40 protein-coding genes and 1 riboswitch (1 of these 41 running past the window's edge) are annotated in these 57671 nt (G+C 70.4%); of the genes, 19 read left to right on the plus strand and 21 right to left on the minus strand.

The window, feature by feature from the left end:
• The coding region (locus tag G4D86_RS48865; protein WP_164002485.1) for a non-ribosomal peptide synthetase at positions 1-4907 on the plus strand (4907 nt) is incomplete at its 5' end.
• Between the two features lie 50 nt (positions 4908-4957).
• Here G4D86_RS48865 and G4D86_RS48870 read toward each other — a convergent pair.
• On the minus strand, positions 4958-6568 hold the full coding sequence (locus G4D86_RS48870; protein ID WP_164002487.1) for an FAD-dependent oxidoreductase: 1611 nt from the start codon (positions 6566-6568) through the stop codon (positions 4958-4960).
• Positions 6569-6724: 156 nt separating this feature from the next.
• On the minus strand, positions 6725-8509 hold the full coding sequence (locus G4D86_RS48875) for a serine/threonine-protein kinase (RefSeq protein ID WP_164002489.1): 1785 nt from the start codon (positions 8507-8509) through the stop codon (positions 6725-6727).
• 151 nt (positions 8510-8660) lie between these two features.
• On the opposite strand from G4D86_RS48875, the gene G4D86_RS48880 reads away from it, so the two are divergent.
• Positions 8661-9626 (plus strand): hypothetical protein, encoded by a 966-nt coding sequence (locus G4D86_RS48880; protein ID WP_164002491.1) that lies wholly within the window; start codon positions 8661-8663, stop codon positions 9624-9626.
• 72 nt (positions 9627-9698) lie between these two features.
• On the opposite strand, the gene G4D86_RS48885 is transcribed toward G4D86_RS48880, so the two are convergent.
• From G4D86_RS48885 to G4D86_RS48940, 12 genes are all read right to left on the minus strand, one after another.
• Positions 9699-11162: a serine hydrolase gene (locus tag G4D86_RS48885; RefSeq protein ID WP_164002492.1), complete on the minus strand. Its 1464-nt coding sequence runs from the start codon at positions 11160-11162 to the stop codon at positions 9699-9701.
• A gap of 60 nt (positions 11163-11222) precedes the next feature.
• Positions 11223-12677: a HAMP domain-containing sensor histidine kinase gene (locus tag G4D86_RS48890; RefSeq protein ID WP_164002494.1), complete on the minus strand. Its 1455-nt coding sequence runs from the start codon at positions 12675-12677 to the stop codon at positions 11223-11225.
• Positions 12678-12790: 113 nt separating this feature from the next.
• The gene (locus G4D86_RS48895) at positions 12791-13486 is read right to left on the minus strand and encodes a hypothetical protein (protein WP_164002496.1); all 696 of its coding nucleotides are present in this window, start codon (positions 13484-13486) and stop codon (positions 12791-12793) included.
• A 17-nt stretch (positions 13487-13503) separates the two neighbouring features.
• On the minus strand, positions 13504-15519 hold the full coding sequence (locus G4D86_RS53610; protein ID WP_240360919.1) for a PEP/pyruvate-binding domain-containing protein: 2016 nt from the start codon (positions 15517-15519) through the stop codon (positions 13504-13506).
• A 134-nt stretch (positions 15520-15653) separates the two neighbouring features.
• On the minus strand, positions 15654-16376 hold the full coding sequence (locus tag G4D86_RS48905; RefSeq protein ID WP_164002498.1) for a hypothetical protein: 723 nt from the start codon (positions 16374-16376) through the stop codon (positions 15654-15656).
• A 28-nt stretch (positions 16377-16404) separates the two neighbouring features.
• On the minus strand, positions 16405-17361 hold the full coding sequence (locus G4D86_RS48910; RefSeq protein WP_164002500.1) for a hypothetical protein: 957 nt from the start codon (positions 17359-17361) through the stop codon (positions 16405-16407).
• Between the two features lie 76 nt (positions 17362-17437).
• Positions 17438-18106 carry a DUF4956 domain-containing protein gene (locus G4D86_RS48915; RefSeq protein ID WP_164002502.1) on the minus strand — a complete coding sequence of 223 codons (669 nt, stop codon included), beginning with the start codon at positions 18104-18106 and terminating at the stop codon, positions 17438-17440.
• Positions 18093-19772: a dTMP kinase gene (locus G4D86_RS48920; RefSeq protein ID WP_164002504.1), complete on the minus strand. Its 1680-nt coding sequence runs from the start codon at positions 19770-19772 to the stop codon at positions 18093-18095. The genes G4D86_RS48915 and G4D86_RS48920 overlap by 14 nt, the downstream gene beginning before the upstream one ends.
• Complete coding sequence (locus G4D86_RS48925; protein ID WP_164002506.1) at positions 19772-20878, minus strand: porin family protein; 1107 nt, start codon at positions 20876-20878, stop codon at positions 19772-19774. The genes G4D86_RS48920 and G4D86_RS48925 overlap by 1 nt, the downstream gene beginning before the upstream one ends.
• A 98-nt stretch (positions 20879-20976) precedes the next feature.
• The gene (locus tag G4D86_RS48930) at positions 20977-21738 is read right to left on the minus strand and encodes a VTC domain-containing protein (protein WP_164002508.1); all 762 of its coding nucleotides are present in this window, start codon (positions 21736-21738) and stop codon (positions 20977-20979) included.
• Entirely contained in the window at positions 21735-23354 is a 1620-nt protein-coding gene (locus tag G4D86_RS48935) for a CotH kinase family protein (protein WP_164002510.1), read from the minus strand. Before G4D86_RS48935 ends, G4D86_RS48930 begins: the two co-directional genes overlap by 4 nt.
• 122 nt (positions 23355-23476) lie before the next feature.
• Positions 23477-24073, minus strand: a complete 597-nt coding sequence (locus G4D86_RS48940; protein WP_164002512.1) for a DUF2716 domain-containing protein — start codon at positions 24071-24073, stop codon at positions 23477-23479.
• Between the two features lie 184 nt (positions 24074-24257).
• On the opposite strand from G4D86_RS48940, the gene G4D86_RS48945 reads away from it, so the two are divergent.
• Positions 24258-26663 (plus strand): ABC transporter permease, encoded by a 2406-nt coding sequence (locus G4D86_RS48945; protein WP_164002514.1) that lies wholly within the window; start codon positions 24258-24260, stop codon positions 26661-26663.
• 56 nt (positions 26664-26719) lie between these two features.
• Here G4D86_RS48945 and G4D86_RS48950 read toward each other — a convergent pair whose 3' ends face one another.
• On the minus strand, positions 26720-27718 hold the full coding sequence (locus G4D86_RS48950) for a hypothetical protein (protein WP_164002517.1): 999 nt from the start codon (positions 27716-27718) through the stop codon (positions 26720-26722).
• Positions 27719-27818: 100 nt separating this feature from the next.
• The gene (locus G4D86_RS48955) at positions 27819-28586 is read right to left on the minus strand and encodes an MBL fold metallo-hydrolase (protein ID WP_164002519.1); all 768 of its coding nucleotides are present in this window, start codon (positions 28584-28586) and stop codon (positions 27819-27821) included.
• Positions 28587-28693: 107 nt separating this feature from the next.
• Between G4D86_RS48955 and G4D86_RS48960 the strand changes: the two genes are divergently transcribed.
• Positions 28694-29464 carry a lysophospholipid acyltransferase family protein gene (locus tag G4D86_RS48960; RefSeq protein ID WP_164002520.1) on the plus strand — a complete coding sequence of 257 codons (771 nt, stop codon included), beginning with the start codon at positions 28694-28696 and terminating at the stop codon, positions 29462-29464.
• On the opposite strand, the gene G4D86_RS48965 is transcribed toward G4D86_RS48960, so the two are convergent.
• The 3 genes from G4D86_RS48965 to G4D86_RS48975 are packed head-to-tail and all read right to left on the minus strand — an operon-like array spanning position 29435 to position 32330.
• Positions 29435-31102, minus strand: a complete 1668-nt coding sequence (locus G4D86_RS48965; protein WP_164002522.1) for an AMP-binding protein — start codon at positions 31100-31102, stop codon at positions 29435-29437. The genes G4D86_RS48960 and G4D86_RS48965 overlap by 30 nt on opposite strands.
• On the minus strand, positions 31099-32049 hold the full coding sequence (locus tag G4D86_RS48970; protein ID WP_164002525.1) for an SAM-dependent methyltransferase: 951 nt from the start codon (positions 32047-32049) through the stop codon (positions 31099-31101). The genes G4D86_RS48965 and G4D86_RS48970 overlap by 4 nt, the downstream gene beginning before the upstream one ends.
• On the minus strand, positions 32046-32330 hold the full coding sequence (locus G4D86_RS48975; protein ID WP_164002527.1) for an acyl carrier protein: 285 nt from the start codon (positions 32328-32330) through the stop codon (positions 32046-32048). The genes G4D86_RS48970 and G4D86_RS48975 overlap by 4 nt, the downstream gene beginning before the upstream one ends.
• Before the next feature lie 288 nt (positions 32331-32618).
• Between G4D86_RS48975 and G4D86_RS48980 the strand changes: the two genes are divergently transcribed.
• The 6 genes from G4D86_RS48980 (at position 32619) to G4D86_RS49005 (ending at position 42867) form a co-directional block, all read left to right on the plus strand.
• Positions 32619-34133, plus strand: coding sequence for a hypothetical protein (locus tag G4D86_RS48980; RefSeq protein WP_164002528.1), 1515 nt, complete (start codon positions 32619-32621; stop codon positions 34131-34133).
• Between the two features lie 537 nt (positions 34134-34670).
• Positions 34671-39218, plus strand: a complete 4548-nt coding sequence (locus G4D86_RS48985; RefSeq protein WP_164002530.1) for a non-ribosomal peptide synthetase — start codon at positions 34671-34673, stop codon at positions 39216-39218.
• A gap of 11 nt (positions 39219-39229) precedes the next feature.
• Positions 39230-40444: an aminotransferase class I/II-fold pyridoxal phosphate-dependent enzyme gene (locus tag G4D86_RS48990; RefSeq protein WP_164002532.1), complete on the plus strand. Its 1215-nt coding sequence runs from the start codon at positions 39230-39232 to the stop codon at positions 40442-40444.
• 20 nt (positions 40445-40464) lie between these two features.
• Positions 40465-41355, plus strand: coding sequence for an HpcH/HpaI aldolase/citrate lyase family protein (locus G4D86_RS48995; RefSeq protein WP_164002534.1), 891 nt, complete (start codon positions 40465-40467; stop codon positions 41353-41355).
• Complete coding sequence (locus G4D86_RS49000; protein WP_164002536.1) at positions 41352-41879, plus strand: MaoC/PaaZ C-terminal domain-containing protein; 528 nt, start codon at positions 41352-41354, stop codon at positions 41877-41879. Before G4D86_RS48995 ends, G4D86_RS49000 begins: the two co-directional genes overlap by 4 nt.
• A 7-nt stretch (positions 41880-41886) precedes the next feature.
• Positions 41887-42867: an NAD(P)H-quinone oxidoreductase gene (locus tag G4D86_RS49005; RefSeq protein WP_164002538.1), complete on the plus strand. Its 981-nt coding sequence runs from the start codon at positions 41887-41889 to the stop codon at positions 42865-42867.
• A gap of 49 nt (positions 42868-42916) precedes the next feature.
• Here the strand turns inward: G4D86_RS49005 and G4D86_RS49010 are convergent, their stop codons facing one another.
• Positions 42917-44428 (minus strand): arylsulfatase, encoded by a 1512-nt coding sequence (locus tag G4D86_RS49010; protein WP_164002540.1) that lies wholly within the window; start codon positions 44426-44428, stop codon positions 42917-42919.
• A 279-nt stretch (positions 44429-44707) separates the two neighbouring features.
• Between G4D86_RS49010 and G4D86_RS49015 the strand changes: the two genes are divergently transcribed.
• From G4D86_RS49015 to G4D86_RS49055, 9 genes are all read left to right on the plus strand, one after another.
• Positions 44708-45172: an MgtC/SapB family protein gene (locus tag G4D86_RS49015; protein WP_164002542.1), complete on the plus strand. Its 465-nt coding sequence runs from the start codon at positions 44708-44710 to the stop codon at positions 45170-45172.
• A gap of 95 nt (positions 45173-45267) precedes the next feature.
• Positions 45268-47622: an arylsulfatase gene (locus G4D86_RS49020; RefSeq protein WP_164002544.1), complete on the plus strand. Its 2355-nt coding sequence runs from the start codon at positions 45268-45270 to the stop codon at positions 47620-47622.
• A gap of 220 nt (positions 47623-47842) precedes the next feature.
• Entirely contained in the window at positions 47843-49531 is a 1689-nt protein-coding gene (locus G4D86_RS49025) for an arylsulfatase (RefSeq protein ID WP_164002546.1), read from the plus strand.
• Between the two features lie 213 nt (positions 49532-49744).
• Complete coding sequence (locus G4D86_RS49030) at positions 49745-50782, plus strand: putative zinc-binding metallopeptidase (RefSeq protein ID WP_164002548.1); 1038 nt, start codon at positions 49745-49747, stop codon at positions 50780-50782.
• Positions 50783-50784: 2 nt separating this feature from the next.
• Positions 50785-51819 (plus strand): D-alanine--D-alanine ligase family protein, encoded by a 1035-nt coding sequence (locus tag G4D86_RS49035; protein WP_164002550.1) that lies wholly within the window; start codon positions 50785-50787, stop codon positions 51817-51819.
• Positions 51820-51867: 48 nt separating this feature from the next.
• Positions 51868-51939: riboswitch (guanidine-III (ykkC-III) riboswitch) on the plus strand.
• A 17-nt stretch (positions 51940-51956) separates the two neighbouring features.
• Positions 51957-52289 carry a quaternary ammonium compound efflux SMR transporter SugE gene (gene sugE / locus G4D86_RS49040; protein WP_164002552.1) on the plus strand — a complete coding sequence of 111 codons (333 nt, stop codon included), beginning with the start codon at positions 51957-51959 and terminating at the stop codon, positions 52287-52289.
• A 145-nt stretch (positions 52290-52434) separates the two neighbouring features.
• On the plus strand, positions 52435-52737 hold the full coding sequence (locus G4D86_RS49045; RefSeq protein ID WP_164002554.1) for a hypothetical protein: 303 nt from the start codon (positions 52435-52437) through the stop codon (positions 52735-52737).
• 81 nt (positions 52738-52818) lie between these two features.
• Positions 52819-54831: a sensor histidine kinase gene (locus G4D86_RS49050; protein ID WP_164002556.1), complete on the plus strand. Its 2013-nt coding sequence runs from the start codon at positions 52819-52821 to the stop codon at positions 54829-54831.
• A 98-nt stretch (positions 54832-54929) separates the two neighbouring features.
• Entirely contained in the window at positions 54930-56462 is a 1533-nt protein-coding gene (locus G4D86_RS49055) for a methyl-accepting chemotaxis protein (protein WP_164002557.1), read from the plus strand.
• 4 nt (positions 56463-56466) lie between these two features.
• Here the strand turns inward: G4D86_RS49055 and G4D86_RS49060 are convergent, their stop codons facing one another.
• A protein-coding gene (locus G4D86_RS49060; RefSeq protein ID WP_164002559.1) for an MFS transporter crosses the window boundary here: on the minus strand, positions 56467-57671 show its 3' portion. 298 nt of this gene lie beyond the right edge of the window; the window shows 1205 of its 1503 coding nt (coding positions 299-1503); its start codon lies beyond the right edge, outside the window; the stop codon is at positions 56467-56469.

A 57671-nucleotide genomic window follows, 5' to 3' on the forward strand; every position in this document is an offset into this window, starting at 1 on the left:
TGCTGCCCGTGGGCCGGGTGAAGGAGCGACTGGCCTCCGGGCACGTGCTCATCAATGGGTATGGCCCGACGGAGAACACGACGTTCTCCGCGTGCTACCGGATGGAGGGCCCGGAGGAGCTGGGCGCCTCGGTGCCCATTGGCCGTCCCATCACCAACACGCAGGCGTATGTGCTGGACGGGGCGATGCAGCCGGTACCGGTGGGAGTGCCGGGCGAGCTGTACGTGGGAGGAGAAGGCCTGGCAGTGGGGTACGTGGGCCGGCCGGAGCTGACGGCGGAACGCTTCGTGCCCAGTCCCTTCGGAGACGGTGCACGCCTGTACTGCACGGGCGACGTGGTGCGCTGGCGTGGGGACGGGACGCTGGAGTTCCTGGGCCGGCGAGACACGCAGGTGAAGGTGCGTGGCTTCCGCATCGAGCTGGGAGAGGTGGAGGCAGCGCTGGCGCAGCACCCGGGCGTCAGCGAGGTTGTCGTCGTCGGGAGAGAGGACGGCACCGAGGGCAAGCGGTTGGTAGCCTACGTGACGGCGAAGGAGGGTGCCGCCATCGACGCTCCCGCCCTGCGCACGCACCTGAAGCAGCGGCTGCCGGAGTACATGGTGCCGTCCGCTTACGTGGTGCTGGATGCACTGCCGCTGACGCCGAACGGCAAGGTGGACCGCAAGGCCCTGCCCGAACCGGACTCGGTGTCGGCAACGGACCGCCGCGAGTACGTCGCCCCGCGCACTCCGGTGGAGCAGACCCTGGCCACGCTGTGGTCGGAAGTCCTGCGCCACGACAGCCCGGGCGTGCTCGATGACTTCTTCGAGCTCGGCGGGCATTCGCTGCTCGCCACCCAGCTCGTGTCGCGTATCCGCGATGCCTTCCAGGTGGAGCTGCCGCTGCGCGAGCTGTTCGAGTCGCCCACGGTGGCCCGACTGGCTCAACGCGTGGAGGCCGCACGGGCCCGCGCGGCCGGGACACAGGCTCCGTCCTTGAAGCGCGCTCCTCGCGACGGCGCGCTCCCGCTGTCCTTCGCCCAGCAGCGTCTGTGGTTCCTGGAGCAGTTGGAGCCAGGCAGCACCGTCTACAACGTGCCCACCGCGGTGCGGCTGTCCGGGGCGCTCGACACGCACGCCCTGGAGCGCGCCTTCGATGCGCTCGTGCACCGCCACGAGTCGTTGCGCACGACGTTCCAGGTCGCGAACGGCTCGCCGGCGCAGGTCATCGACCCGCGGGGCCACGCCCGGCTCCATGTCGTGGACCTCAGCTCCTTCCCCGAAGCCTCTCGTGACTCGGAAGCGCGTCGGTGGGCATTGGTGGAATCCCTGCGCCCGTTCGACCTGGCTCAGGGGCCGTTGCTGCGGACCACGCTCCTGAAGCTCTCCGAGCAGGAGCACGTGCTGGTGCTGGTGATGCACCACATCATCTCCGACGGTTGGTCCATGGGACTGCTGGTCCACGAGGTCGCGGAGCTGTACGCGGCCTTCGCCCAGGGCCGCGCATCGCCGCTGCCGGAGCTGCCGCTCCAGTACGCCGACTACGCGGTGTGGCAGCGCGAGTGGCTGCGTGGGGACGTGCTGGACGCGCAGCTCGGCTACTGGAAACAGCAGCTCACCGGAGCCCCTCGCTTGCTGGAGCTGCCCACGGACCTGCCTCGGCCCGCGGTGCAGTCGCTGGAAGGTGCCTTCGCTCCGTTCTCCCTCGGCCGCGAGCTGACGGAGGCCGTGAAGGCGCTCGGCAGGCGCGAGGGTGTGACGCCGTTCATGGTGATGCTGGCCGCGTTCCAGGCGGTGCTGGCGCGCTACTCGGGACAGGACGATGTGTGCGTCGGCTCGCCCATCGCGGGCCGGACGCGGGCGGAGACCGAGGGCCTCATTGGCTTCTTCGTCAACACGCTCGTGCTGCGGACCCGGCTGGACGGCAACCCCTCCTTCCGCGAGCTGCTGGCGCGGGTGCGTGAGGTGACGCTCGGCGCGTATGCGCACCAGGACGTACCCTTCGAGAAGCTCGTGGAGGAGCTGCGCCCCGAGCGCAGCCTGAGCCACTCGCCACTCTTCCAGGTGATGCTCACCCTCGACAGCACGCCCAAGGCGGCGGGGCAGGGCCTGTCGGACCTGGCGCTCCGTCCCATCGAGATTGAGCACCGCGTGGCGCGGTTCGACCTCACCCTCGGTCTCGTGGACGGGGTGGACGGGCTCACCGGCGGGCTGGAGTACAGCACCGCGCTGTTCGAGCCCGCGACGGTGGAGCGGCTGCTCGGCCACCTGAAGGCGCTGCTCGAAGGCGCCCTGGCCCGGCCCGAGCAGTCCGTGTTCACCGTGCCCCTGCTGCGAGACGCGGAGCTGCGTCGCCTGCTGGTGGAGTGGAACGACACCGGCTCGGCGGGGCCCGCGGACGCGTGCATCCACACCCTCTTCGAGCGACAGGTGGCCGCCACCCCGGACGCCGTGGCGGTGCTCGCGGGTGACGTGTCGCTGACGTACCGCGAGCTCGACACCCGGGCCAACCGGCTGGCGCACCACCTGCGCGGCCTGGGCGTGGGACCGGAGGTGCGGGTCGGCCTTTGCGTCGAGCGCACGGCGGAGCTGTTGGTCGCGGTGCTCGGCATCCTCAAGGCGGGCGGCGCGTACGTGCCGCTCGACCCGGCGTACCCGCGCCAGCGGCTCGCGTTCATGCTGGAGGATGCGAAGCCCCACGTGCTCGTGGGCCAGCGCCACCTGCTGGACTCGCTGCCTCCGGCGGAGGCGGCCCGGGTCGCGCTCGATGACGCGCACACCCTGGCGGCAATGAGCACGGAGGCACCGGTCTCCGGCGTCACGCCGGACCACCTGGCCTACGTCCTGTTCACGTCAGGCAGCACCGGCAGGCCCAAGGGCGTCGCGCTGGAGCACCGGAGCGCGGTGGCCTTCCTGCGGTGGACGGCGCGCGTCTTCCCCGCGGAGACGCTCGCGGGCGTGCTGGCCTCCACCTCGCTCAACTTCGACCTCTCCGTCTTCGAGCTCTTCGCCCCGCTCACGCGCGGCGGCGCGGTGGTGGTGGCGAGGAACGCGCTCGAGCTGCCCTCGCTGCCGGCGGCCGGTCGCGTCACCCTCATCAACACCGTCCCCTCGGCCATGGCGGAGCTGGTGCGCGCCCACGCCGTCCCAGGCTCGGTGCGCACGGTGAACCTCGCGGGCGAGCCGCTGGCCAACTCGCTGGTGCAGGCCATCCACGAGGCCGCGCCCGGCGTGGAGCGCGTGCTCAACCTCTACGGCCCCACCGAGGACACGACGTACTCCACCTGGATGCTGGCGCCCCGGGGCGCGACGCGAGAGCCGACGCTGGGCAGGCCGCTGGATGGGACGCGGGCGTACGTGCTGGATGCGTTCGGACAGCCCGTGCCCATGGGCGTCGCGGGAGAGCTGTTCCTCGGCGGCGCCGGCCTGGCCCGGGGCTACGTGGACCGGCCCGAGCTGACGGCGGAGCGCTTCGTTCCGGACCCGTTCAGCACGACACCGGGCGCGCGGCTGTACCGCACCGGAGACCGGGTGCGGTGGCTCGCGGAGGGTGTGTTGCAGTACCTCGGCCGCATCGACCAGCAGGTGAAGGTGCGCGGCTTCCGCATCGAGCTGAGCGAAGTCGAGGCGGCGCTGCGCCAGCATCCCGACGTGCGCGAAGCCGTCGTGTTGGCTCGCGAGAGCGGCACCGAGGGCAGGAGGCTGGTGGCGTGGCTCGTGGCGCGGGCCGGTGCGACGCCGGACGCGGCGGAGCTGCGGCGCTTCCTGACGGAGCGGGTGCCCGACTTCATGGTGCCCTCCGCCTTCGTGCCGCTGGACGCGCTGCCGCTCACGCCCAACGGCAAGGTGGACCGCAACGCGCTCCCGGCACCGGAAGCCCGGACGGAGCCGGCCCGTGGTTACGTGCCGCCGCGCGACGACCTGGAGCTGCGCCTCGCGCGCATCTGGGAGGAACTGCTGGGTGTGTCGCCCATCGGCATCCACTCGGACTTCTTCGAGCTGGGGGGCCACTCCCTGCTGGCGATGCGGATGATGTCGCTCCTCCGCGAGCGCCTGGGCCGGAGCCTGCCGGTGGTGTCCCTGTTCCAATCGGGCACGCTCGAGGACCTGGCCGCGCGGCTGCGCGAAGCGCCGGGAAGCCTGTCTCCCCTGGTGCCACTCACCATCGGGGGATCGCGGCGGCCGTTCTTCTGCGTCCACCCCGTCAGCGGCAACGTCCTGCCCTACCTGGAGCTGGCCCGCGCGCTGGGCCCGGACCAGCCCTTCCACGCGTTCCAGGCCCCCGGCATCGAGGGCGAGCAGGCCCCGCTGGAGACGGTGGAGGCCCTGGCGGCGCGCTACGTGGAAGCCCTCCGCGAGGTCCAGCCCTCCGGCCCGTACCGGCTGGGTGGCTGGTCCCTGGGAGGCATGGTGGCCTTCGAGATGGCGCGGCAGCTGGAGCAGCGGGGCGAGCAGGTGGAGCAGCTCGTGCTCATCGACTCCTACGCCTTCGACCAGCGCCCGCCGGAGGGGGCAGGGGAGTCGTGGCTCGCGGCCCGGTTCGTGGAGTTCACGGCCCGGCTCGCCGGCCTGCCGGCTCCCGAGCTGGATGAGCAGGCACTGCCAACCGGCGATGCGCTGCTGCATGGGTTGCTGGAGGCGGGGAGGAACGCCGGAGTCCTCGCCAGGGGCGTGGACCTCGAGCAGCTCCGCACCCTGTACCGCGTCTTCGCGAGCAACCTCCGCGCCCTGTGGCGGTACGAGCCGGGCACGTACGGAGGTCGCGTCACGCTGGTGCGCGCCAGCGAGACGCAGGTACCCACCGGCCCGGACGGTGGCTGGGCACGGCTCGCGGCCGGCGGCGTGGAGGTGTGCGAGTTCCCCGGTGACCACCACTCCCTCCTTCGCGCTCCCACCGTGGAGGCGCTCGCGAAGAAGCTCCAGGAGTGAACGGGACACGGGCGTGTCGAGCGGCACGCCCGTGTCTGGTGCCGACGGGCTCAGCCCAGGGCGTGCTCGTCCTGCTCCGCGTCCGGGTGGCGCTCGTCACACGTCGGGCCCGCTGCGGGGAGGAGTGCTTGTAGGTAGCCCTCCACCTGCTCCGGGGTGCCCGGGCTCGCGAACAGGCCGACATGGCCATCCGGTCGCACCAGCACGAGCGCAGCGCCGCGCACGTCGTACGCCGCGCGGGCATGTCCACCGGAGTCGACGAGGTCTGCTCCCTGGCAGGGCTCACCCGGCCGCACCAGTCGCAGCGCTCGCACCGTGGGCCCGAAGCGTGCCGCCATGTGGGCCACCGTGCTCGCATGCGCCGCACCGAAGGCGAGCAGCGTGAAGTGCGTCCCCCGGAAGACCTCGAACAGCCGGCCGGCGCCTCCGCTGGCGTCGTGGCAGGGGGCATCCGGCGCCCGGTCTCCCGCGCGCAGCCTTCCGGGCTGGCGCTGTTCGTCGTAGGACAGGGAGCCTCCGCGGTAGCTGATGGCGAGCTGCTGCGTGTCGGCTCCGCGCCGCTGGGGCTTGAGGCCTCCTCCGCTGGCGGAGGCCTGTCGATGCAGCCGACTGGAGAGGCCCAGTACGTGTTCCGCGATGGGGAGCCGCTCCTCCTCGTAGGTGTCCAGCAGCGCCTCGGGCGCGCCCGCGAGCACCTGCCCGAGCTTCCAGCCCAGGTTGTACGCGTCCTGGATGCCGGTGTTCAGCCCCTGTCCTCCCGCCGGCGGATGCACGTGCGCGGCATCTCCCGCCAGGAAGACCTTGCCCACCCGGTAGCGGTCCACCATCCGCACGTTCGGTCGGTAGAGGGAGAGCCAGCTCGGGCTGTGGATGCGGATGCCCGGGCGCGGCCGGGCGGACTCGGAGAAGTATTGCTGGATGCCGCGCTCGGACAGCTCCGGCGGCTCGGCGCCGGTGGGGAGCTTCACGTAGAGCTGGAAGTGGTCCGTGCCGGGCAGGGGACACAGCGCGATGGCGCCGCCCTTCGTCTTCGGCCACACGTGCCAGTGCTCACGGTCGAGCCCCTCCACCTGGACGTCACCCACCACCATCCGCTCACCCTCGTAGGTTTCTCCCTGGAACGTCACGCCCAGCGCCTTGCGCACGAAGCTGTGCCCGCCATCCGCTCCGACGAGGTAGCTCGCCCGGACCTGCTCGGTGCCTCCCTCGCGCGACAGCGTGGCCGTGACTCCGTCTCCGTCCTGCTCGAAGCCGGTGAGCGCGGTGGCCAGCTCCACCGCGCCGCCGTACCCGGCGAGCCGCTCGCGCAGGAGCGCCTCGGTCCGCCACTGGGGCACGAGCCAGGTGTTGGGGTAGGGCACGTCCGGAGTGGGCTCGCGCTGCGTGAACATGCTCCAGCGGGCGAGCGCGAAGCGCCGCCACCAGACACGCAGGCGCGGGTACTTCGCGCCGGACGCCAGGAGCGGCTCCACGATGCCCAGGTCGTCGAAGACTTCCAGCGTCCTCGGCTGCAGGCCCTTGCCGCGCGAGCCGGCGAAGTGTCTCGGTTGAGCCTCCACGAGGCGGAAGGCAACGCCTCGCCGCGCCAGCTCGCAGGCGAGCGTCAGCCCGGTGGGGCCCGCGCCGGCAATGAGGACTTGAAGACCACGTGAATGACTCATGACATCTCCCGGACGGACCCTTCAAGAGTCCGTCCCTCGTGAGGTCATGAAAATGTAAGGAAGTGCTTATGTTGTCAGCTTGCATTCCCCCGGCGACGGGTTCTCATGGGAGAGACGCCGGGACGAGCGCTTCTCCGGGCCCGGCCTGCTGACATTTCAGCGGGAACGCTCGACGACGACCGTCTTCTGCTCCTCGATGGGGAGCTCGGCCCGTGGCTCCACGGTCCGCGTGGGCGCCTCATCCATCGCGGGCTCCGCCGGCCGCTCGCGCGTGAGCAGCACCTCGACCTCGGAGGGCGTGGGGTCGCTGAGCTCCGACAACTCCCGCTCGCGGCCCCAGCGCTCCGCGAAGTTCCCGCGCAGCCAGGTGGCGAGGTCGATGGCCGGAAGCACCTGCCGAACCGGGTCCAACGCGCGCTGGAAGCTCCAGGCGTCGGTGAACCGCTTCTCCAGACTCGACTGGAGGGCGACGTCGAGGACGCCCCGGAGCATCCGGTACGCGTCGGGCGCATCGGGGCGCTCCAGCCGGGGCAGGCGAGAGCCTCCCGTGGCCGAAGCCGGGCCGGGAAGCGTGCCGAACAGCAACTCGTGGAGGACACAGCCGAGCGCGAAGAGGTCGCCGGACGCAGTGGCTTCGGCCCCCGCGCGGCGCTCGGGCGGCATGTACGCGAACTTCCCGATGACGTCTCCCACCTGGGTGAGCCGGTCCGAGGACGGAACCGCCCACGTGCCAGTCACACTCTCCCTGGCGTCACCGGAGCCATGCGCGATGCCGAAGTCGACGACCTTCACCACGCCATCGAAGGACACGATGAGGTTGTCCGCGCTGATGTCGCGATGAACCACGCCCCGCTCGTGCGCATAGGCGAGCCCGCGCAGCGCCTGCTGGCAGAGCTCCACCACCACCTCGAGCGGCAGCGCGGCGCCCTTCCTGACGCGCCGGGCGAGCTCCAGCATGCTCACGCCGCTCAGGTACTCCATGACGATGAACCACCCGCCATCCATCTGCCCGAGGTCGTAGACGGACACGACGTGCGGGTGGTGTAGGCGCGCGGCGGTGCGGGCCTCTCCGATGAAGCGGTGGAGTCGGACCGCGGGGTCCTCGCCGCCGCCCTCGTCCAGCATCCGCTTGAGCACGACGAGCCGGTTGAAGCCCGCCCGGCCGGTCCTCACCGCGAGCCACACCTCACCCATGCCGCCGCGTCCCAGCCGCACGAGCCGGCGGTAGCGGTGGATGCCCGTGCCCAGGTCCGCCCCCCGCAGCGAGCGCGCGGTGAGGATGGCGAGCGCGGTGGAGGCGAGCAGGAGGAACGGCAGCCCCACCAGCGCGAAGAGCGGCGGCCCCGGAAGCCAGCCGACATCAATTGCAAGCTCACGGCCCAGGAGCGCGAGCGCGACGAGCGAAGCGGCGAGCACGGCCATCGCCATCGCGCCACGGCGCTTCATGAGCCGCACCGCTTCGAAGGCCCAGGTCCCCGCCACACACGCCGCGAGGAGCCAGAACAGCGGCAGGCTCAGGCCCGCCGTCGCATGCGAGAGCTCCTCCGAGGTCAACCGCGTCGCCGGCAGCGCCAGCACCGAGGCGGAGATGTCGAGCACCCGAACCGCCCCGAGCGCCACGGCCACTCCCAGCATCACCCGCCGGCCGAAGGTGAGCGGCTGGTCCAGCAGCGACCACGCCACGCGAAGCAGGGGGTAGGGGAGCACCACCGACGTGAGCGTGCCGAACACCAGCCACGGACGCGTGTCGGAGAAGATGGCGCTGGCCTCGCGGCTGGTGAGCCCGATGGTGAAGCTGATGACCGCGAACCCGAGGAAGCTCCAGGCCAGCCAGAGCTGCACGCGCTGGGAGCGGACCGCGATCCAGGTCGCGAGGTGCACCAGCGCGAGCACGAAGAACGCTCCCGCGAGCGCCAGGTGCAACATCGTGTAGGGGGTCACGGACCGGGAGCGTATTCGAGCGGGCGACTTTTCGTGAAGACCAGGGAAATCTGGAACGAAGCCCCGCAGGGGGTGAGTCGCGGTACACTCATGGTCTCAGTGGAAAGGACGGCTCCGCGTGCCCGTGCGAACGACGAGAACTTCCCGTGGGGTGCCTGGATGGGCGCTCGTCGTCCTGTGTGCGGTGCTGCTCTCCGCCACCGCGAGCGCCCAGACGTCCGAAGACCGTGCCTACGTCAGCTACAGCCTCGCGCGCGGTACCTCCATCGGCGCGGACGGGAGGAAGCTCGACAACTGGAAGCAGCTGGACCTCCGCCTTCCGCTGCCGCCCGTCTTCCTCGGGAAGACGATTGTCGTCCCGTCGCTGGCGTACGAGACACGCTGGCTGGCGCTGGAGCCACGGGGCGCCCTGGCGGGCCTCGACGAGGACGTGCTGGGCCGTCGCTTCCACCGCCTCCAGCTCGGGCTTACGGTGGTCCGGCCGCTCGCGCCTCGGTGGCTGCTGTTCGCGGGTGCGTCCGGCATCGCGCGCACGGACTTCCGCAATGCCTTCGACGTCGGCATGGACATGTCCTGGGTGGGCTACGCCATGGCGAACTACCTGATTGGCGGTGACCCGGGCATGCGGCTGATGTTCGGGCTCGTCGTGATGTGGCCCTTCAACGTCCTCCCGGTCATCCCCATGGTGGGCTTCACCTACCGCAAGGGAGCCTACGTGGTGGAGCTCGGACTGCCGCGGCTCACCCTGCTGCGGAAGTTCGGCGACGGGCTGGAGCTGGGCCTTACCGGGGCGTTCGATCAGCAGGTCTTCCACGCCCGCCTCCCGGGAGATGGCCAGACGCTGGGCGCGCACTTCGTGCAGGAGACGTCGATGCACGTCGGCCCCACGGCGAACGTCCGGCTGGGGGGCGGCAGCGTCTGGCTGAGCACGTCCGTCGGGCTCGACCTGCTCAACGACTTCTCGCTGCTCGACGGCGACCGGGAGCGGCTGGGCCTCGGTGTCGGCTCCACGCGCGCAGCGCCCTTCGTCCGGGTGGCAGTGAACTGGCGCCCGCCCCGGCGCATGCCGAAGGCGCCGGAGCCGTCAGGCAGCGGCCCCGCTCCCGCGGCTCAGTGAGCGAGGCCCTTCCTCCACCTGCGCGGAGGAAGGGCGCGGGCCCGCCAGGCGGGCCTCACCCCGTCACGTACGTCATCGCGTGGCGGTTGGCTTCTCAAGGCGCTTGAGGGTCTCCACCGCGCTCGTGTTCTTGGGGTTCAGCTCCACGGCGCGGCGGTAGTTCACGAGCGCCTGCTCCTTGTTCCCGCCGGCCAGGTACGCCTCGCCGAGGCTGTCGTAGACGTTCCCCTCGCCAGGGAACATCTCCACGTTGAGCTTGAAGATCTCGATGGCCTCCGCCACGCGCCCGGAGCCGAGCAGCCGGTAGCCCACGTTGTTCAGCTCCCGCTCGGCGAAGTCGTACTCGGTGGCCTTGGTGGCCTTGAGGGTCCGGTACCGGGCGATGGCCTCCGCGGCGGACGACTTCTCGAGCGCGGCCATCACGACCTCTCCGATGGCCACCTGGGGCTGCTTCGGCGGGATGCCATGAAGGATGCTCAGCGCCCCCGTCGCCATCGCCATCAGCTTCGAGCTACGGGCCGTGTTGTCGAGGAGGACGACGACCTCCTTGCGCTCGGGCGCGCGGACGAACAGGGCGCTGAAGCCATTGATGCCACCGCTGTGGCTGATGGTGGCGACCTCCGTCTTGTCGTCATGCAGCTTGATGGGCCCGACGTGCCACCCGAAGGCGTAGTCATCCAGCGCGGTAGTGAACATCCGCTGCTTGAGCGGCGCGGGAAGCAGCTTGTCTTCGTAGAGGGCGCGGTCCCAGCGGTAGAGGTCCTGCACCGTCGAGTACATCGAGCCCGCGGCGTAGGGGATGGTCATGTCGAGGTAGGGCGCGTTGACGTACCCGCCAGGCTGCGCCTCGTAGCCGCTGGCGCGCTTCGGGAGCACCGTGGCGGACACGTCGTAGCCCGTGTTCTTCATGCCCACCGGGTCGAAGATGCGCTGCTGCAGCGCCTGCGCGTACGTCTGCCCGGTGACCTTCTCGATGACGGCGCCGAGCAGGAAGTAGCCGGAGTTGCTGTAGTTGAACTTCGTGCCGGGCTCGAACTCCAGGTCGCCGCTGCAGAACTTCTTCACGAAGTCCGCGACGGTGTAGGGGTCGCGTGAGGCGGTCTTGAAGAAGGTGGGGTTCGTGTAGTTGGGGAGGCCGGAGGTGTGGTTCAGCAGGTGGGCGAGGGTGATGCGGTCGCCGGTGTCCTTGCGGTAGTCCGGCAGGTACTTCGTGACCGGGTCCTCGACCTGGAGCTTCCCCTCCGCCACGAGCTGCATGATGACCATCGAGGTGAACTGCTTCGTCACCGAGCCGATGCGGAACTTCGTGTCCGGCGTATTCGGCACCTGCCACTCGAAGTTCGCGGAGCCGTAGCCCTTCTCGAGGATGACGCCCTTCTCGTTGGCCACGAGCACGCTGCCGTTGAACTGGTTCAGCTGCTGGTACTTCGTGATGAGCCGGTCCAGTTCCTGCCGCTGCGTCGCCGCCTCTGCGGCGGGCCCCACGCACACCCACGCCACGACCACGCCCACGCAGAGCGCCTTCAGCCAGTTCATTCGTCCTCCAGGAGGTTCCCGGAGCATACGTTTCATGACGGCGGCGATTGCGTGGGCGCGTCACATCGCCAGGGCCCCAGGCAGGAACAGGGGTGTGTGACTGGCGGCGGCGGCGGCACGGGGCAGCTGGACGCGGAAGGTGGAGCCGCGTCCCGGCTCGCTCTCCACGTGGATGGAGCCGCCGTGCGCCTCCAGGATGCGCCGCGCCACGGAGAGGCCCAGGCCGACGCCCGGGATGTTGGCGCGGTGCGTAGCGCTGCGACGGAAGGGCTCGAAGATGCTCTCCCGCTCCGAGGGGTCCACTCCGACGCCCGGGTCGTGCACCGCCACCCAGGCCCCATCCGCCGTGGTTCCGACCTCCACCCGCACCTGTCCTCCGCCGGGGGAGTACTTGATGGCATTGCTCAGCAGGTTGTTGAGCACCTGGGCGATGCGTGCGCCATCGCACCGCACCCACAGCGCCCCCTTCGGCCAGGAGGTCTCCAGGTGGTGCGCGTCGCTCACGGGCCGGTGCAGCTCCACGGACTCCCGCACCAGCTCGACGAGGTCGTGCTCGTCGCATTGCAAGGACAGCTGCCCGGCCTCGATGCGGGACGTGTCGAGCAGGTCCTCCACCATGCGCGTCAGCCGGTCCACCTGACGTGCCACCAGCGAGAAGCGGTCTCTCAGCTTCTGCTCGGGAGGGAGGGGGTGCCCGGGGCGCACGCTGGTGGCCGCCGCGCGCAGGGCCTGGAGCGGGTTGCGCAGGTCATGCGCGACGCCCGCGAGGAAGCCGAGCTGCACCTCCCGCTGGTGCTCGAGCCGCGTGGCCGTTTCATTGAAGGCAGACGCGATGTCGCGAATCTCCCGCACGCCCGCCGCGGGTGCTCGCTGGAGCGGCGTGCCCGGGCGGAAGCGCAGCAGTGCCTCGCGGACCGCTTCGAGCGGCCAGTACAGCTCGCGACGCAGCGTCCAGAACGCCAGGGCCGCTCCGGTCACCATCGCCAGCGACACGATGAGTCCCACCACGTGGGCCCTCCGCGCCCACCGCTGGTTCGCTTCGAAGGTGGCGTGCGCGTCCGCCGAGTTCAGCTTCTCCAGCGCTCGCGAGAGGTGCATCTCCCGGTCGAGCATCTTGCCCGTACGCGCCTCGAAGGTCCCCGGAATGGGGGTCGGGTGGGCGAAGTACCCCTCGAGCTCGTCGCCCAGCTCATCGACGAAGGCCCGCTCCTCGGGGCTGTCCGCCAGCTGCCGGACCTCTGCGAGAGACTGCCGCACGTGCTCCTTCGCGCCTTCCGTCTCCCAGACGTGGGAGAGCAGGCCTGTCGCCTCGTAGAGGCGCTGCTCCCGCTCATGGTAGATGAGCGCCTTCTCCAGGCTGTCCGACGCCTGCTGGGTCTCCAGCACGTGCATCATCCGGGCGCTGTTGCGCTCCATTCTCGCGGTGGTGCCCGCCAGCGCGGCGACCGTCACCCCGATCAGTGTGCCCAGAAGCAGGGTGAGGGTAACGGCTTGGCTTCGCAGGCTTCGACTCATGAGGCTCCCCCGGCACTCCAATTGACGTTACGGCTCAACACCCGAGCTGATGGGTCTCCTGAAGCGCGCCGCCCGGACAGGCGGACACAGGCTCCACTGCACCCTCGTGGGGCTCACGGTACGAGCTCGTAGGCGGCCAGCTCCTCGGTCTGTCCGCCGATCTCCTTCACCTTCCCGATGCCGCGCACGTACCAGTAGGTCTTCGAGGTGCTGCCGCCCGCCTTGCGGAGAACGAGCGCGCGGAAGGTACCGGCGGGCACGGTGACGGACTCTCCGTCGGCAATCACCGTCCAGCGGTCCCTCGCCGTCTCCGTGCTCGTCTCGCCATCGGTGGGCAGCTTCGTCTCCTCGTAGATTTCGAGCCAGCTCGCGCCCACGACGACATGCTCGGGTGTCTCGTCGAGGTGGAGCTTGGGCGGGTCCCACTGCTCCTCCATCTCGAGCGCCCCGGTGCTGGCGCGGAACGACTGCTCCCGGTAGCGGACGACGCGCTCGCCCGAGAGGACCTGCCAGCTCACCGTCTGGTCATTCACGCCCTTCCGGGTGACGACGCGGTTCGCCAGGACGTCCCGGCTCGCTCCCGTCCCGCCGACGGGCTCCAATTCGCCCACCGTGGTCTCCTTCTCGGAGACCTGGCCGTCCTCGGTGACCTGATACGTCCACCGGTTGCCCGCCTTCCACGGCAGCAGCGGCCCCGAGCCGAGCGCCTCCTCGCCGCCGTCATCGGTGGGCACAGCGCTCTCGCCACAGCCCGTCACCATGAGCCCGAGCAGCACCGCGGCACCAAGCCTCCACGCGTGTCGCTTCATCGAGATCTCCCTGTCGCTCATTGGCCCCGTCCGGGGTGCGGGCGGGCCTGCTTGATGACGACCCGAGGCGTCTCGCCGGGCTCGCCGTCGAACTTGAACTCGACGTCCATGGCGTACCAGCCGTCGTTGCCCGCCTTCGGGCCATAGGCGGGAGAGAAGCGCTCGTGGATGGCATCGAGCGCCTTGCCTAGCTCGTACACCTGCGCCGACGTCAGCACCGTCTCTCCGTCCCGCACCAGATTGGAGCGGGACAGGTAGGTGATGGGCAGTCCGGGCTGGTGGAACCCGTAGATGAACTGGTCGCTGGTGATGCCCGGGGGCGGGTGCACCACCTCGGCGTCTCCTCCTGCCTGGACGTTGACGTAGAAGCCGGGCTCCACGCCGGACGGGTCATACGGGTTTGCGGTGAGCGCTACGCCGTTCGCCTCTTCGTCCGGGAAGTTGTGATGCACCAGCAGCGCCATCACCACCGACTTGTGGTCGATGCTGCTGTACGAGCGCTCCTCGAACGTGCGGAACAGCCAGATGCTGGCCCACGTCTCGCGGATGGCGTCGAGCACGTCCTCCCAGTCTCCCGCATCCCCCGTGTGCGACTCGTAGCAGCCGGCGCAGGGGAAGCCCTCCAGGTCCTCGCTGTTGGTGCTGGTGCGGAAGCGCATGCTCAAGCCCGGGTAGTCCGCCGCCAGCTTGTCCTTCAGCCGTTGCTGGAAGGCGGCATCCACCGGTGCGACCTCCATGTCGTCGCGCAGCTCCTTCAGGCGCGCGTCGCGGACCTCCGGCTTCGACTGGAACTCCGCATCCGCCAGCAGCGCGTCCACGCGGGCGTAGAACCCGTTCCGCTCCATGAACTGGACGTAGTACGCGGCGGGAATCGCGAAGGCCTTCCGGATGGGGAGGCCCTCCGTCCGGGCCATCACGGAGTAGTGCGCGGCCTTGCCTCCGAAGGCCGGCACCGCGGCCTTGATGGCGTCCCGCAGCGAGCCCGTGCCCTCGACCACCACGTCCTCGATGTCTCGCAGGTCGGTGACGCTCACGTCCGGCGCGGGGAGCTGCACGGGCTGGGGCTTGTGCTCCTCCCAGAAGGCGTCGGCCTCCTCGCTCGTCACAGCCTCGATGCTCCAGTCGAACGCGCCCACGGTGAGCCGCACCCACTGGCCGTCGAGCGCGCGGAGCCGCGGGTCCGTCATCGCCGAGCGCAGCCCCATGTTGGGCGTCTTCCGGTTCTGCGAGAGCACATTCACGTGTGACAGAGGGGTCTGGAACTCCTCGGTGATGATGCCCAGCACGACGGAGATGTCGTTGGGCACCACGTTCAGCACGACGATGTCGCGGAACGACACGTAGGTCGTGGCCAGCTCTTCCGCCTCGAGGAAGCGCAGCCGTCCCACCGACGTGGCCAGGTTGAGCGGCTGGTAGTCGATGGCCGCGAACAGCGCGTCCGTCGTCATCACCGTGACGCTCGACGGCAGGTTCTTCGCCTCCGCGGCGACGGCCTGGGACGTGGGGTGGAACACGAGCGCCGGGCCGAACCACGTCTGCGCGCGGATGGCCTCGTAGAGCTGCGCCATCAGGGCGGCGGAGGCGGAGTCGTAGGGCGCCAGCTCCAGCGCCCAGACCCCGGGCCCCTCGTACCAGGTGACGGCGCCCAGCAGGAAGCGGCGGTCCGGGGACGTGTACTCCGTCTGGTTGAAGTCCGCGAGCGAGCCCACCACGGGCCGCCCGTTGCCGGAGAGGTTCGCGGAGGTGAACGCGTAGTGGATGGAGTACTTCTGGCTGTTCTGGAAGTAGAGCGTGTCCCCATCGAACCGGTCGAGGACCACCTTCACCGAGCGTGCTCCGGGGATGCTCGTGTCGAGCGGCTCCGAAGCCAGGGCCGCGAAGTCCCCCTGGCAGCCGAGGTGCTTCAGGAAGTCGGGAGCGGAGGCGCCCTCCGCCACCTGGCAGGACTCCTCGCGCACCTCGTCTTCGTCCGAGGATGACGAGCACGCGAGCAACAGCGCAATGGCGACGAGCAGCAGTGGATGGGCGCGCATGGAGGCTCCGGCGCGAATCAGGGAGTGACGGCGAAGCAATAGATGCCGCCATAGCCACCGCCTCCGCCCACCGAGGAGCCGCCGCCTCCTCCGCCCGTCTGGGCGAGGTTGACGCCGGCCGCGCAGCCCGGCGCCTAGTGGTCGGACATCCAGTTGCCACCGTTGGAGGGATTGCTGGCGCTGCGAGGCCAGGAGTGGCCAATCATCGGCCGCCCGGTGGAGCCCGTCGCGCTCGTCCAGTCGTTGCAGGTGTTGGCCCGGGTGCCGCTGAACTGGCCCGCCTTCGTGGAACCGGTGAGCGTGTCGTGGTTGTCCACGCCCTGGTGGTTCGGCTCGCCGCGCTCGTTGGGCAGGTCGTTCTTGATGGCCGCGTCGCCCTCCGGCCGGTTGCCCAGGAGGCCCGCCTTGCTCGACGCCACCAGCCGCCCGTTGCGGTCGTACCAGGGCCCATTGCCAATGCGGTCGATGGCATGCACGGCGCCACCGTTGGCGCCACCCGTCGACGCGCTCAGGTAGGCGTGCCAGTCCTTCTGTCCGGCGCCGGGCACCGACTGCTCCGCGATGGTCCGGCAGATCTTGTCCGCGCCCGCCAGTCCCGTGGACTCACCGAAGCGCAGGTCGCCGCCAAAGCCATTCTGGCTGCCGGAGAGCTGGCGCATCGCCTCCAGGCTCGTCACGAAGAAGCTGAAGTCCGGCGAGCCCTCGCCGGTGGGTGTCCCGGCGTCGCCGTCCGTCGAGCCGTCGCCATCCGGGTCCTCGACTCCCGGCTCGAGGGGCTCCGAGTCCGAGCCACAGCCCGGGAGACAGACTCCCAGCAGGGCCATCACGACAGTGGGCACGACGATTGAGCGTTTCATGGCGGGCTCCCTTCCGGGGTTCGGCGAATCACTGACAGGTCAGGTCCGTGCGGCAGGTCTTCCCAGCGGGGCAGTCCGCGTCGGTGCTGCACGACACGAGCCCGGGGATGAGGACCTCCCGCTCCACCTGGGACAGGACCAGCAGCTCCACGCACCCGGCGGAGGTGTCCGTCGAGTCCGCCGAGCGCCGGCTGAGGGTGAGCTTCGGGAAGCCGGCGACGCCCTCGTCGAGCAGCTTCGAGAGCAGGCTGGCGGGGATGTCGAAGCGCCCCGTGTCCTCGAGGTCGTCGCACTCCACCGAGGCGGCGATGCCGCCGTGGTGGGCGAGGTCCACGACCACGTGGAGGCGCGCGGCCTCCGACGCCGTGGAGGGCGTCCACGACACCGTGACGGGCTGGCCCCGCTCCAGGGTGATGGCTTCCTCGGGCACTTCGAGCGCGGCCACGCCCTGGCCCTGCAGCGTGAACGAGGGGAGGTCGGCCCCGCTCGTCACCAGGGAGATGTCCGCACCCGCGTCGAAGCCGGGGTGGGGAAGCGTCGTCGCGCCGTTGGAGTAGAACCGCGCCGAGTTGGGCGACATGGACAGGTCGGCCTTGAGCCCCATCACGCGCACCGTGCCCAGGTTCTGCGCGGTGGGGTACGGGATGCAGGCTCCGTCCTCGCCGCAGGTCTGTGAGGCGCCACACGCGGGCTCGCAGAAGAGCGTGCGTCCCAGCAGCAATCGGCATTGGCCTTCCTCGGCCTCCACCTTCCGCACGTTCGCCGGCACGACGCCGCTGAGCGCGCGTCCCTGCACCGCCGTGTAGCCATCTCCCAACTCCACCGTGAACTGCCCCACGCGCTGGCTCGCGTCACACGGCGCATAGGTCAGGTCGTTCAAGATGACGGGATGGAGGCCGTCATCCGATTCCGTCGCGGCGCCGCACCCGAGCGCGCACAGCGCGAGCAGGAGGGGGAGCTTCGTGTCGCGTGTCCTGCGTGCCATCACCTGACCTCCTCGGGTCCACGATGAAGTGTGCCCCTCGAATCTGAAGATTCCCTTGAGCGCACCGCGGGCGGCGTCATGCCGGGTCCAGCGATGCGCTCCGCACGCCCGGCAGCCGGCTGCGCAGTCCCTGGAGGAGCTCCAGTCCATCCGCGCGCACGGGCACGGAGAGCTCGACCACCGCCGTGCCCTCCGAGGAGGAAGCGGACTGCTCCAGCGAGAGGAAGCGGACCTCGGGGTGCATCGCCCTCAAGGCTGGCAGCGCGGCGGCCACGTCCTCCAGCCCCAGCGACAGCGTCACCACTTCCATGCGCCGCTTGCTGACGGCGTCCAGCACCAGCAGCACGCCGCCGAAGAAGAGGGACGCGCAGAGCGCGATGGAGCCCGCGCCGAGTCCGCACGCCATTCCCACACCAATCATCACGAACATGGCCGCCGCGTCCCTCGGGTCCTTGATGCCCGAGCGGAAGCGGATGAAGCCCCCAAGCCCCACCAGGCCGAACGCGCGGGACATGCTGTCGCCGATGACGGTGGTCATCACCGCGCCGGCCACGGCGATGAGCACCTGGGTGTGCGCCGTCTCGGGCGGCATGGGCGGCACGTGCGGCATCAGCTTGCGCCAGGGCCGGTACGCGAGGAACGCGCCCAGCACCAGCGCCAGCGTGAAGCGAGCCAGCAGCGTGGAGATGGTGAGCGAGTGGGGCCCCGCGTCCAACCCCTGCACGACGTTCTCAAGCGGAGGCATCGAGGGCTCCAAGGAAGGTGTCCGCCGCGCCACGGGCCGCCTGGCGGAGCAGGCCGACGTCGTGCGGGTTCGCCGCCAGCAGTCGCTCGGTGAGGGAGCGCCCGCGCGGGGTGTGGAGCAGGGGGCCCAGGCTCCGCACCGTCGCCGCAGGCCAGGTGTCCGCCAGCGCGTTGCGCAGCCCCCAGGCCGAGGCGCCATCCATGCCGAAGATGGAGTCCAGGACCTCCTCGCACTGCGCGCCGAAGGACTCGCGCAGCATCCATGCGCGCGGATGCTCCAACCCGTCGAACGTGCCGAGCACGGCCCTGGGCGCGCGGGACACATGCTGGTCGCGGAGCTCCCAGGAGCGCGCGCTGGTGAGTCCGGCCAGCGAGCGGAGCACCGCATCCGGGGCGATGCTCCAGGCGCGCTCTCGCCAGGCCCAGGCCATGTAGTCGTCGAGCCCCCGGATGGAACGGCACGCCGTGCGCGCCACCGGCTCCAGGCCGAGCGCGTCTTCTCCGCCCGAGCCCGAAAGCCAGCGCTGCCGCTCCGTCCATGCACGGTCCCCAGTGAGCCCGGCCAGCGAGCCCACCACGGCCTCCCATGCGGAGAAGGAGAGCCGCTCCCGCATCCACCAGGACTGCTCGGTGTCGAGCCCGCCGAGCGACTTCGCGACCTCCAGCGGCGCCTGGGTGATGAGCCGCTCCCGCAGCTCCCACGCGTCCGGCGCGTCCTGGGCCGCATCCGTGAGCGAGCGGAGGACCTCCACCGGGGCCGACTCCACGAGCTTCCACCGCAGCCGCCAGGACGCCTCGTCCGTTAGGCCCGCGAGTCCATGGGCCACCAGCTCCGGGTGGTGTTCGGCCAGGCGCGTGCGCCGCTCCATAATGTCCGCGCCCGTCATCCCCGAGAGGAAGTAGGCGGCGAGCGACGGCTCCTCGGCCATCCACACGTCGAGCTGGCGGAGGAACCGCGCGCGGGCCTCCTCCACCGTGCGGATGGGAGGCGGCGCGGGGCGCAGCACCCGCGCCGGTGGAGCTGTGCCACCGCGCGCCTGGAGGATGTCCTGGACCACCTGCTGGACGAGCACGTCGAGCGGGACGCCCGCGTTCTCCAGCAGCGTCCATCGCTCGGGGTGCTCGGTCGCCAGGGTGCGGTAACCCGCGCGCAGCCTCACCTGGAGGCCCGCCCCCGCAAGCCCCTTGCGCGACGGAGTGCCGGGCTTCGGCGAGACAATCTTCGAGATGCGGCGGCGGGCCCGTGCCAGCGCTGGCAGCACGTCCATGAGGAAGACGCGGTCCGGCACGAGTCCCCGCGAGCACGCGTCGAGGACGGGGCGCACCGCGCTCTCCGGCAGGCCTCGGCCCCACCGCGCGAGCACCTCGGCGGTGTAGAAGAAGCGGTCGGTGATGACGACCTCGTATGCGGCCAGCGCCGGGCGCGTCACCTCTTCGAGGAGCTGGGCCTCTCGCGCGGCATAGAGGAGCAGCTCCGCGGTGGGCGTGAGCGCCAGGTGCGCCGGGTCTCTCGTGAAGCGCCGCAGCGCCTCGGAGACGGGCGAGGCGAGCGTGCCGCCCTCGCGGACATGGCGGACGCTCAGGCCCGCGCGGCGCAGCTCCTCGGCCACGCGGTTGGAGAGGGTCGTCTTCCCGGACCCGTCGATTCCCTCGAATACGATCAACATCAGAAGCCCACCTCCAGTTGCACCAGCACGGCCCGCCGCGAGGCGAGGCTCTCTTCCAGGGCCTCCAGCACCGGTGGCGTGCCGGAGGCGGTCTTTCGGACCTCGAACTGCGCCTGCACGCGCCATCGGTTCCACTGCCCGGCGTTGAGGCCGGCGGCGCCTTCCCACAGCAGGTCCTCGGGACGGTCCAGGTCCGGGTCCATCGCGGAGAGCATCAGGAAGGGCTCGACGTACGCCTTGCCCCGGTCCGCACCGCCCATGCGCCACCCCGTCACCACGCGGCCCATGAGCAGGTTCCCGGTTCCGCCGATAAGGGCGGCGCGGCCGGTGAGTACCTCCGCCCAGGTGCGCAGCGCGCTATTGCCGAGCACGAGCGTGTGCCTCACATCCAGCGCCGTCAGCCAGCTCCGCTGGTCACCGCCCGGACTGGAGCCCGCGGGCTGCAGCAGCCCGGAGGCGCCCAGCTCCACGTCGCCCAGCTCCCAAGTGCCGCGCAGCGCGGGCATGAGGCCGAGTCCCCGCTCCAGCGCGACCTTCGAGTCCGGATCTTTCGTCTGCAACACGCTGGCCAGCAGCCTCACGTTGCCGAGGCAGCCCGGGCACTTCCACTCCACCTGCGCGCCCGGGCTCCTGCCACTGAGTCCCAGCGCGTCGTCCAGCACGTCGCGCAGCAGGCCCCGGCGGACCACGGGCAGTCGCGTGGCGGACTCCAGCTCGATCAGGGACAGCGGCAGCTTGAAGCGGCCGGCGCGCGTAGCGAAGCCGTGGCCGATCTTCAACCAGATGAATGCGTCCTTCACCTCTCCACGGACGTCGAACTCCACCACGGCGCGCAGGCGCTTCTTCCAGCGGTACGTGGCCTCCAGTCGCGCGGTGGGCAGGGTGAGCTCGCCGGCCCAGATGCCTCCCTGGGGATGCTCGAGCGTCTCACGCACGTCGAGCCGGCCGCCGAGTTGCACGTCTCCGAAGGCGGTGGGAATCACGAGCGCTTCGGGCTCTCGGGAGGTGGGCTCGGGAGCCTCGATCTCGGTGCCAGGCGCGGCGGACTCTTGCGTGTCCTGCGCGCTGGCGGACCGGCCGAGGACGAGCAAGGCAATGAGGAGCACTCCGCGGCCCATGAGGCCACGGTGGGGAAGGGGTCGCACGGTGGAGGTGTCCTTGGATGAGGAGTCCGCACCCGTGAGGGCGCGGCGGGTCGGCGTGCTCAGTCGTCGCGCGGTGGGAGTGCTCCACCCAGGAGTACGCGCATGCCCTGCTCGAACTTCGAGCCCTGCGTCTCCGAGGACGCGAGCGGCCGGAGCGCCTGCTCCAACCACGCGGGCGCGCGGTCCTGCCACTTCACCTCGAGCAGGGCGGCGGAGGCCCGTTCGAGCGGGCACGTGGGCTCGGCGGGGTCTCCCGGCAGCGGGGGCAGGGCGAAGGCGAGGTCCTGGTCGAGTGTGATTCGGACCCGCTCGTCCGCCGTCGTCCGTGTGACACGGCGGTACCAGGCCGTCACCCAGGGCATCACCGGGCCCCGGGCGAGCTGCTGCATCAGCCCCACGGCGGCACTGCCTTCGGGCAGGGGCAGGCCGTACAGCAGCGCCTCCGCCTCATGTGCCGACAGTGCGCAGCGTGACTTCGTGCGCCGCTCCCCGGACGTCACCTTCACCTCCAGGAAGCGCCGCCCGGTGAGGCTGGGAGGCTGCCCCAGGTCCATCGCCGCCGCGTACTCGCGCAGCCGCAGGCGCTGGGCGTAGCCGCTGCTCGCGGACGCCAGGAGGTCCAGCGCGGGAGTGTCGAAGTACGTGGTGCGCGTGAAGGCGTGGGGGAGGCCGGGCTCGTAGACGCGGGCCTCGGTGTAGGGCCCCGTGGCGCGCAGGAAGGCGTCCACCGCCTCGCGGACCGGCTGGAAGCGCCGCTCGTGGTCCAGGTCTGGCGCGTCGCACTTCATGGGCGGGGCCGAGCTCCAGGCGAGGGCGTTCATGGGGCGTTCCCGAAGGTGGAGCGCACGGCCGCCTCGCGCTGCTCGACGAAGCTGAACAGCCCCGTGCTGCTCGTGAGCGACGCGTCGAACTGCTGCGTGTTGGTGTAGGTGAAGCCCTCGCGCTCGGCGGTGTCTCCGGACACGTAGGGCGCGATGAGGTCGTGCGCCGCCTGCATGCGCGCCTTCATCGTGGCCGGGGAGAGCGGGCCGTCGATGGACTCGCGGGCGTACTGCTCGTACTTCGCGCGGTACACCGGGTCATCCATGAGGAAGCGGATGAGCGGCCAGGAATCAGTCACCTCGGAGAGCGTCAGCGACAGCGCGCGGTTGGACGACATGGACAGGTTGTGGTCCCACGTAATCCAGTGCAGCCGGTTGCCGTCGTTCGGGTCCGCGTACAGGTAGTAGTTGTGGGACATGTTCCCGTAGCTGTCCCAGTTCACCATCACCGTGTTGACGGCGAGCCACTGGAGGAACCCGTCCACATCCAGCCGCTCCTCCAGTCGAGCGCGCCAGGCGGCCGCGTCGCTCCGGTCGGAATGGAGCGCGGCGATGGCGGCCTCGACGCTCTCCCACGTCGCCTCGGCGGCGTCGGACTGAGCCTCGAAGGACTCCGAGTCGAAGGCGGCCCAGGTGGCGCCGGTGCCGTCCGCCTCGTAGAGCGCGCCGTCGTGGTTGCCGAAGTGCGAGTCGAGCAGGGACTGCTGCGGGTCCTCGGCGGAGGTGTAGAGGCCGAAGTACTCGGGCCCGGCGCCGTGGTCCACGTACACGGCCATGAAGCCCGTGTGAGCGGTGGGCACGCCGGCCGCGAGGAAGGTGTCCGAGGCCACATGGTCCCGGATGTACGAGGTGTCTCCCTGGTTGCTGGAGAGGGACAGCTTGCTGAAGCCGTAGAAGTGCTGGCCTTCGATTTCGGGGTACTGGTCCTCGAACTTGTCGAAGTTGAGCCGGAAGGGCAGCTTGCCGATGCCGGAGCGCCAGCCTCCCGAGAGCGTGGAGTTGCCCTTGTAGCGGATGCCCACGTTCCACCACGTCAGTCCGTTGAAGCGCACCGTGGCGGGCACGTACACCGGAGTGCGGGGGATGAGGTCCGTGGCGCCGCCGCCTCCAGGCATGCCGCCGGTGCCACCGTCCGCGCCGCCCGGGCCTCCGGGACCGCCCTGGGGTGTGCAGGCGAGCGTCCCCGTTGCGTCGGGGATGGCGGCACAGGTGGAGGTGAAGGTGTTGCCGAAGAGGGTCGCGGTGCATGCATCACCGGCCGCCTTGTCCTGGCAGGCCGCGAGCAATTCCGCGGGAAGCGTTCCGCCGCCGCCGGGCATGCCTCCGTCGGGAGGGCCACCGCCGGGGAGTCCGTCACCGCCGCCGGGGTTCATGGTGCCGCCCGTGCCGAACTCACCGAGCATGTCCGTCATGTCGTCCTGCATGGACTGCCAGTCGGAGGCGGAGATGACGACGTCGAGCCGCTGGACCTCGTCGGACGGGAAGACGACGTCATAGGCCGGCTTCGCGTCCTTGCCATGGGACGCCTCGCTCCAGCCGTCAGGGTGGCCATCGCCACAGGCGGCGACGAGGAACAAGGCGGTGGCGAGCGCGGGGACGCGCGGGACTCCGTGCATACGACTCTCCTCGTGCAGCAGGGGACCCTGGGGCAGGGCCGGCACTGTTGCTGCGAGGTGACACCTTGAGGTGGAGTCGTGACTCCTGTGTTTCACATCCGTGACGAAGTATTTCCGACCAGCTACTTCGAAACAGGCAACCGGCGCCCGAGGCGGAAGAGCTTCGGCATGTTCCGCTCAACGGCTTCGACGAGCTCGCGTCCCCGCAGCTCATAGGTCTCCACCTCGCCGGTGGCCTGGCCGTTGGAGCTCTGGACGGTGTAGCGGGCGGAGTAGACGAAGCGGAAGTCAGGCGGCGCGAACCAGTGCTCGGGGTCTCCGTCGGGTTGGATGGTCACCGGCCACCGGCTCGCGAAGGGCGGAGGCTGAATCTTCCGCTGGGCCATCTGGAAGTGCTCTTCGGTGTAGTTGCCCGTCATCTCCTCGAGCGTCGCGCCCTTCTCGAAAGGCACATGCGGGAAGAGCCGGTAGTTCGTGTGGTGATAGTCGAGCGCGTAGAGCCACTCCCCCGGAGGAACCAGCTCCCGGAAGACGGCGAGCATCTTCTCCGCCAGGTCTCGATACAGCCCGAGCAGCTCGTTCCTGCCCAACGAGCCCAGCGCTTCATCGACGACGAACTCGACGCCTCCCACCTGCGACTCGGGCCACGGGTGATTCAGCGCGGACGTCTCTTCTTCACCTGAGAAGAGGAACCAGGCCTGGGGTTCGTGCGTGCTCACGTCAGCGGTTATGGCCCCGGATGACGGCTCGGGGCAATGCAACACGGTGTCCGCTTCCGGGATGAAGCGTGCCATGTCCGAACACGGCCCCGGGCCACCGGCACACCTCAGGCGCGCGGAGAGCAGGGGCCCAGGCGTCCCACTCCCGTCTGGCGCTAGAGTTGCAGTCGCCCGAGGGCCCACTATGTCCCAGCTCCTCCAGGACGTCCGTCTCAGTCTGCGCCGCATGCGGCGCGAGCTCGGCTTCACGCTGGTCATCATCGCCACGCTGGCGCTGGCCATCGGCGCCACCACCGCCGTCTTCAGCGTGGTCTACCAGGTGCTGCTGCGGCCGCTGCCGTACACCGAGCCGGAGCGGCTGGTCCGCCTGTACCAGTCGAGCCCCCGGATGGAGCGCGTGGGTGTGTCGCTCCCCGTCCTCCTGGCCTGGCGCGAGCGCACGCATTCCTTCCAGTCCCTGGAGGGCCTGTCGGTGCGCGACTTCACGCTCACCGGCGACGGCCCGGCGGAGCGCCTGCGCTCGGCGCGCGCGACGGTGAACCTGCTCCCCATGCTCGGCGTGCGCCCCATCCTCGGCCAGACGTTCGGCGCGGAGATGGAGGTGGCCGGGCGCGACCAGGTCCTCCTGCTCTCCCACGCGCTGTGGCAGCGCCGCTTCGGCGGAAGCCCGGACGTGGTGGGCCGGACAATGAACCTCAGTGGCCAGCCGTACACGGTGCTGGGCGTGCTGCCCGCGGACTTCCGCCTCGCGCCGGGCGTGGACATCTGGACGCCGCTGACTCCGGACCTCGCCGGAGGAGAGCGCCCGGAGGACATCTATCTGCGCGCCCTGGGCCGCCTCCGTCCTGGCATTCCGGTGGAGCGCGCCCGGGAGGAATTGGACGCGCTGGCGGCCTCGATGGCCCAGGAGGAGTCCTTCAAGAGCGAAGAGCCGGGCGTGCGCACGCTGCCCCTGCATGCGCTGGTGGTGGAGAACACGCGGGAGCAACTCTGGCTGCTCGCGGGTGTGGTGGCGCTGGTGCTGCTCGTCGCCTGCGCCAACGTGGCGAACCTGCTCCTGGCCCGGGCCAGCGCGCGCGAGCGCGAGGTGTCGGTGCGTGCCGCCCTCGGTGCGGGCCGTGTCCAGTTGATGCGGCAGTTCCTGGTGGAGAGCGGAATGCTCGCGCTCGCCGGAGGCGCGGCGGGCCTGCTGCTGGCCCTGTGGGGTACGGACCTGCTGCGCGTGTTGATTCCTGCCGAGGTGCTGGCCCCGGACGCGGTGCGATTGGAGCCGCACGTGCTGGCCATCGCGGGTGCGCTGTCCCTTCTCACCAGCGTCCTGTTCGGCCTGGTGCCGGCGCTGAGGGCGGCGCGGGCCGACGGACGAGGGGCGCTCGGAGGACTCCGCGGAGGTCATGGCGCCACGGGGCAGGGCCGTGCTCGCGCCGTGCTGGTGGTGGCGCAGGTGGCGCTGGCGCTGGTGCCGTTGGTGGGCGCGGGGCTGATGCTGCGCACCCTCCACTCGCTGCACCAGGTGTCGCTGGGCTTCGAGCCTCGCGGCGTCACGGTGGCGGAGGTGTTCGTTCCCGCGGAGAAGTACAAGGACGACACGGCACGGCGCGCGGTCCTCGCCTCGGTGCTGGAGCAAGTGCGGGGGCTGGCGGGCGTGGAGTCCGCGGGTCTGGCCAGTACGGTGCCGCTGTGGGGGCGCAAGGGCATGGCCTCGGTGCTGCTGCCCGGCGAGCCCGCCTCCGTCGCGGAGACGCGCGAGCTGAGCACCTTCCGCACCGCGAGCGACAGCTACTTCGCCACCCTGCGCATCCCCATCAAGGAGGGGCGCGGCCTCGAGGCCTCGGATGGTCCGGGCACGGCGCCCGTGGTGGTGGTCAGCGAGACCTTCGCCCGCCGCTACTTCCCCGGCCGTAGCGCCGTGGGGCAGCACGTGAAGCTGGATATCGACGACGAGCCCTTCCGCGAGGTGGTGGGCGTGGTGGGCGACGTCCACCACGACAGCGTGGAAGAGGAGCCGGCCCGCGACGTGTACCTCCCCGTGGGCCAGTTCAAGGTGCTGTACATGCTGCTCACCGTGCGCACCTCGCGGGACACGGCCGCGCTGGCGCCCATCCTGCGCGAGACGCTGCGCGCGGTGGACCCGGACCTGCCGCTGGTGCAGGTCCGCACCTTGGCGGACCTGGTGGACGCCAACCTCGGGAGCACACAGGTACTGGGCACGTTGCTGGCGGCCCTGGCGGTGCTGGGGCTGGTGCTGGCGGGGGTGGGGCTGTACGGCGTGCTGGCGTACTCGGTGAGCCAGCGCACCCGTGAGCTGGGCATCCGCATCGCGCTGGGCGCCCGGGACAGCCAGCTGGTGTGGCTGGTGGTGGGGCAGGGCGTGCGGCTCGCCGCGGTGGGTGTGGCCCTGGGGCTGGTGGGGGCCGCCGTGCTCGCGCGCAGCCTGTCCGGCCTGCTCTACGGCGTGGGCGAGTTCGACGCCTTCACCTTCGGCGTCGTGCCCCTGCTGCTCGGGGCCGTGGCGCTGCTGGCCAGCTGGCTCCCCGCCCGCCGCGCCCTGAGGGTGCCGCCCAACGAGGCGCTCCGCGGCGACGGCTGAGCGACACGCACGGGCCCGGAAGAAACCGGGCCCGCGCGCATCGTCACCTCACGTCACTACGGGCAGCCGACCAGGCCGGTGGCCGACTTGCGCGTCCCCGTGCCACCGCTGGCGGTGCTGCCGGAGTGGGCGCCGCAGGTGGCCCAGGCCCTCACGGCGGCGGGCGGGTTGAAGGGGTTGAAGGGGCCAATCCAGAACGAGCCGCGCTCCACCTTCTCCGTGTTGCTGGCGGTGGTGCTGCCACCGCTGAAGGCGGTGCCCAGCAGGTCCACGTACGTGACGACCACCCGCATCGAGTGCGGCTCGCCCACCTGCCGCGAGCACACCCACGGGATGATGCCCTTCCAGCAGAAGTAGCGCTCCGTTCGCGTCCCGCCGCTGATGCGCTCGGTGGCGCTGCTGGTCCAGCTGAACACCGAGTGCAGGTTGATGGCGTAGCCCCGGATGCAGAAGCCGGAGGCGTTGCAGAAGGTGCCGGTGCCGTTGAACGCGTGACGCTCCCCCTGCGCAGTGGGGCCCGTGCCCGGAAGCGCCTGCGCTTCCTTCCCGTCCTTCGGCGGGAGCTGCAAGTCCCCGCAGACCTCCGGGCGGACGCAGATGCGCTCCTTGCCGACGTAGACGTATCCCTCGAGCCCGCCGAGGAAGGCGCCCACCGGGTTGACGACGTCCTGAACCGTCTTCGTCTCCGCGTCCGCAATCCCCGGCGCCCCGGCGATGTCGTAGTCGCCGCTGACGCCCTCGAATTCGCCAGTCTCGGGATGGGTGTGGACGCGGGCGTTGAGCGTCTTCTGCGCGAACTCCGCGAAGGCCTTCCAGTCCTGGAACTGCAACGGCTTGGTGCTGGCGGGCTGGAACACCACCTTGTCACCGGTGGCGTCGAAGCGGACGATGCCCGGCTTGTCGGCGTTGATGACGGTGGGCTGTCCCGGCTGCGGTTCGTCCGCGAGGGCGGTGACGGTGCCTTGATCTGCTTCGGGTGTTTCGCCCGCCGTGCCCCCGCACGCGGTGGTGAGCGCCATGAGCCATACGACGAGCTGCTTCCTGTTGCTGTACACGATGATTCCCCCATTTCCCGCGCCGATGGATGAGAGGCTTTGGCGCGGGCGGGGACAGTATTCACGGGATTCCGTGTTACAGCCAGTTTGTCTTTGTTTTTTATCCGTCGAGGGCCGTGCGCTCGCCCGGGGTGAGCCACGTCACCCGGTCCGCGAGCCCCGCATGGGTGAGCTCCCGCCGGGCCTCGTCGGGGCCCTGCTTGAAGTGGGTCCACCCGTCGTAGTGCACCGGGACGATGCGCCGGGCCCCGAGCGCCTGGGCGGCGACCACGGCCTCCTTGGCGTTGAACGTGTACCGGAGCGGCCCGGTGATGGGGAACCCCACGCTGCCCAGGTGGAGGAAGGCGGTGTGGACACGGAAGCGCCGGGCCACCTCCGCGACGCCGTCGAACCAGACGGTGTCACCGGAGATGTAGACGGGACCCGGGAGCGAGGGGGACTCCAGGAGGAAGCCCACCACGTGCCCGACGATGGGCAGCGAGCCCGGCGGGCCATGGCGCGCGGGCGTGGCGGTGATGCGCACGTCGCCCACCGTGGTCGACTCGAAGGGCTGCAGCCCCACCGCGCCCGCGTGGCCCAGGCGCCGCGCTGCCGCTTGCGTCGTCACCAGGTGGCGCGCGCGGGGCAGCAGGGTGCGCCCCGCGTCATCGAGGTTGTCGGCGTGCTGGTCATGGGTGAGCAGCACCGCGTCGAGGTGTCCGAGCTGCTCCACGGACAGGGCGGGGCCGGCGGTGCGCTTCGAGCTCGTCCCCCAGCCGAAGCCATATGTGCGCCCCGGTGGGTCGAACGCCGGGTCCGTGAGGATGCGGAGCGGACCGATTTCGAGCAGCAGGGTCGCGGTGCCGATGTGGGTCGCTGCGAAGGCCATGGCTCTCTCCGGGCGTGGAGGAGGGAGCGTCGACACATCCCCGACGCAAGTCAATGACAGGTGACTCCCGATATGCTGGAGGGCCGCTGGCGTATGGTGAGCAGTCCATGTCCGAGTCCCTCCCATCCCGCACCGGTCAGCTCGTGAGGACGGCCCTGGCCGCGAGCTGGTCCATGCTGTCGCTGGGAGTCTTCATCCCCGTGGCCCTGCTCGCACTGCCGTTGGATCGCCGGCAGCGGGTGCACGACGTGTGCTCCATCCTCTGGGCGCGCGGAATCCTCGCGCTGCTGGGCATGCGGCTGGTGGTGCGGGGCGCGGAGCACGTCTCGCGCGACGAGCCGTACATCATCGTCGCCAATCACCAGAGCCTGCTGGACGCGGCGGTGATGGTGGCGGCGCTCCAGCCGCTCACCTCGGTGCGCATGGTGGCCCGGCGCAATGCGTTCCGCATTCCGCTCATCGGCTGGGGCATGCGGCTGTTCGGCCATGTCTCCGTGGACCCGCGCAGCATCCGCGCGTCGCTGCCCGGGCTGCGGCAGGCGCAGCGCAAGGTGGCGCGACGGGTGTCCATCGTCTTCTTCCCCGAGGGCGGCTACAGCCCGGATGGGAGGATGCGGCCGTTCCACAACAGCGCCTTCCACATCGCCGCGCGCGGCGGTGTGCGGGTGGTGCCCGTCACGCTCACGGGCACGTTCGACATCCTGCCGCCGCACCTCACCGTCCCCGTGCGGGGAGGCGAGGTCCTCGTCACCCTGCACCCGCCCGTGGGGCCGCTGGAGGACACGCACGAGGCCGCCCTCAAAGCGTCGACGGCGTGCCACGGCCTCGTGGAGGCGGCCCTTCCGCCCTCACGCCAGCGTGCCGCTGAGCGCTCCTGAAGCGATGGCCTCCGAGATGGCCCCGCGCTTCAGCTTCCCGCTGGTCGTCTTGGGCAGCGTGCCCGGTGGCACCAGCAGCACGTGGTCGATGGCGATGCCGTGTGCCCGCAGCCGCTCGCGGATGCGTTCACCCAGTGCCGCCCGTGCCTCCGGCTCCAGCTTCGTCTCCGCCAGCACGTAGGCCAGCTCGGTCTGCCGGTGCTCGGAGCGCACGCCGACCGCCGCCACGCACCCGGCCCGCACGCCGTCCACCTCCGCGGCCAGCTCTTCGAGGATGGACGGAATCAGGTTGTGCCCACCCTTGATGATGAGCTCCTTCTTGCGGCCGGTGATGAAGAGTGTCCCGTCCGCGCGGTAGCCCAGGTCTCCCGTGTGCAGCCATTGCTCGCGCACGGCGACCGCCGTCAGCTCGGGCTCGTCGTAGTAGCCCTCCATCAGCGTCGCCGAGCGCACCAGGATTTCTCCCTGGGTCCGCTCGGGCACGGATTCTCCCTGCGCATCCACCAGGCGGACCTCGGTGTGCGGAATGGGGCGGCCCACGCCGGTCAGCTCCAGCGTGCCCACCGTCTCGGTGGACGGCACCGCGCGGCCCTCGCGCTCCAGCGTGGCCCGGTCCACGCGGTCCACCACGGTGGGCGCGAGCTTCTCCGGGAAGGTCACCGCCACCGTGGCCTCGGCCAGGCCGTAGACGGGGAAGAAGGCCTCCGCCCGGAAGCCGCACGGAGCGAACCGGTCCGAGAAGCGCCGCAGGAGCTCCGGGGAGATGGGCTCCGCGCCAATCATCGCCACCTCCCACGTGCTCAGGTCCAGCCCCGCCTCCTTCGCGCGGTTCGCCAGTGCCAGGCAGATGGCGTACGCGGAGGGCGGCGCGGCGCAGATGGTGGCGCGGTGCTCGCTCATCGCCTCCAGCCAGCTGAAGGGCCGCTGCCGGAAGTCCAGCGGTGACAGCAGGTGCGCCGGGAAGTCGTTGAAGAAGGGGAACAGCAAGCCGCCCAGCAGTCCCATGTCGTGGTGCAGCGGCAGCCAGGACACCGCCACCGCGTGGGCGGGGGAGGGGAGCGCCTGGCTCATCGCCGCCATGTGCCGCATCACCCGCTCATGTGACAGCACCACTCCGCGCGGGTGGCTGGTGCTGCCGCTGGTGAGCTGCACCAGGCAGGGGCCCGGCGCCGCGTCCGGCTCGGGCTGGAAGGGGAGGTTGCGTCCTTCCTCCACCAGCGCGTCGGCGACGATGAGGGGCGTGCCCTCGCGCTCGCCGGCCAGCCCCGCCAGCGCGCCCGACAGCACCAGCGCCTTCGCGTCCAGCTTGCGCGCCGTGCCCCGGAGCTGCTCCAGGTACGCGTCCAGGTCCGCCAGCCGGTACGGCACGCCGAGGATGCTCGGCACCGCGCCCAGTGCCCACACGCCGAAGAGGGTGCTGACGGCCGCGTGGACCTCGGGGACGAGCAGCAGCACGCCGTCACCCGGGCGCACGCCGCGGGCGTGGAGCGCCGCCGCCACCGCGCGGGCCTCCTCCCACGTCTCTGCCCAGGTCCGGGGAAGCCACCCCTCCGCCTCCTTGTAGCGGAGGGCCAGCCGCTCGCCGTGGGTCTCCGCGCGGGCCCGCAGCAGCCCGGCGAGAGTCCTCGGCCCACTCATCTCGCGTCCCCGGGAATGGGCCAGCCCGCGACGTGGACCTTCGGCGCGCCCTTGGTGGCGAGCAGCATGTACTCCAGCGCCGTGCGCCGGGCGAAGGACAGCTTCGCCACCGTCATGTAGCCCTGGAGCACGCGCGCGAAGCCGGGCGCCAGCTCCTCGATGCGGTCGCGGTTCTTCCGCACGTTGTCAATCCAGTGACCCAGCGTCTGCACGTACGAACTGCTCAGGTCCTCCACGTGCAGCACATCCAGCCCCGCGCGACCGATGAGGCCCAGCTCCTCGGACAGGCTGAGCAGCCGGCAGTAGCCCATGGCGGTGACGAAGATGTAGCGCGTGGCGCTGCTGTCCCGGTCGCCTCGCGGCACCTCCGGGAAGTAGCAGTCCGAGATGAACAGCCGTCCGCCGGGCTTCAACGTCCGCGCCACGAGCTGGTGGATGGCCTCGCGGTTGTGCATGTGGACGATGCTCCCGGAGAAGAGCACCACGTCGTAGCTCTCCGGCGCGGGCGCCAGCTCCTCCACGTGCGTGAGGTCCACCCGCACGCGGTCCGCCACTCCCCAGTCCTTCGCGCGCTGGAGCGCCACCTCGCGCTGCTTGCCGCTGAGGGTGATGCCGTGGAAGTACCCCTGCGTGTGCTGCGCAAGGTAGAGCAGCAGGCTTCCCCAGCCGCAGCCCACGTCCAGCACCTTCTCTCCGGGCTGGATGTTCAGCTTCGCCGCCACCCGGGCGAACTTCCGCGCCTGACCCGTCTCCAGGTCCTCGTCAGGCGAAGCGAAGACGCCGGTGGAGTACGCCAGCCGCGAGTCCAGCACGAGGCTGAAGATCTCCGGGTGGTGCTCGTAGTGCTGCGCCACCTCGCGGGCCTCGTGGGCGCGCTGCTCCTCCGGGGTGCGCTTTGCGGCGGTGCGCTCGTCCGGGTGCCTCAACTCCAGGGCGGGCGCGCTCATGCGGACCTCCCCGTCTGCCGGTCCAGCTGCGCGGCGACGAAGCGCGCCAGGTCCTCCACCGTCTTGAGGTTCGCCTCGGCTGGAGACGCCATCTCCGGCATCGCGAACCGGAAGCGCTCCTCCAGGCCGATGTTGATTTCAATCATCGCCATGGAGTCGATGCCGAGCCCGCCCTCCAGCGACGCGGTGAGGGGGACCTGCTCCACGGGACGGCGAAGGGTGCCGGCGATGATGCCCCGGACCTCGCGGCCAATCTCATCAAGGGGGATGGTCCGTGACACGGCGTGTACTCCCGATGTTGGGCTCGATGCGTCAGCGGCGAGGAGGCGGCCGGCCCACCGTCCCCGCACCGGAGTGCTCGCGCTGGGTGACAGCCGCGACGTTAGAAGCCGCCTGAGACATCCCTTCAATGCTTCATCACCCTGGGATGTCTCGCTTCACACATGGTGAATATCGTACAGTTCAGGATTCGTGGAACTTTCTGCCGGTTCCGCGAGCCTGGACCACGACCGGCCGGGGTCCATCCATGGCAGGAGGGCGCGGCCGTCCGCGCGAGCATGAGGTCACACATGAAGTGGGTCAGTGATTGGAAGCAAATCCCCTGGCGTCTGGCGCTGGGAGGCGTCGCGCTGGCGTGGGCGGCAGGCTGTGGCGAGGCGCCTCCGGAGGCCTCGCCTCCCCTGGCGACCCCGGAAGTGACGCCAGAAGTCGTCGTCCCCGAGCAGTCGTCGCACCCGGAGCGCCGCGGCATCGGCGCGGTGGCGCTGCCGCCTCAGGGCCCCTCGGCGCAGGCCATCACCGTGGACCCGCGCAGCTCGCTCATCGTCACCGATGACGCCATCTTGAAGAACTTCCCGCTGCAGAAGGTGATGCAGCAGTTGGTGACCCAGTCCGCCGTCGCGGGCCTCACCCCGCTGGCGCTCTTCCAGGACTGGTGGAAGATGGAGACGCCGCCCTTCTGTGTGCCGGTCTTCAACAACTACCCCTTGACGTGTCCGCGCGTCGAGGGGAACACCCAGTCCACCGTCAATCCCTTCATCAATCCCGGGGTCAACCCGGACGAGTATGTGCCCACCGCGCTGGTCAACCGCTTTGACCTGGCGCCGCTGAGCGGGACGGACTGTGGCGAGTACCGCATCGTCTACGCGAAGCGCTCCGGCATCACCAACCCGGGCCAGCGCAACCTCCTCATCTTCGAGGCGGTGCTGCCCAACCCCACGCCGGCCCTCGGGCTCGCGGGCTGCATGCCGGTGGCGAACTTCTGGGCGTCGCTGACCACGGCCAGCCTCGCCACGCGCATCGCCACGCTGCAGAACTTCTACTTCACCGGCTTGGGCGGCGGCTTCATGCCGGTGGTCCACTACGACAACTACGGCAACCGCACGGGGATTCCGGCCACGGGCCAGGTGCGCACCAACCAGTTCATGCAGCCGCCCTGGACGCTGCGTGAGTTCAAGGTCCTGCGCACGATGTGCGGCTCGGTGCCCTGCGCGCTGAACTTCCGGCCGGTGGTGGACTCGACCAATCCGGCCGGGCTGCTCTTCGACCCGACCTCCGGTCATCCGGAGGCGTTCAACTTCCAGAACGCGCAGTTCCCGTCGCAGGTGCCCAACCTGGCCATCAACGACATCAACCTGTTCAACTTCGCCTCCACGCAGCCGGAGAACAGCGGGCAGAGCAACGCGCAGGGACCGGAGAATGACTACCTCTTCCACTTCGGCCCGGGCCCCAGCGCCTTCCACACCAACGTCCAGAACGCGCTCATCGCCAGCGGCAGCGCGCTGACGCCACAGCAGGCCGTGGCGCGCTCGCTGGCCCTGTCGTGCGCGGGCTGCCACCAGTTCAGCAACGGTGCCAACCTGGGCGGCGGCATCATCTGGCCCCCGTCGCTGGGCTTCGTCCACGTGTCGGAGCAGACGTCCGCCGGCCCGTTCGGCCCGCGCTTCAACATCTCCCCGGCGCTCAGCAGCGTCTTCCTGCCGCACCGCAAGGCCGTGCTGGAGACGTTCCTCAACTCCTCCTGCGGTGACGCCATCTGCCAGCCGTGGGAGACGCACGCCGCCTGCTCGGCGGACTGCCCGTAGTCGCTCCACCCACTGTCTCGGGGCCCTGCGCACATCGGGCCCCGAGACATGTTTCAAGTGATTGAAGTCACTCAGGCCCGGGGCGGGTCACTCCCGCCTCTGTAGTCAGACAGGAGCGTGCGGGTGTGTTTCGCATCCCGCTCCATGTTTATGCTCTGGGTGTCAAAGGCAGTCATAAACGAGGCATGGCGGCACACACGGGTTTTTATGTAAGACCCGACTAGTCAGAAGGCCCCCCTCGCCTTCGTGGCTCCCCATGCTCCCGCTTCGCCTCGTCATCGACATGTCAGCGTGGCCCTTTGTCTCGGAGGCTTGCCAGCCTTCCTGGCGGCCTTGCGGGGGCCTGGTTCTCACACGCCTGCTCTGCCGCACGGAGTGTGAGCAACTGCTGCCAGTGCCGCTCTCCTCCGTGCAGGTCAGCGCTGTCGCCGCGCGCTCGCACCGCGCGCGGAGTGGAGCCGTCACCGGGGGCACCGTCCGATTCCGCTTCATCCAACGCGGCCGCATTGGCCCCACCGAGTCGATGGGAATCCCGCCATGGAACCATTGAAGAAGAAGAGCCTCCCCGCGCCGGTTCGGGCTCGCACGCCGGTCATCGTGGCGCGCACGGAGGAAGCGGAGCTGTCCTTCGCCCAGCTCCGGCTGTGGCTCGTGGACCAGTACCAGCCGGGCACCTCGCTCTACAACATCCCGGCCGCGCTGCGGCTGAAGGGCGCGCTCGACGTGCCGGCGCTGGAGCGGGCCTTCACGGAGGTGGTGCGCCGCCACCAGTCGCTGCGCACCACGTTCCGCGCGCGTGAGGGCCGGCCCGTCCAGGTCATCCACCCCGGCATGCCGTGCGATCTGGACGTGGTGGACCTGCGGCACCTGCCCGAGCCGGAGCGGCAAGGGGAGGCTCTGCGCCTCGCGCGCGAGGAGGCGCGGCGCCCCTTCGACCTGACGCGCGGGCCGCTGCTGCGCACCGGGCTCCTGCGCCTCGGGGAGCAGGAGCACGTGCTGCTGGTGACGATGCACCACATCGTCTCCGACGCGTGGTCGCTCTCCGTGCTCATCCGCGAGGTGGGCGCGCTGTACGACGCCTTCCTCGCAGGCCAGCCGTCGCCTCTACCGGAGCTGCCCATCCAGTACGCGGACTACGCCGTGCGCCAGCGCGAGTGGCTCCAGGAGGACGTGCTGGACGGACAGCTCGCGTACTGGAAGCAGCAGTTGGAGGGCGCGCCGCCCCAGCTGGAGCTGCCCACGGACCGGCCGCGCACCGCGGACACGCGCAACCCGGGCGCGATGATGCACGTGGAGCTGCCCGCGTCCCTCACCAAGAACCTGCGCAACTTCTGCCGCACGGAGGGCGCCACGCTGTTCATGGCCCTGCTGGCGGGGCTCCAGGCGGTGCTGGCGCGGTACTCGGGCCAGGAAGACATCTGCGTGGGCGCGCCCATCGCCGGGCGCCGTCAGGGGGAGACGGAGGGGCTCATCGGCTTCTTCGTCAACACGCTGGTGCTGCGCACGCGGCTGGGCGGGGACCCCACCTTCCGCGAGCTGCTCACCCGCGTGAAGGAGGTGACGCTGGGCGCCTACTCCCACCAGGACGTGCCCTTCGAGAAGCTGGTGGAGGTGCTCCAGCCGGCGCGGCAGCTCGGGCACACGCCGTTCTTCCAGGGGATGTTGGGGCTGCTCAACACGCCGCCCCTGGATCTGTCGCTGCGCGGCCTCACGCTCACGCCGCTGGACGCGGTGGACAGTGGCACGTCCAAGTTCGACTTCACCCTCACGCTGGTGGAGTCGGCCCGGGGCCTCTCCGGCACCCTCGAGTACCGGACGGACCTGTTCGAGCCGGCCACCGCGGCGCGGATGATGGAGCACCTGCGCGTGCTCCTGGAGAACGCCGTCCTCCACCCGACTCGGCGCCTGTCCGAGCTGTCCCTCCAGCCCACCGTGGAGCGGCGCCGGGTGCTGGTGGACTGGAACGCCACCTCCGTGGCGTACCCGCGCGACGCCGGCCTGCCCGCGCTGTTCGAGGCCCGCGCCGCCAGCACCCCGGACGCCGTGGCGGTGGAGTCCTCGGGCGGGACGCTCACCTACGCGGAGCTGGATGGCCGCGCCAACCGGCTCGCCAACCACCTGCTCGCCGAGGGCGTGCGTCCCGGAGACAGGGTGGCCCTGTGCATGGAGCACGCGCCGGAGGCCGTGGTGGCCGTGCTCGGCATCCTGAAGGCCGGCGCCGCCTATGTGCCCCTGGACCCGTCCGCTCCGGCCGAGCGGCTCGGCTTCATGCTGGAGGACACCGGCGCCTCGCGCGTGCTCACGCTGGAGGGCGCCGCGCGGCACCTGCCCCCGGGCGGCGCGCGGCCGCTCTTCCTCGACGCGGATGCCGCGCGCATCGCCGCCGCGCCGGACACCGCGCCGGGCGTGGAGACCACGGGCTCGGACCTCGCGTACGTCATGTACACGTCCGGCTCCACCGGCCGGCCCAAGGGCGTCTGCGTGCCCCACCGCGCGGTGACGCGGCTGGTGCTGGGTACCGGCTTCGCGCGGCTGGGGCCGGACGAGGTCTTCCTCCAGCTCGCGCCGCTGGCCTTCGACGCCTCCACCTTCGAGCTGTGGGGCAGCCTGCTCCACGGCGCCCGGCTGGTGGTGCCGCCGCCGCACCCGCTGTCGCTGGAGGAGCTGGGCCGCGTCCTGGACGGGCATGGCATCACCACGCTGTGGCTGACGGCCGCGCTCTACGAGCAGATGGTGGCGGCACAGCCCGCGGCCCTCGCGCGGGTGCGGCAGGTGCTCGCCGGAGGCGACGTGCTATCGCCGGAGCGCGTGCGTGAGCACCTGGCCCTCGGCGGGCGGCTGGTGAATGGCTACGGCCCCACGGAGGGCACCACCTTCACCTGCTGCCACGTGCTGACGGACCCGGCCGAGGTGGGGCACTCGGTCTCCATCGGCAAGCCCATCGCGAACACGCGCGTGTACCTCCTGGACGGGAACTTGCGGCCGGTGCCCGTGGGCGTGCCCGGCGAGCTGTTCATCGCGGGCGACGGCCTGGCGTGGGGCTACCTGCGGCGGCCGGACCTGACGGCGGAGTGCTTCCTCCCCGACCCGTACTGCTCCACGCCCGGCGCGCGCCTCTACCGCTCCGGAGACCTCGCGCGGTGGCTGCCGGACGGGCGGCTCCAGTTCCTCGGTCGCCGCGACGCGCAGGTGAAGCTGCGCGGCTTCCGCATCGAGCCCGGCGAGGTGGAGGCAGCCCTCTCCCGCCACCCGGGCGTGCGCGAGGTGACGGTCATCGCGCGAGACGACATGCCCGGCGGCAAGGCGCTGGTGGCGTACCTCGCGCCGCGCAACGCCGAGACGCCGGACTCCGAGGCCCTGCGCGCCTTCCTCCGTCAGAGCCTGCCCGAGTACATGGTGCCCTCGGCCTTCGTCGCGCTGGACGCGCTGCCCGTCACCCCCAACGGGAAGGTGGACCGGCGCGCGCTGCCGCACCCGGACACGGTGGGTGCGGGCATGAAGGGCCGTGAGTGGGTGGCGCCGCGCACGCCCGTGGAGGAGCAGGTCGCCGCGCTGGTGTGCCAGGTGCTCCGGCGCGAGCGCGTCAGCGTCCATGACGACTTCTTCGCGCTGGGCGGCCACTCGCTGCTCGCCACCCAGCTCCTCTCCCGTCTCCAGCACACGCTGGGCGTGGCGCTGCCGCTGCGCGCCATGTTCGAGGGGCCCACCGTGGCCGACCTCGCGCGGCGCATCGAGGCGGAGCAGGGCGTGCCGGTGCGCTCGCTGCCACCGCTGGTCCGCGCGCCCCGCGACGCACCGCTGCCGCTGTCCTTCTCGCAGGAGCGGCTCTGGAAGCTGTTCAAGCTGAGCCCCACGTCCACGGCCTACAACCAGCTGGGGACGTACCGCTTCGTCGGGGACATGAACGTGGAGGCGCTCCACGGCGCGCTCCAGGCGATGGTGGACCGGCACGAATCGCTGCGCACCACCTTCGTCGAGCAGGACGGGCGCCCGCGGCAGCAGGTGGCCCCATCGCAGCGCTTCGAGCTGCCGCTGACGGACCTGCGCGGGCGGGAGGACGCGCGGGACGAGGTGCTCCGGCGCATCGCCGAGGAGGCGCGCCGCCCCTTCGACCTCTCGCGCGGGCCGCTGGTGCGCGGCGCGCTGTTCCGGCTCGCGGACGACGAGCACCTGCTGCTCTTCAGCAAGCACCACATCCTGTCGGACGGCTGGTCCGAGGGCATCCTCTCCCGCGAGGTAGGGCTGTTCTACACGGCGCTCGCCACGGGCGTGACACCGGCGCTGCCGCCGCTGCGCGTGCAGTACCCGGACTTCGCGGCGTGGCAGCGGGGCTGGCTCGCCGGGCGCGAGCTCGAGTCCCGCCTGGGCTACTGGCGCGCGGCGCTGGCCGGTGCGCCCACGCTGCTCGACCTTCCCACCGACAAGCCCCGGCCGGCGACGCGCACCTTCAACGGCACCGCGCTGCCGGTGGTGCTGGGCCGCTCCCGCAGCGACGCGCTCAATGCGCTCTGCCAGCAGGAGCGGGTGACGCCCTTCATGGCGCTGCTGGCTCTGTTCGGCACGGTGCTCTGCCACGAGTCGGGCCAGGACGAGGTCGTCATCGGCTCGCCCATCGCCAACCGCACGCTGCCGGACCTGGAGCCGCTCATCGGTCTGTTCGTGAACGGGCTGGCGCTCCGCGTGGACCTGCGCGGCGGCCCCTCCTTCCGCCAGCTCCTGGCCCGCGTGCGAGACGTCACCCTGGGCGCGTACGCGCACCAGGAGGTGCCCTTCGAGCAGGTGGTGGACGCCATCGGCATCCAGCGGCTGCCTGGCCGCACGCCGCTCTTCCAGGCCATGTTCGCGCTGCAGAACGCGCCCGCGGAGCCGGTGCCGCTGCCCGGCCTGACGCTGGCGCCGATGGAGTCCACGGACCGGGGCGCCTCCATCTACGAGCTGTCCCTGGCGCTCTACGAAATGGAAGACGGCTTCAGCGGCAGCCTGGAGTTCAACACCGACTTGTTCGAGCCCTCCACCGCGGAGCGCTGGCGCGATGCGCTGCTCGCGCACCTGGACCGGGCGCTGGCCAACCCCGATTCGCCGTGACGAGGGTTCCCATGGAAGAGAAGAACCGCTACCGCAACACGGAGTCGATGATCGTCCACGGCAACCCCTCGTTCCAGGCGGCGAAGGAGGCGGGGCTGCTGGACCTGTCGGTGCGCAACACCGGACGGGGCTCGCTCGCGCTGCCGGACGGCCGCGAGTTCATCAACATGTGCTCCTGCTCGTACCTGGGGCTGGACTCGCACCCCGACGTGCTCGAGGGCGCGATTGAGGCGCTGCGCAGCGAGAAGACCATGGACATGGCCATCTCCCGGCTGCGGGTGCGCGTGTCCATCCTGGACGAGCTGGAGGAGGAGCTGTCCCGGCTCTGGCGCGCGAAGACGGTGGTCACCACCACGGCCAGCGCGGCCAGCGCGGGGCTGCTGCCGCTCATCGCCTCGGGGCACCTGCTGCCCGAGAAGCAGAAGCCGGTGCTCGTCTTCGACAAGGCGGCGCACTTCTCGATGAACCTCATCAAGCCCATCTGCGCGGACGAGACGGAGGTGCTCACCTCTCCGCACAATGACTTGAACTTCCTGGAGGACGTCTGCCGCAAGCACGCGCGCGTGGCCTACGTGGCGGACGGCTTCTACTCCATGGGCGGCGCGGCGGTGGTGAAGGACCTGCTCGCGTTGCAGGACCGCTACGGCCTGTTCCTCTACTTCGACGACTCGCACTCCCTCTCGCTCTACGGCACGGCGGGCGAGGGCTTCGTGCGGACGCTGATTGGGGGCGAGGTGGGGCCGCGCACCATCATCATCGGCTCGCTGGGCAAGGGCTTCGGCACGGCGGGTGGGGCGGTGATGCTCGGCGCGGCCCATCACACGGACCTGGTGGGCCGCTTCGCGGGGCCGCTGGGCTGGTCGCAAAGCCTCTGCATCCCCGCCATCGGCGCCAGCCAGGCCTCCGCGCGCATCCATGGCTCGCCGGAGCTGCACAAGCGGCAGCAGGCGCTGCGCGCCAACATCCGCGCCTTCGACGCGCGCATCCCCACGCGGACCCTGGGCGAGGACTTCCCCATCAAGGTCATCGAGGTAGGCCCCGAGGCCGCGGCGGTGGAGCGCTCCCGGCGGATGTTGGAGCGGGGCTTCTACACGTCGGCCGTGTTCTTCCCCATCGTCCCCAAGGGGCGGGCGGGCCTGCGCATCATGCTGCGCGCCAACCTGTCCGAGGACGACGTGCAGCGCTTGTGTGACGCCGTGCAGGAAGTGTCAGCGCCGGTGGCGTGAAACCCGAGAGCGGAGCCGTCATGCCGTTGCCCATTCCCAGCAGGACCTACCTCGTGACTCCCGCCCTGGACCCCGCGCGCTTCGACAAGGCGGCGGCGGTGGGGGCGGACGTGGGGCTGCTCGACCTGGAGGACGGCGTGCCCGGGGCCTTCAAGGCCGAGGCGCGCCGGCTCGCTGTCGACCACCTCTGCCGCGCCCGCCCCCGGGGCCCCATGTCCGTGCGCATCAACAGCCTGCGCACCGTGGACGGCCTGCGGGACGTGCTCGCCCTGCTGGACGCGGACGCCCAGCCCGACGCCATCCTGCTGCCCAAGGTGGAGTCGCCCGTGGAGCTGCAGCAGCTCGACGAGCTGCTCGGCGAGCGCATCCCGGACGCGGTGCTGCTGGCCATCATCGAGACGCCCCGGGGCGTGTCGGCGGTGGATGCCATCGCCGGCGCCACGCCCCGGCTGCGGGGCCTCATCTTCGGCGCGGCGGACCTGTCGTCGCAGCTCGGCGTGCCGATGTCGTGGGAGCCCATGCTGTACGCGCGCTCGCGCATCGCCATGGCCGCGAGCCTCGCCGGCCTGACCGCCATCGACTCGCCCTTCTTCGACCTGGAGGACCCGGCGGGTCTGGCGGAGGAGACGCGCCGGGCGCGCGCGCTGGGCTTCACCGCGAAAATCGTCATCCACCCGGACCAGGTAGACGTCATCCACGAGGCGCTCCGTCCCAGCGCCCGCATGGTGGACCACGCGCGGCGCGTGCTGGCCCAGGCGGATGACGGGAAGGGCGGCATCCACCTCGTCGGCGGCAACATGGTGGGCCCGCCGCTGGTGGCGGCCGCACGGCGGGTGCTGGCGAGCGTGGCGATGGAGGAGGCGCTGGAGCCCGTGGTGCTCCGCACGAGCGCCGGCAGGGGAGACACATGAAGAAGATGGTCACCGCCCACAAGAAGGTGGGCAAGCAGCGCTACCGCGAGACGCACGGCCTCTACTACGACGACTTCGAGGTGGGGGACGTGTTCGAGCACCGGCCCGGGCGCACCCTCACCGACGTGGACAACATCTGGCAGTCGCTGCTGTGCCTCAACACGCACCCGCTCCACATCGACGCGGTGTACGCCAGCAAGACGGAGTGGAAGCGGCCGCTGATGTCGAGCCTGGTGACGCTGGCCATCGTTGGAGGTATGAGCCTCAACAGCACCAGCGCCAAGGGCGTGGCCAACCTGGGCTGGGACAAGGTCCGTCTCACCGCCCCCGTCTTCGTGGGCGATACCATCTACGCGGAGAGCCGCGTGCTGGACAAACGCATGTCGAAGTCTCGCAAGACGCAGGGTGTGGTCTCCGTGGAGACGAGAGGCTTGAAGGCGGACGGCACCGTCTTCATGACCTTCGAGCGTTCCTTCCTGGTGCCGCTGCGCAAGCACAGTGTGGACGTCGATGCCAACTACTGAAGCGCTCATGCGCGCCGTGGTGCTGGAGGAGTTCGGCGGGCCGGAGGTCATGCGGCTGGGGGAGCTGCCACGCCCGCAGCCGGGCCCCCGCCAGCTCCGCGTGCGCGTGCGCGCGGCCGCCCTGAATCGCGGGGACACGGTGCAGCGCAGTGGCGGCTACCCGTTGCCTCCCGGCATCAAGAGCCCGCGCATGGGCATCGAGGTGGCGGGCGAGGTGGAGGCGATGGGCGCCGAGGTGCGCGGCTTCACCCCGGGCCAGCGCGTCTTCGGCCTGGTGGACGGCGGCGGCTACGCCGAGGCGTGCCTCATGGAGCAGGGGATGGCCATCCCCATTCCGGACGGCTGGTCCTTCGTGGACGCCGCGGCCACGCCGGAGGCCTTCATCACCGCGAACGAGTCGCTGCTGGAGTTGGGCGGCCTGCGCGCGGGCCAGTCCGTGCTCATCCACGCGGGCGGCAGCGGGATTGGCACCGCCTGCATCCAGGTGGCGCGCGCGGTGGGGGCGAAGGTGTTCTTCACCGTGAGCACGGAGGAGAAGCGGCGGCGGTGCCTGGAGCTGGGGGCCGATGCGGGCGTGCTGCGCACGGAGCGCAACTTCGCGCGCGAGGTGCCGGCGCTCAATGGCAACGCGGGCGTGGACCTGGTGGAGGACTTCGTGGGCGGCGCGGCGCTGGAGCGCAACCTGTCCGTCCTGAAGTTCGGCGGCTGCCTGTTGCTGCTGGGCATGCTGGAGGGGATGAGCGCGGAGCTGGACCTGCGGCAGGTGGTCATGCGGCGCCTGCAGCTCAAGGGCATGGCGCTGCGCCCGCTGCCCCCGGAGGAGAAGGCGGCCGTTACCCGGCGCTTCCGCGAGCGGTGGCTGCCGGAGCTGGTGGCCGGGCGCATGCGCCCCATCATCGACTCGACCTTCCCGCTGGAGCGCGCGGCGGACGCGCACCGGCGCATGGAGTCCAACGCCAGCTTCGGGAAGATCGTCCTGGAGGTGTGAGCGGAGCGGGAGACAGCTTTCCTCCCGCTCCGGCACGACGGCGTAGCGCCTACCGGCTGGTGAGGCCGGCGGTGAGCTTCTCCATCACCTGGTCGACCGTGAAGCTCGCGGCCTTCTGCCTGGGCGGGAAGGCCTTGAAGGACTCCAGGAACCTCCCGACGATGGCCTGGGTCGGCACCGCCAGGAAGGCGTGCTTGAGGCACCAGTCGTAGTAGGTGTTCGAGGTGATGTCCGCCCGCTCGAAGGGGTCGGTACGCAGGTTGAAGAACTTCGGCATGCGCAGCACGATGAAGGGCTCTCCCCAGACCTTGAGCGTCCCGGGGGCGCGCTGCTCCAGGAAGGTCATCTTCCAGTTGTCGAAGCGCACCGCGACCAGGTCCCCGTCGTCGGAGAAGTAGAAGAACTCCTCGCGCGGGCTCTTGGGCTCCTGGCCCGTCAGGTACGGCAGGAGGTTGTAGCCGTCCAGGTGCACCTTGAACGTCTTCCCGCCCGCCTTGTGTCCCTTCAGCAGCCGCTCCTTGACGTCGGGAGCACCGGCGACGGCCAGCAGCGTGGGCAGCCAGTCCAGGTGGCTCACGATTTCGTTGGAGACCGAGCCCGCCTGGATGTGCCCCGGCCAGCGGATGAAGGCCGGCACCCGGTAGGCGCCCTCCCAGTTGGTGTCCTTCTCACTGCGGAAGGGCGTCATGCCGCCGTCGGGCCACGAGTTCATGTGCGGCCCGTTGTCCGTGCTGTAGATGACGATGGTGTTGTCCGCGATGCCAAGCTCGTCCAGCAGGTCGAGCATCGCGCCCACGTGCTTGTCGTGGTCGACCATCGTGTCGTGGTACGCGGACTGCCACCGCCCCGCCTGGCCGCGGCTCCCGGGCTTCACGTGGGTGTACAGGTGCATGTGCGTCGTGTTGAACCACATGAACCACGGGGTGCCGTCCGCGTTCCGCTCGCGGATCCACTTCGTGCCCGCCTCGAGGAACTCGTCGTCGACGGTCTCCATGCGCTTGGCGGTGAGCGGCCCCGTGTCCTCGATCTTCTGCCCGCCCTCCGGATTGGCCCGGCAGTGGAGGACGCCGCGGGGACCGAACTTCTCCCGGAACTGCGGGAAGTCCTTCGGCGAGGGGTAGTCGTACCGCTCCGGCTCCTCCTCGGCATTGAGGTGGTAGAGATTGCCGAAGAACTCGTCGAAGCCGTGCATGGTGGGCAGGTGCTCGTCACGGTCTCCGAGGTGATTCTTTCCGAACTGCGCGGTGGCATAGCCGAGGGGCTTCAGCAGCTCGGCGATGGTGGGATCCTCGGGGCGCATGCCATTCGCGGCACCCGGCAGTCCCACCTTGCTCAACCCGGTCCGGAACACGCTCTGGCCGGTGATGAACGCCGCGCGGCCCGCCGTGCAGCTCTGCTCACCGTAGTAGTCGGTGAACATCATGCCCTCTCGCGCGAGCCGGTCGATGTTGGGCGTCTTGTAGCCCATCACGCCGTGGGAATAGGCGCTGATGTTGTTCATGCCGATGTCGTCGCCGAAGATCACCAGGATGTTCGGTTTGTTGCTGTCTTTCTTTGCCATGGTCGTCTTCCTTTTGTCTCCCGGTTGCGTCCGTAACCGCGGACTCAGGAAGCACATGGCCGGGCCTCACATCATCGGGCTGGAGGGAGGGAGGGCCGTGCCGCCGGGCGGTAGGAAGGCTCCTGCGGTCAGCAGGTTGTGAGCGTGCCAGCGCAGTGAACGATGGCCATCACCTCTCGGACCATGGTGGGCGGCGGATGTTGCACGCACCGTTTCCTGGCCCTCGCGCGTCACGGAAGGGGGGAGCGGTACGCCTGGCGTGGCCCGGGAGCCCGACGCATGTTCGAGTGGAAGACGGAGTCGGAGCTGTGGGTACGGATCGTCCTGGCGGCGCTTGCCGGCATCACCCTGGGGCTTCCGTACCGTCGGCGGCCTGGAGGCGTCAGGACGCACCTGCTGGTGACGTTGGGCTCCACGCTGTTCTGCACCACCGCGGTCCGCTTCGGCACGCGCATGGATGAGGACGTGCTCCGTGTACTGCAGGGCATCACATCAGGCATCGGCTTCGTGGGCGCCGCGAGCGTCCTCAAGCGGCGCAACTACATCCTGGGCATCACCACGGCGGCGTCCATCTGGGTGGCGGCGGCCGTGGGTTGCGAGGCGGCGCTCGGCAGCCCCGTCCTGGCGGTGGTGCTCGCCCCCAGTGTCGCCACCTTGAGCTGGTTGGTGGCGATGCTGGAGCGCAGGGTCTTCCACCGCACGCGCCGGGTACGGCCCCCCGGGGCCTCGCGGGCCCGTTCGTAGTGTGCCCAACGCCGTTTCCACCCGGCGTCCCGCTTCACCACGGCGCACCGGAACCTACCTTCGCCCTTCGCGTCCATGTTTCGAAGGAGTGCGTCATGCCGTTGAAGGAATACGAGCCGGGAAAAGCATTCAACGGGGTCGCGGGCAGGACCTTCGAGGAGTCCGAGCCCTCCTGGCCCAGTCCGATGCGAGCCAGGAAGGGCGCGGCCAACGTCGTCTTCATCGTCCTGGACGACACCGGCTTCGGACACCTGGGGTGCTACGGCTCACCCATCCGCACGCCGAACCTGGACCGGCTCGCGGCGGGCGGCCTCCGGTACAACAACCTGCACACCACCGCGCTGTGCTCGCCCAGCCGCTCCTGCATCCTGACGGGCCGCAACCACCACTCCAACGCCATGGCGTGCATCACCGAGGGGGCCACCGGCTATCCAGGCTCCAACGGCATCATCCCCTTCGAGAACTGCTTCCTCTCCGAAGTGCTCCTGCCACAAGGCTACAACACCTATGCCGTGGGCAAGTGGCACCTGACCCCCGCTGAGCAGTCGAGCGCCGCCGGCCCCTACGACAGGTGGCCGCTGGGACGCGGCTTTGAGCGCTACTACGGCTTCCTCGGGGGTGACACCCACCAGTACTACCCGGACCTCGTTCACGACAACCACCAGGTCCGGCCGCCGAAGACTCCGGAGCAGGGCTACCACCTCACCGAGGACCTGGTGGACCACGCCATCGAGTTCATCGCGGACTCCCGGCAGGTCGCCCCCGACAAGCCCTTCTTCCTCTACTTCGCGCCCGGCGCGATGCACGCTCCCCACCACGTCCCCCGGGAATGGGCGGACCGCTACAAGGGACAGTTCGACGACGGCTGGGATGCCTACCGCGAGAAGGTCTACAAGCAGCAGATGAAGATGGGGCTGTTGCCGCCCGGCACCCGTCTGTCCCCGAGAGATCCCGACGTCCATGCGTGGAGCTCGCTGTCCGCCGACCAGCGCCGGCTCTATGCGCGGATGATGGAGGTGTTCGCCGGCTTCCTCGAGCACACGGACCATCAGCTGGGCCGGCTCATCCAGTTCCTTGAGGGGGCGGGGCAGCTCGAAAACACCGTCATGATGGTCGTCAGCGACAATGGCGCCAGCCCCGAGGGCGGCCCGAACGGGTCGGTCAACGAGAACCTGTTCTTCAACAACGTCCCCGAGCGGCTGGAAGACGGCCTCGCCGCCATCGATGAGCTGGGAGGGCCCAAGCACTTCAACCACTACCCGTGGGGATGGGCCTGGGCGGGGAACACGCCCTTCCGCCGCTGGAAGCGTGAGACGTACCGTGGCGGCACCAGCGACCCGTTCATCGTCCACTGGCCCAAGGGTATCAAGTCGAAGGGCGAGGTCCGTGGCCAGTACGCGCACGTGATTGACATGGTGCCCACCGTGCTGGAGTGCCTGGGGATGGAGCCGCCGAACCAGGTCCGCGGGGTGACGCAATCACCCATCCAGGGCGTCTCGTTCGCACGGAGCTTCAACGACGCGAAGGCAGAGAGCCTGCACCGCACGCAGTACTTCGAGATGTTCGCCCACCGGTCCATCTACCACGACGGCTGGCGCGCCGTCTGTCCGGTGCCCGGGCCGTCCTTCACCGAGGCCGGCGTGGGCTTCGGTGAATTGATTGTCACCGAGGAGAAGCTGCGCGAGCTGGATGCGCACGGCTGGGAGCTGTACCACGTCGCCGAGGACTTCTCCGAGACGAAGAACGTGGCGGCGAAGAATCGCGAGAAGCTCATCGAGATGATCGCGCTCTGGTACGTGGAGGCGGGCAAGTACAACGTGTTGCCGTTGGACAGCCGCGGTGCCACCCGACTGGTCGATGATCGCCCGCAGCTCGCCAAGGGGCTCCAGCGCTACGTCTTCTTCCCCGGCACGTCGACCGTCTCGAACAAGGTTGCGCCACGCCTGCTCAACCGGCCGCACAGCATCACCGCCACCGTCGAAATCCAGGACGGCGCCGAGGGCGTCCTCGTGGCGCAAGGCGGGTCATCCGGCGGGTACGTGCTCTACGTGAAGGACCACCGGCTGCACTACGCCTACAACTACGTGGGCATGGAGCACCACCACCTGGCCTCCAACGCGACGATTCCCGAGGGCCGCCACGAGCTCCGCTTCGAGTTCGAGCCCACGGGTCAGCCGGACATCCAACATGGCAGGGGCTCGCCGGGGCGGGCACAGCTCTACATCGACCGCCAGCTGGCGGGGCAGCTCCAGCTCCCGGTGACCATTCCGCTCGACATCGGCATCACCGAGGGCCTCACCTGCGGCCGGGATGAAGGCTCTTCCGTGACGACGGACTACACCGCCCCGTTCCCCTTCAGCGGGAAGCTGGAGCAGGTGGTGGTCGACGTGTCCGGCGACATCATCGAGGACAAGGAAGCCGAGATGCGGAACATCATGGCCCACCAGTAGCAGCATGCGCCCCGTGCCGCGGGGAAGGGTGTTCGACCTTCCACGCGGGCCGCGGAGCGGGTGTCGTCCGCGAGCCGCTCGTCCCTCCCGGCAAGGATGGGTGTCCCTTCGCTACAGACTGGCCACCCTGTGCGACGTGCGAGAGCGGCCCGCGGCCCGCCAGGGGCCGGAGGGCATGGAGCCCGAGGGCGGTCCGCACGGTACGGGAAGGCGGAGCGGCATGGCATCGCAGGAAAAGAAGGGCAAGACGTCCGGCAACGGCAACGGCCACGGGCGCGGCGGTAACGGCAAGGGCGACGTTCAGCGCAAGCCGAACATCCTCGTCATCTGGGGCGACGACATCGGCCTCTGGAACGTCAGCGCGTACAACCAGGGGATGATGGGCTACCGCACGCCCAACATCGACCGCATCGCGAAGCAAGGCGCGCTGCTGACGGACTGCTACGGGCAGCAGAGCTGCACCGCGGGCCGCGCCGCGTTCATCACCGGCATGAACCCGCTGCGCACGGGGCTCACGACCATCGGCATGCCGGGCGCGAACTACGGGCTCCAGGAGGGCGACCCCACCATCGCGGAGTTGCTGAAGCCCCTGGGCTACACCTGCGGCCAGTTCGGGAAGAACCACCTGGGGGACTCGAACCGGTTCCTGCCCACGGTGCACGGCTTCGATGAGTTCCACGGCAACCTCTACCACCTCAACGCGGAGAACGAGCCGGAGTGCCCCGACTACCCGAAGGACCCGGCCTTCAAGGCGAAGTTCGGCCCGCGAGGCGTGCTCCACTGCCATGCCACGGACCGCGACGACCCCACCGAGGATCCGCGCTGGGGTCGCGTGGGCCGGCAGCGCATCGAGGACACGGGCCCGCTGACGAAGAAGCGGATGGAGACGGTGGACGAGGAGTTCCTGGCCTCCTCGCTCTCCTTCATGGAGCGCGCGGCGAAGGACAACAAGCCCTTCTTCATCTGGCACAACTCCACGCGCACGCACGTGTGGACGTTCCTGCAGGAGAAGTACCGCAACAAGACGGGCAAGGGGCTGTACGCGGATGCCATGACCGAGCTGGATGACCATGTCGGCGTGCTCCTGGACAAGCTCGAGGAGCTGGGCATCGCCGACAACACCCTCGTCGTCTTCTCCACGGACAACGGCGTGGAGAAGATGGGTTGGCCGGATGGTGGCAATGCCCCGTTCCGGGGGGAGAAGGGCTCCACGTGGGAGGGCGGCGTCCGGGTCCCCTGCGCGGTGCGCTGGCCGGGCGTCATCGAGCCGGGCCGCGTCATCAACGACATCTTCGCCCACGAGGACTGGATGCCGACGCTGGTCGCCGCGGCGGGCGGCCCGGAGGACCTGGCCGAGAAGTGCAAGCAGGGCCACCAGGTGGGGAACAAGAAGTTCCGAGTCCACCTGGACGGGTACGACCAGCGCGCGTTGCTGGCCGGCACGGAGCCCAGCCGGCGCCACGAGTTCATCTACGTCCTCGACAGCGGCAACATCGCGGCGGTGCGGTACGACGACTGGAAGATCATCTTCAGCTACCAGGACGGCGAGGGCCCCGACATGTGGTTCAGCGGCAAGCGCTTCAATCCGGCGTGGCCGTACATCTTCAACCTGCGCTCCGATCCATTCGAGTACGCGACGCACTCGGGCCTGTACACGCAGTGGTACGGCGAGCGCATGTTCCTCTTCGTCCCGGCCCAGGGGCTGGTGAAGAAGTTCGCGGAGAGCCTCATCGAGTTCGTGCCGAGCCAGGCACCGGGCAGCATGAGCATCGGGCCCATGAAGGAGCGCGTGAAGGAGAAGATGCGGCAGGCCCAGGAGGATGGAAAGTCCGAGGTGGGCGACCAGGTCATGGCGCTCGCCAACGACGTGGAGGAGGCCCTCCGCCGCTTCCAGCAAAGCCACGCCTGAGCAGGCCGTCCGCGAATGGGGCCCGGCTGCACGAGTGGACGCGTGCAGCCGGAGCTGACGGCTGGGGAGTCCCACCGTCCGGCTCAGGAGGTAGCCAGCGGGGGCTCGGTCGCCCGGCTGCCCCCGGCCCCGCCCAGGCTGTCCGCTCGGCGGGGTGAGCCTTATCTAGAAGGCGGCATGCTGACTCCGCCTTCTTCCCATCCCGGCTTGCCGATGCGCGAGAAACATCCCGCCCAGCAGGGGGATGGACGCGGCCGGCTGCCGCCCCAGCGCGAGCAGCTCCTCCAGGCGCGCATCAAGGATCTGTCGCTCCGGCTCGCGGGCACGCAGCTGGAGCGCGACATCGCCCAGCTCCACGCGGAGCTGGAAGCCAAGGGCATCTCCTTCAAGCCCCAGTGTTACCTGTCCGACGAGTGGGGCTGTCCGTCCGGGGTGCCCGTCATCGGCGTGCCCTTCTACCTGGCGGACGCGGCGCTGCACTCCATCGAGGAGGAGCTGGGCGGAAGCGTGGAGACGGAGGAGGAAATCCTCATGTACCTCCGCCACGAGGCCGGCCACGCCTTCAACTACGCCTACCGGCTCTACGACACGGACGAGTGGCGCAAGCTGTTCGGCGACTACTCGCGCCCCTACCGCGACGACTACAAGGCGCGGCCCTTCTCGCGGCGCTACGTGCACCACATCTCCGGCTGGTATGCGCAGAAGCACCCGGACGAGGACTTCGCGGAGACGTTCGCCGTCTGGCTCACCCCCGGCAGCGAGTGGCGCAAGCGCTACCAGGGCTGGGGCGCGCTGAAGAAGCTCCAGTACGTGGAGGACACCGTCGCGCGGCTCGGCCGCACACCGCCGCTGGTGCAGCTCGCCGAGCCGGACCTCACCACGGAGGAGATGGAGGGCACCGTCCTGGACCACTACCGCCAGCGAGAGCTGGACGCGAAGGTGGACCTGGAGCTGCGCGACGCCTTCGACCAGGCGCTGGAGGACATCTTCTACGGCCCGGGCGAAGCGCCTGCCCGCGCGGAGACGCTGGTCCGCTCCGAGCGCCAGCGCCTGCTGAGCGCGGTGAGCCGCTACACCGGCGTGAGCCCCAACGTGGTGCGCGCCTTGGTGGACCACCTCGCCGAGCGCACCGCCGCGCTCGGCCTCACCCTGCACCCGGACGACAGCCGGGAGGCCGCCGTCCACATCGCCTCGCTGGTGACGGCGCTGGCGATGAACCACCTCTACACCGACCGCTTCTACGAGGAATGACCATGCCCGTTGGCCCCCTTCGCATCGCGGTCCTCCACTACCAGCCGAAGGGCGAGGCGCCCGACGCCGTCGTCGGGCAGGTGCGCGCCGCCCTGGAGGAGGCGGGCCACACGACGGTGGACGTCGGCGTGGACGAGAGCGTCACCGACCTCATGCGCCAGGTGTCGTGGAGCCGCGCGGACCTCGTCTTCAACATCTGCGAGACGTTCGCCGAGGACTACCGGCTGGAAGTGAATGTGGCCGCGGTGCTGGAGCTGGCGCGCGTGCCCTTCACGGGCTCGGGCACGGCGGGCCTGCTCCTGGCGCAGGACAAGATCCTCGCCAAGCAGCTGCTCCAGTTCCACGGTGTGCTCACCCCGCGCTTCGCGACGTTCGACGGCGACTCCTTCCAGACGAGCGCCGACCTCAAGTTCCCGCTCATCGTGAAGCCGGCGCGCTCGGACGCCTCCATGGGGCTGGGCGTGGAGAAGGACATGGAGGGGCTGGCCCGGCGCGTGCGGAAGATTCGCGAGGAGTACGACGACGAGGCGCTCGCGGAGGAGTTCATCGAGGGGCGGGAGCTCTACGTGGGCGTGCTCGGCGACCACGCGAATCCGGACGTGCTTCCGGTGGTGGAGCTGGACTTCGGGAAGAAGTGGAGTCGCAAGCGGATGAAGATCGCCAACCGCGAGGTGAAGTTCGCCCCGGAGACGGAGGGCAGCCCCCGGCTGGTGATGCCACATGATTTGTCCGACGAGCTGCGCGGCCGCATCGAGCGGGCCGCGGTGACGGCCTTCCGCGCGCTCAAGCTGCGCGACTACGCCCGCATCGATTTCAGGGTGTCCAGCCGCACGAACGAGCCGTACCTCCTGGAGGTGAACCCCAATCCCTACCTGGAGGCACAGTGCGAGGTGGCGCTCGGCGCGCGCGAGCGGGGCATGTCCTACGCGCAGCTCGTGCAGCGCATCGTCGAGGCGGCCGCCCGGCGCCACGGCCTGGCGAAGGGCCGGGCGCCCCACGCCATGCCGCCTGCTTCCGGGCACGTCTCCGCGCACTGACTCGTGCCGGTTGAAGCGGGCGGTGCGCGGCGTTATAGCCGAGTACGCACGGCGGCTCATGGAGAGCGAGCCGGGCCCGGACGAGGCGCGCCGTACCCGGTCAGGACAAGACGACGCGAACACGGGAGTCGTGCGTCATGTCGTGGGTCCTTCTCATCATCGCCGGGCTGCTCGAGGTCTGCTGGGCCATCGGGCTGAAGTACACCGAGGGCTTCACGCGCCCCATCCCCAGCATCCTCACCGGGTCCGCAATCATCGCCAGCATGGTGCTGCTGGGCCTGGCCGCGAAGACGCTGCCCATCGGCACGGCCTACGCGGTCTGGGTGGGCATTGGCGCGCTGGGCGCGGCCGTGCTGGGCATGGTCCTCTTCCACGAGCCCGCCACGCCGCTGCGCATCTTCTTCCTGTCGCTGCTGCTCGTCGCCATCGTCGGGCTGAAGGCCACGAGCGGCGTCGGTGAAGCTCCCTGAGGGCCCGGGGACGGGGCGGAGTTTTTTCAGCCCCGCCCTGTCCGTGCCTTGCGTTTCTACAGGGACGCAAGAGAGGGGGGCCGCAAGAGTTCGATTTTCCTCATCGTGGCGTTGGCACGCGGACTGCTTTGGGCAGCAACCGCGTATGAGGTCTTCAAAGAACATCCACCGCCCGTACACGGTCGAAATCGCGACCGAGGCCTGGGGACAGGTCTCCCACCTGCCACGCGAAACCTATCGCGCCATCCAGGCCCGGCTGGAGTCGCTGGCCTGGCAGGCCGCTCTGGCGTCCCAGGACGCGCCTGTGGAGGAAGTCCCGAGCTTCCGCATCGAGGACCTCACCATCCACTACGCGGTGGATGCGCGGCGCCGCCTCATCGAACTCGTGCGCATCTCCCGGGAGCACGGTCCGGCCTCCGAGGCCCGGCGCGAAGAGACGCGGGGCTGAGGGCACCACGGCTTGCAGGGGCATGTCCTCCCATCTCCTCTCCCGCCGGTGGACGGCTGGTGTGGTGACTACCTTCCACGCATGGCCGACCCGGGGGTGGAGACGACCAATGCGGGCCTCCGCCTGTGCGACTTCATCCTGGCGCGGCGGGCGGAGGTGCTGGCGGAGTGGGAGCGCCGCGTCCGCGCGTACTCCGTGGCCCGGCACCTGAACGGCCCCGCGCCGAGGGACCAGGTCTTCCAGTTGCTGGAGCGCATCTCCCACGTCGTCCGCGGCGCGAGCTCTGGGTACCCCGGGGCGCGCGAGCCCCTGGGAGACCTGCCGGACATCCATGCCCTGGAGCGACTGGTGGCGGGCCATGACCTGCACCTCGCCGCGCGCGAGCTGGGCGACCTGCGCGACACCATCCTCGCGCTGTGGGAGCGCGAGGCCGCCGGAGCCATCACCCTCCAGGAGGTGCGGCGGCTGGACCAGGCCATCGACGCGCTGCTCGCCACCTTCACCGAGCGGCTGCGCCGCGACGAGGCGCGGCTCCAGGCCATCCTCGACACGGCGGTGGACAGCATCGTCACCATCGACGACCAGGGCACCATCCTCGGCGTCAACGCGGCCACCCCGCGCATCTTCGGCTACGGCCCGGAGGAGATGGTGGGGCGGAACATCCGCATGCTGATGGCGGAGCCGGACCGGAGCCAGCACGACACCTGCCTGCGCACCTGGGTGGGGAAGGGCATCGGCCGCGAGGTGCTGGGGCAGCGCAAGGACGGGCAGGTGTTCCCCATGGAGCTGGCCGTCAGCGAGACGGTGTTCCCCGGGGGCCGCTTCTTCACCGGCATCGTCCGGGATATCTCCCGTCGCAAGACGGCGCAGCGGGCGCAGGCCCTGCTGCAGGAAGCGGGCACGCTGTTGGCGCAGTCGCTGGACGTGGAGTCCACGCTGCGCAGCCTGGCCCTGCTCGCGGTGACGCACCTGGCGGACTACTGCACGGTGGATCTGCTGGGCGAGGACGGACAGCTCCACCGGCAGGTGGTGCGGGCGAAGGACCCGGCGCGGCAGTCGCTGGCGGACCGGCTCATGGATTTCACGCCCCGGCAGGGCTCGCGCAGTCCCGCCGCCAGCGTGCTGGAGACGGGACAGCCGGTGGCCACCGAGGTCGTCCCCGGGTGGCTGGACGCCATGGCGCGCGACGAGGAGCACCGGGCCGCGCTGGAGGCGCTCGCCCCGCGCTCCTCGGTCATCGTCCCGCTGGTGGCCCGGGGGCGGAGGCATGGCGTCCTCACCATGGCGTCCTCGGTGCCCGGCCGCATGTCCCTGCCCACCATGCTGGAGATTGCGCACGCCGTGGCGGACTGCGCCGCCATCGCCATCGACAACGCCATCCTGCTGCGCGAGGCCCAGGAAGCGGTGCGGATGCGCGAGGACGTGGTGGCCATCGTCAGCCATGACCTGCGCAACCCGCTCAACGCCATCTCGCTGGCCTCGCTGTCGCTGCTGCGGCACGACCCGCTCACCGATGCGCAGAGCCGGGGCTTGCGGCGCATCGTCTCCGCGGCGGACCGCGCGCACCGGATGATTCGCGACCTGCTGGACTTCACCCAGGCGCGCGTGGGCGGAGCCATTCCCATCCACCCGCGCCCGGTGGACCTGCACGAGCTGACGCAGCGGGTGGTGGACGAGGTGCACCTGGCCAACCCCGGGCGCCGCATCTCCGTGGAGGTGCGGGGCGACGGGCACGGCGACTGGGACGAGGACCGGCTGGCCCAGGTCATCACCAACCTGGTGGGCAACGCGCTCCAGCACAGTCCGGACGACGCGCCCGTGCGCGTGTCCTCGCGCGCGGAGGAGAGCGGAGTCTCACTGGGAGTCCACAACGCCGGCGCGCCCATTCCCCCGGCGCTGCTGCCCACCATCTTCGAGCCCTACCGGCGAGGCCCCGCGGCCGCGCAGGGGCGGGGGAGCATCGGCCTCGGGCTCTACATCACCCGGCAGATCGTCCTCGGCCATGGAGGTCACATCGACGTGCGCTCCTCGGAAGAGGACGGCACCAGCTTCATCGTGTGGCTGCCAAGGAGTCCGGCGCGCGTGGTGCAGTGACGTTGGGGTGCTGGCAGACCTCGCGCGTCTAGGTACTCTCCCGCATGCGTGGAGGTGGGGTTGCACGCTCGGAGCGGCGGCACCCAGACTGTGCCCGGATGCAACTCTCCCTCACGCAGAAGCTCACGCTCGCGCCGCTGCTGGTGGCGCTGTTCTTCACTCTGCTGTCGTTCGGCTACACGGTGCCCCGCATGCGCCAGTCCTTCGAGGACCAGGGCCGCGAGCTGGGCGCCGCGGTGCCCACGGCGCTGGCCTCCACGCTGACGGGCCAGCTCCGGGGCAAGGACCCGGCGGCGGTGCAGGCCACGCTCGACACCGTGGCCCGTGAAGGGAAGCTGGCCTACGTGGCGGTGGTGGACGCGAACGGTGTGCTCGTGGCGGTGGCGGGCCGGCACGCGCAGACGCTCCGCGAGCACCACGAGCGGCTGGCGAAGGCAGCGCATGGAAGCGCGCTGCTGTCGGGCGGCTCGGAGCTGCTGGACATGAACGCGCCCATTCCAGGCGGGCTCGGTGTGGTCCACGTGGGCTTCAACCGCACGGAGGCGCGGGAGCGGGTGGAGGACACCCTGGGTACCCTGCGCCTGGTGCTCCTGGGCGCGCTGGGAGTGCTCACGGCGGTGGCCTTCGCGCTGAGCCGCCGCATCGTCGCGCCACTGAACCAGCTCACCGCGGCGGTGCGGCGCATCGCCGAGCACGGCGACCTGCGCGAGTCGGTGCACATCAGCTCCACGGACGAGGTGGGGCAGCTGGCGCGCGCCATCGGCATGCTCGTGGGCAAGCTGAAGGAGCTGCTGCACCAGTTGCAGGCGTCCACGGAGCTCTTGAGCGACTCGGTGACGGGGCTCAACGAGTCCTCCGAGCAGCAGAACCAGATGGTCTCCCGCAGCGCCGCGGCCCTGCAGGAGACGCAGGTGACGGCGCAGGAGATCCGCCAGACGGCGCTGATGGCATCGGACTCGGCGGAGTCCGTCATCCAGGTGGCCGAGCGCGCCGAGTCCCTGGGTCGCACCGGCGAGACGGCCATCGCCGCGAGCATCGAGGGGCTGGTGGACCTGCGCGCGCAGGTGGAGCAGATCGCCGAGCGCATCATGTCGCTGGGCGAGCGCACGCAGCAGATCAGTGGAATCACGGAGACGGTGAAGGACCTGGCGGACCAGTCCCACCTGCTGGCGGTCAACGCGGCGATTGAAGCGGCGCGCTCGGGCGAGCACGGCAAGGGCTTCTCGGTGGTGGCGCGGGAGATTCGCGCGCTGGCGGACCAGTCCATCCGGGCCACGAATCAGGTGCGGGCGATTCTCTCGGACATCAGCGAGGCCATCGCCGGCACGGTGGACATCACCGCGGCGGGCACCCAGCGCATGGAGGCGGGCCTGACGCAGGTGCGCACGTCCGGGGACACACTTCGGCAGCTCACCGGCATCGTCCAGGACAGCACGAACTCCGCGCGCCAGATTGCGCGGACGGTGAGTCAGCAGGCCACCGGCATCGAGCAGATCTTCACCGCCGTGAACGAGCTGAACACGCTGATGGGCGACACGGTGAAGCGCATCTCCACCACCAGCGACGCGGCGGTGTCCCTGAAGATGCTCTCCGAGCGCGTGTCCCAGGTGGTGCGGGCCTACCGCGTCTGACGACTCAGCCTTCGCCGTCGCCCGAGCGCGCCGGGGCCAGCGCGGGCGCGGGACGGAGGCGGGGCAGCAGCCGCGCGGCCATCTCCGCCACGGAGCGCACGGGCTGCGCACCGGGCTCGGAGATGCGCGCGGCGAGCAGGCCCGCGCCCAGCCGGGCAACGGAGGACAGCACGAACAGCACGTGCAGGTTCACCCACTCGTGGCCACCCAGCATGAACTGCTGTGGCAGGGCGGCGGCGATGGCGCCTCCCACGGCGGCGGCGGCGGCGTACGCGAGCCCGCCCGCGGTGGCGAAGGCGGCGAGGTAGAAGGGCCGGCCCTTGCGCGGGGCCACGGTGAGGGGCAGCGCGAAGATGGCCAGGCCATGTCCGCTCCACAGCGAGCCGGCCAGTAGCACGTCGAACAGGAGCGGCCACAGGGTGCCCGCCGACGGCAGGAGCCACAGCACGGGGATGGTGCTGATGCCCAGCGAGCACGCCATCAGCACCGGCTGCGCGCCCACCTTGTCAATCATCTTCCCCCACAGCGGCGCGGTGAGGATGCGCACCCCCGCCACCGCCGCGGCGTGCAGCGCCATGATGACGAAGGTCATCTTGAGGTTCTGCAGGCTGTGCAGCGCGAAGAAGGGCGCGGACACGCCCACCGCCGCGTTCCACGCCATCTGGTAGCCCAGCACTCGCCGCGCCGTCGCGTCTTTCAGCGGCACCAGCGCGCCCTTCAATTCCAGGCGCGGCGTGGTGCCCGGCGGGGCCGGGTCGTGCTGCGTGGCCATCAGCAGCGTCGTCACCACGCCCATGACACAGGCGCCCAGGGCGAGCAGGGGCAGCCCCAGGCCCACGCCCTCGGGTTTGCGCAGCCTGTCCATGAGGAGGCCCGCGGTGAGCGAGGCCAGTGTGCCCGCAAGCGTCGTCAGCGCGGTGCGCCGGCCGAAGAAGCGGCCCCGCACGGAGCGCGGCACCAGCTCCCCCATCCACGCCACCCACGCGTTGTTGCCCACCACGCCCAGCAGCGCGGAGGCGCAGGCCACCGCCAACAACAACTGTTGCTGCGCGGAGAAGCTCAATCCCAGCCATGGCAGCACGGCCAGGGGGAACATCACCAGACGAGACAGGCACACCGCGGTGAGCGCCACCCGGCGGTGGCCGAAGGTGGACGTCAGCCACGCCGCGGGGAACTGCACGAACTGGGCGAAGAAGGGCAGGGCGGTCA

This window comes from Pyxidicoccus caerfyrddinensis, assembly GCF_010894405.1.
Lineage (GTDB): Bacteria > Myxococcota > Myxococcia > Myxococcales > Myxococcaceae > Myxococcus > Myxococcus caerfyrddinensis.

Excerpts from the sequence above, each read along its gene's own strand:
- G4D86_RS48870 (WP_164002487.1), bottom strand. The coding sequence starts at position 6,568 with ATGAGTCATTCACGTGGTCTTCAAGTCCTCATTGCCGGCGCGGGCCCC.
- G4D86_RS48885 (WP_164002492.1), bottom strand. The coding sequence starts at position 11,162 with ATGAACTGGCTGAAGGCGCTCTGCGTGGGCGTGGTCGTGGCGTGGGTG.
- G4D86_RS48890 (WP_164002494.1), bottom strand. The coding sequence starts at position 12,677 with ATGAGTCGAAGCCTGCGAAGCCAAGCCGTTACCCTCACCCTGCTTCTG.
- G4D86_RS48895 (WP_164002496.1), bottom strand. The coding sequence starts at position 13,486 with ATGAAGCGACACGCGTGGAGGCTTGGTGCCGCGGTGCTGCTCGGGCTC.
- G4D86_RS53610 (WP_240360919.1), bottom strand. The coding sequence starts at position 15,519 with ATGCGCGCCCATCCACTGCTGCTCGTCGCCATTGCGCTGTTGCTCGCG.
- G4D86_RS48905 (WP_164002498.1), bottom strand. The coding sequence starts at position 16,376 with ATGAAACGCTCAATCGTCGTGCCCACTGTCGTGATGGCCCTGCTGGGA.
- G4D86_RS48910 (WP_164002500.1), bottom strand. The coding sequence starts at position 17,361 with ATGGCACGCAGGACACGCGACACGAAGCTCCCCCTCCTGCTCGCGCTG.
- G4D86_RS48915 (WP_164002502.1), bottom strand. The coding sequence starts at position 18,106 with ATGCCTCCGCTTGAGAACGTCGTGCAGGGGTTGGACGCGGGGCCCCAC.
- G4D86_RS48920 (WP_164002504.1), bottom strand. The coding sequence starts at position 19,772 with ATGTTGATCGTATTCGAGGGAATCGACGGGTCCGGGAAGACGACCCTC.
- G4D86_RS48930 (WP_164002508.1), bottom strand. The coding sequence starts at position 21,738 with ATGAACGCCCTCGCCTGGAGCTCGGCCCCGCCCATGAAGTGCGACGCG.
- G4D86_RS48935 (WP_164002510.1), bottom strand. The coding sequence starts at position 23,354 with ATGCACGGAGTCCCGCGCGTCCCCGCGCTCGCCACCGCCTTGTTCCTC.
- G4D86_RS48945 (WP_164002514.1), top strand. The coding sequence starts at position 24,258 with ATGTCCCAGCTCCTCCAGGACGTCCGTCTCAGTCTGCGCCGCATGCGG.
- G4D86_RS48955 (WP_164002519.1), bottom strand. The coding sequence starts at position 28,586 with ATGGCCTTCGCAGCGACCCACATCGGCACCGCGACCCTGCTGCTCGAA.
- G4D86_RS48960 (WP_164002520.1), top strand. The coding sequence starts at position 28,694 with ATGTCCGAGTCCCTCCCATCCCGCACCGGTCAGCTCGTGAGGACGGCC.
- G4D86_RS48965 (WP_164002522.1), bottom strand. The coding sequence starts at position 31,102 with ATGAGTGGGCCGAGGACTCTCGCCGGGCTGCTGCGGGCCCGCGCGGAG.
- G4D86_RS48970 (WP_164002525.1), bottom strand. The coding sequence starts at position 32,049 with ATGAGCGCGCCCGCCCTGGAGTTGAGGCACCCGGACGAGCGCACCGCC.
- G4D86_RS48980 (WP_164002528.1), top strand. The coding sequence starts at position 32,619 with ATGAAGTGGGTCAGTGATTGGAAGCAAATCCCCTGGCGTCTGGCGCTG.
- G4D86_RS48985 (WP_164002530.1), top strand. The coding sequence starts at position 34,671 with ATGGAACCATTGAAGAAGAAGAGCCTCCCCGCGCCGGTTCGGGCTCGC.
- G4D86_RS48990 (WP_164002532.1), top strand. The coding sequence starts at position 39,230 with ATGGAAGAGAAGAACCGCTACCGCAACACGGAGTCGATGATCGTCCAC.
- G4D86_RS48995 (WP_164002534.1), top strand. The coding sequence starts at position 40,465 with ATGCCGTTGCCCATTCCCAGCAGGACCTACCTCGTGACTCCCGCCCTG.
- G4D86_RS49000 (WP_164002536.1), top strand. The coding sequence starts at position 41,352 with ATGAAGAAGATGGTCACCGCCCACAAGAAGGTGGGCAAGCAGCGCTAC.
- G4D86_RS49005 (WP_164002538.1), top strand. The coding sequence starts at position 41,887 with ATGCGCGCCGTGGTGCTGGAGGAGTTCGGCGGGCCGGAGGTCATGCGG.
- G4D86_RS49010 (WP_164002540.1), bottom strand. The coding sequence starts at position 44,428 with ATGGCAAAGAAAGACAGCAACAAACCGAACATCCTGGTGATCTTCGGC.
- G4D86_RS49015 (WP_164002542.1), top strand. The coding sequence starts at position 44,708 with ATGTTCGAGTGGAAGACGGAGTCGGAGCTGTGGGTACGGATCGTCCTG.
- G4D86_RS49020 (WP_164002544.1), top strand. The coding sequence starts at position 45,268 with ATGCCGTTGAAGGAATACGAGCCGGGAAAAGCATTCAACGGGGTCGCG.
- G4D86_RS49025 (WP_164002546.1), top strand. The coding sequence starts at position 47,843 with ATGGCATCGCAGGAAAAGAAGGGCAAGACGTCCGGCAACGGCAACGGC.
- G4D86_RS49030 (WP_164002548.1), top strand. The coding sequence starts at position 49,745 with ATGCGCGAGAAACATCCCGCCCAGCAGGGGGATGGACGCGGCCGGCTG.
- G4D86_RS49035 (WP_164002550.1), top strand. The coding sequence starts at position 50,785 with ATGCCCGTTGGCCCCCTTCGCATCGCGGTCCTCCACTACCAGCCGAAG.
- sugE (WP_164002552.1), top strand. The coding sequence starts at position 51,957 with ATGTCGTGGGTCCTTCTCATCATCGCCGGGCTGCTCGAGGTCTGCTGG.
- G4D86_RS49045 (WP_164002554.1), top strand. The coding sequence starts at position 52,435 with ATGAGGTCTTCAAAGAACATCCACCGCCCGTACACGGTCGAAATCGCG.
- G4D86_RS49050 (WP_164002556.1), top strand. The coding sequence starts at position 52,819 with ATGGCCGACCCGGGGGTGGAGACGACCAATGCGGGCCTCCGCCTGTGC.
- G4D86_RS49055 (WP_164002557.1), top strand. The coding sequence starts at position 54,930 with ATGCAACTCTCCCTCACGCAGAAGCTCACGCTCGCGCCGCTGCTGGTG.